Here is a 57,671-nt window from a genome sequence, read left to right as displayed (position 1 = left end):
ATGCAGGAAAAAGCAAAAGAAGGTTATTTTGTCAGAGATCCTGAGAGAAACCTGGTATACTGTCCGGCTGGGGAAATCCTGAGACAGAAGAGCATAAAGAAAAACGGGAATATCCGCTATGCCAATAAAAATGCGTGTAAACATTGCCCGAACCGCAATAAGTGTTACAAGGGAAAAGGCGAATGGAAAGAGATCGACTTTACCAAAGATCAGCTGGTAAAACCATGTAAGGGCTGGCTGGAAGCCGAAGGAAAGAAGCCGGAGGAAACGAAAACGGGTGAAAAATGGCATTATGAAAAAAGAAAGGTTGTGAAGTTTTTCCTGAAACCGGATAAAGAAAAGATGAGCCGGAGGATGTGCCTGTCGGAGCATCCGTTTGGAACAATAAAACGAGCAATGGGAGCCACTTATTTTCTTTTAAGGGGAATACGGAAAGTGGCTGGAGAGTTTGCGCTCTTTTGTCTGGGTTATAACCTGGAACGGGCGAAGAATCTCCTTGGATTTCAAAAAATGATGGAATTGATGGAACAGGCATAAGCCTCTTTCTTCATCCTGTGTATTTTATTCAGTTTTCAATGTCACAGATGAAGGAAAGGGGCTAAATTTATGCCTAAAAATAAGGTTTTCGGACAGGCTGGGGGGGAATACGAAAAATTATATTGAAAGTTCTTTTCCCAGGTATGGAAACATTGTATATTAATACTCCAGAAATTGGCCCACGATTATTTATCCAGCATGGATTTGCAACAAATATAAGTGCTCTTAAAATTGGATCAGATTGTTGGATTAATCAACAAGTTACTATAGGGTATACTTTTGATAAAAAACCTCCAACAATAGGAAATGGAGTACGGATTTCAGCTGGAACCAAAGTTATTGGGAATATAAAAATAGAAGATAATGTCATAATAGCTGCTAATGCAGCCGTTGTAAAAGATATTGAAGAGAATGATATTGTTGGCGGTGTACCAGCAAAGAAAATAGGTGTCAATATTGAACATAAATTATATGTAAATACAAAGAATAAAGAGGAAATATTATGAAAACAACACTAGTTATCATGGCTGCTGGTATCGGTTCACGATTTGGCGGCGGAATTAAACAACTTGCTCCAGTTGGTTTAAATGGAGAAATCATCATGGATTATTCTATCCATGATGCAATAGAAGCAGGGTTCAACAAAATAGTTTTTATTATCCGTAAAGATATTAAAGATGCCTTTAAAGAAGCAATCGGTGATCGTATTGAAAAGATTTGTAAAGACCTTGATGTAGAGATTGCCTACGCATATCAGGAATTGAATGAACTTCCAGAAGGTGTGGAGCTTCCCGCAGGACGTACCAAACCTTGGGGAACAGGACAAGCTGTTCTTGCTTGTAAAGAAGTCCTGCATGAGCCATTTGCAGTTATAAATGCAGATGACTACTATGGAAAAGAAGCATTTGTTAAGCTTCATGATTTCCTTGTAGGCTATGTACCAGAAAAAGCCAATCAGTTCTGTATGGCAGGTTTCATTTTGAAGAATACGTTAAGTGAGAATGGTGCCGTTACCAGAGGGATTTGCGAGACAAATGAGGAAGGTTATCTCACAGCAGTACATGAAACTTCCAATATTGTTAAGACTCCAGAGGGTGCAGCAGTAGACAACGATGGACAGCTCACTTCAATTAATGCTGAATCCTACGCATCCATGAATATGTGGGGACTTACACCGGAATTCATGCAGACTTTAGAAGAGGGATTTAAAGAGTTTTTTGCAAATATGGGAAACAAAGATATTCTGAAAGCAGAATATTTACTGCCAATCTACATAGACGAACTTCTTCAGGCTGGGAAAGTTTCTGTAAAGGTCTTAGATACAAATGATAAGTGGTTTGGAGTAACTTATAAAGAAGACAAAGATTATGTAGTGAAATCATTTGCCAGACTGATAGAAGATGGTGTATATCAAAAAAATTTATTTGAGGATTTAAAATAAATAGTGAAGGAGAACAATGGGAAGTAAGATAATCGAAATATTTAATAAAATAGCATATAATGTATTATCAGCACTTTATCAGCCCTTTTGGGCTGCCGTTCTCCTTGCCTTTTTAACAATGTTCTTATATTTATATGGTAAGGAGCATGGGTGGAAAAAGAATAATTTTATCCGAAATATGTTTGCAACATGGTGGAGAGCATTTAAAAGTTCTTCAAATTTTCGCCGGACATTCTTATTAGCTTTTTATACAGCAATGATATTACTCCGAACAGTTTTAAATCGTGAGATATGGTTTGATCCGCTTGGAAAGATTTTTGGAGGATGGGGATTATATGAAGATGGACAGTTTACAACAGAATCTATAGAGAATTTTATGTTATTTGTTCCATTTTCTATTTTACTATTGTGGGCATTTCAAAAAGAATTACTTGATGAATCTGAGAATATTAGATTTGGAAAGACCGTTTGGGAAGCCACAAAAGTTGTAGCAGTATTTTCTTTTATGATAGAATTTACTCAGTTATTATTCCATCTTGGAACATTTCAAATATCGGATCTGACATATAATACACTTGGTGGAGCAGTAGGTGGTGTCATCTATTATTTGGGATATTTCAGAAAGCGAAAGAAATAAAATAAGAAACAGAGGACAGTTATCGGAGCATTAGGGGATAGCAGGGAATCCTCTGTTTTAAGTGCAAGACGATTGGATTCACATGAAAATAGGAGTTATAAAATGGCAGGAAGACCAAGAAAGAAACCAGAATATAATCCAGAACTTCAATTTAACAATTTGCTTCAAGAGTTAAGAGATGCCCATGAAGAAGCAGATTCCTTAAGATCACTGGCAGATGAGTTAAATATTAGTCTGCTTAAACTCCGTAAGCTACTTATTACTGCAGATGTATTCACATCAGATATATGTACAGAAATCAATGATCTGCATCAGTCAGGAAAAAAGATTCCGGAGATTATGAAATTCACAGGTCTTTCCAGAGCTTCGGTTCATTCCTATTTGCCCTATACGAAGGGACTTTATAATGCAGCAGAGATAAGTCTAAATGCGGAGCGATGCCGGACATATAAGATTCGACAGGAACAGGTTCGGATTCTAAAGGAAATACCATCAGTGGAAAATCTGTGGCAGGCTGTTATTGCTTTTCAGGATTATCCATTTAAAACGGCAACTGGATTACCATTCCGATATAAATTGAAGGTCGGTAAAAACGGAGAGTATAACAGAGAGTTGCTGATAGACCGGAGAGAGAAAAGTAAGAGCCTTGCCTGGAGTAGTGTGGTGCTGGCATTTGAAAATAGTAAGAGGGTTTCAGAAGAAGTGAAGAAACCGAAAGCACTTGGAGATATTAGAGGAGTTTCATACATTTATCCGATACTATGGCGATTTGGCTTGATCAGAGTTCCGGAAGCAATAGAGAAGAAAATGGGAAAGCAGAGATAAATCTCTGCTTCATTGCTTGCAAGTGATTAGATTAACATGGATATATAAAAGAGTTTCTCGTAAAATAGAAAATGCATCAATGATTCCTTGTTTGTAGGCAATCCGTATATATTCTATAGATGAAATGTTTTCAGCAGTGATAGCGGCATCAACAGTGTCCCATTGTTGAGGAGTTAGATTAAGATTCCGTATTTTTTCATTGGCTTTATTACATTTTTTCTGAGCTTTTTGATATTTTAGATCTTGCTTTATTGCAATAGGTAAGCTATTTCAGAATATCTGCAGGAGAAAGGGATTTCTGTGGAAGAACTTATGCCGGAAATAGAGCCGGATGAACTTGCATATAAGATTGACGATAAGTATTTTGCAATCCAGAGAACAGAGGAAGGCTATGATTATACCTTTTATGCTTTGGATTATGATGAGATTGACGGTGGTGCTTATGACAATCCTGATATTTCTATGCGGCAGGCAATGGAAGATATTTTGGAAGATGAAGATATGTCCCTGGAAAATGCAGTTCCCGTTGATTATGAGGATTTGATGGCAGAAGTGGAAGAAGCAGGCGAACGGCAGATGCGGCTGGCACAGTTATTAAAGAATTGTCCTCCAAGTATTTTTGAGGACTATGACCGGGAAAGAGCAGTGGATACCTGTGAGGGAATTGCAATGCAGTTTACCAAGAGCAAAGGGTATCTGACCGTACAGGCAACGGAAGAAGGCTATTTTTATATTTTTTATGATTCTGACCTGCACGAAATCCATTCCAATGATTATGACGATCCCAAAGTATCTGTTCAGAAAGCTACTTATGAAATCCTGAAAAGTGAAAGAATGGATGATATGGAATGTATCAAAGTGGACTATAAAGAATTTGAGGCAATGACCATCCAACATTCCAAAGACTTACTGCAGGCAGGTGAACTTCGTGCGACTTCTGAGATTGGAAGAGATGAGGTTGCATTAAATGGTCTTAGCAGGGCAGAAGTGAAACGGGGTGTCTTGTATCACGCACAGGGTATTCTGGAAGAAATGGGACTGGAAAATGAAGTAGAGCTGCTTGCTGCAAGGGTGCATGGTTCCAGAAGCAGGGAGGAACTTTACAGAAATGATTCTGACCTTGATGTAGTGCTTTCTTATCGTGGCAATATCCGGGAGGACAGTTTCTTCAATGAATTAAATGCTCATGGTATAGCAATGGCAGGTATTAAGGTGGACATCAATCCTATCGCAGAAGAAAGAATCACTTTGGCAGAATATATGAAGGAATCAGATGCTTACCTTGATCAGCAGGAGATCAAAAAGCTGGCGGCTGATTTAGATAATTTCAGCTATGAATATGACACTTACGAATATAAAGATACCGTTGAGAACAGGGAAGAACAGGTGGAGAAAATCACAGAGGACATTTTGAATCAGAAAACAGGGTATTTAAAGGACTGGCTGGTTGAAGTATCGGAAGAATCTGATATAGACAGTGATGTGATAACTGCCCGGTCATTACTTTCCCGCCTGGAAAATGCAGAAACCCTTTCTATCTTTACCAGACAACCAGAACAGGAACAGCCAGAAGCTACGATTACTTTTTATGTAGCAGAGTGTATGGAGTTCCCAGTCATGGGGGAGTACCATAATAATCTTACTCTGGAAGAAGCGATTAAGATTTATGAAAGTATTCCGGCAGATCGACTACATGGAGGCAAAGGGATTGGTTTTGACCTGCAGGACGGGGATAAGGATTATTCTGGAGAGTACGAACTGATGTGTTGGGACAGAGTAGACAGAGAACTGATAGATATGATTCCTCATTATAAGGAAAGTCCATTGGTACAGAAAGCAATCAACGATATGGAAAAATATCTGAATGAGAAACATGGAAAAGTGCAGGAAGCAGAACAGACTGTGGAAGTGAAACAGGAAGTTTCAGAAGCACCAGTCAAGAAAGAATCCGTATCAGTAGAACCGAACCAGACGCAAAAGAAAGAGCCTGTAAAGGGCGAAAAAGGAGAACTGAAAAAATCTGTGCTGCAGTCGTTGAAAGAGTTTCAGGCAAGGGCAAAAGCACAGGAACAGAAAAATAAAGAAGCAGAAAAAACCAAAGCACATAAGAAGGGGGATGTAGAATTATGATAGATCTGGCAATGAACTTTGATACAGACGAATGTTTAGTGACCGCAATGTTTGATAAAGGAAACAGAAATGATACGATGGAAGCTATCGACCATATCATTCCATTTCTGAAAGGGGATGCGGATATGATCGGACTGGTCTGCAATACCATAAGAAAGCTGTTCTGCATGAGTGACGAAGGCTATGAGATTTTTCTTATGGATCTGGAAGATTATAAAGCGGAACTGGAAGAGGAGGACGAGGAATGAGTACAAGTCAGTGTGCAGTATATCAGGTAAAAGAAACACCAGAGTATCGTGATGTTCGTTTCCGTTCTTATGAAAAGCTGAGAAGCGAAGGAAAGAGCGTCAGCATTGAGAACTATCAGCAGGTGTACATTGGAAGAATCCAGCCGGGGGAAACTCCGGCGGATATAAAAATACGCCTGCAGAAACAGCGACCGAAGAACTTCAAAGGTCATTCCATCGGATGCAGCGATGTTCTGGTAATTACGGATGAGGGAAAAACCACAGCCTACTATATTAATAAAGACAGATTCATCATTGTTCCAGAATTTCTCACAATCAAAAGTTCCTCGGATACCAGACTTTCCATTGATACAACCGGATATGAAATCGAAGGAAAGAAAGGTACATGGCTTGCCCAGGATTATATTTTGATGAACGAGAAGAAATGGTTTCTGATGGAACATGAAGAGTATGGGACAAGAGCCGCCTATGTGATTCTCAGTGAAGATGGAGCAGTAGTTATGAATGACTGTTACAATGGCTTTGACGAAGAAGCAAGACGGAACATTCAGAACTTTATGCAGCAACAGGCAGCAAAAGAACAGGAACAACAAAGACAACAGCAGGTGCAATCACAAATGCAACCGAATCAAACACAACAGCCACCAGAACAGCAGAAAAAGAAACCAGAGCTGGCAAACTGGCAGAAGGTCATGGACAACGGAGAATATCTTCGCAGTGCAGAGATGGCAGAAGAAGCCAACTACAATATGATTGATGGACTGATGAACAATACTCCAAAGAAAAAAGATAAAAATGCTCCCCGGAGATCAGTGTTGAAACGACTTCGCAAGCATCAGCAGAAGATAGCCAGTCAGGGAAAAGGACAACCACAGCAACAAAGAGCAGTGGAAGAAGAGATGGAAAGGAAGAAAAAGTAATTTTCAACGGAAGTGGTCTTGCTATTTATGTGGCAGGGCCATTTTTGTTGAAAAAAAGAAATCAGTGCTTATAATATATGATAGAGGCGGCAATTAGTTTAATTTTACGGAGGAGAAAATATATTATGCTACGAAATCTATTCATATTATTGACGGCTATGTTTATGGGTCTTGTTTACTATAAATTTTCAATATCAAAGAGTAAAGATGCACAGAACATGGCTTTCTTTATGAAAATAACTTTTTTGGTGTTATCACTTATATTGGCGTTCACCAGGAAAGAGTTTATTCTTATAGGAGATTTAGCCTTTGGAGGGAGAACCCCAGTGATGGTGCTTGTACTTATTGAAATTGCAGATGCTTTTATTGATAGAAAAAATAATTCAATGCAAGTGGAGAGGAAAAAACGCTCTACTGCCAGTATGGAAATGCAAAGAAGAAAATAATTTTTTATAAATTTTATGACCTTTTATATGTTGCCATGCATGATTAGTAAAAAATGATTTTGGAGGGAAATTAAATGTACATTGATACACATTCAAGAGAAAGTATGGAAAAATCGGTATGTAATATTTTTCAAATGCATCAACTAGAATTACGAGAACAATTATTATTGATGGGCAGTATGTCTGGTGACAATGATTATATTAATAAGTTAGATGAGTTTATAGCAAATAATTGTACTAAATATCCGGAAGAAATACTGTTATTTCATCTTACAAGAAGATTACACGGTACGGAAGATGAGACGAAAGGATGTAATCTTGCAGATTTACTTTTATCTGTGAATCCGTTTAGTTCTTTTATGCATGAAAATGGAATCGACTTTTCAAGAGATAAACAACATATTAATGTTATTTATAAAGGAAAAACAGTTGATTGGGACAAGTGTTGGCATGGAAATCCAAGTTATATGAAAATAAGACTTGGGTATTTAAAGGGTAGAGAAGATTTTGGCTTTAATGGTTTTGCCCTAAAAGATTTATTATATAGAAATCACTATGCAAGAGATTTATCTATGCTCCCTGAGTTTTTAGGTCAGATGGTAGAGTGTTTAGATTGTGAATCTGTCGGTTGGAAGTACATAAAGAATAGCCAGTATTATTGTTATGAATATAAATTGCCAATAGAAGTAGTTATGTTTGATGATCACGATAATTATTCAGATACATTGAAACAGCGTTATTTATTACGATGTGTACTTCAGAGATTGTATCAATATCAAACTTCAAATATCAGTTATATGTATGATCATGACAATCCTGCTCTAAGACTTGCAGATGACTATACGGTTCCTTCTGAATACTATGTTGGAAAAGAAAAAATTACTTCTGAAATGTTAAGTTATTAAAAAAGCAAGAAATACCAACAGTACCAAAAGATTACCAACTTTATAGAACTTTTCGTGACAATGCAAAAACATAAAATATAACCCCTTCAAATAAAGAGGTTTATTTTATGTTTTCTGACAATGCACTATTTAAAGATTCCGCTCTTGGAAATATCTTTTAAGGAATTGATTACAATATCATAAGAGAGCTTTTCCTCTAAAAGCTGGGTAGTCAAATTATCATAATCGTTCTTGTAGGCTTTTTCTTCAATAATCTGTTCAAGTAGTTGCGGAACATTTACATCTGGAAGAGCAGATGGACAGATTGGAGATTGTGCCCTGATATTTCTTACTTCATGTACAAGATTTTTGAAAGTTTCATCTTGAGGAACAAGCGGAAGAAGTTTGTAAATATCATATATGTGTCTGGAATGTTTCTGAACTTTGCCTTGTAAATAATAATCGCAAATGGCAAAAACTTTATCAGCCAGTGTTCTGTCGATACCCTGTACTTTCATGGAGAATGGCAGCAACATAAATTCTTCGATAGAATCAGGAGCTTCTTTATCCATCATATCACCAATATAGCTGTGAACAGGTAATATTACTGTTGGAAAAGAAATCGCAGTATAGGATGTTTCTAATAATACAGCAGGACTTAAAGCATCACTGGCTAAAGGAAGTACGGAGTCATAACTGATAATGTAGCGGTTGTAATCCCGACGGCTTCTTGTTTCATCAAGATTTTCAATATTCATACCTAGTTCATCTGCGGAAGAAACGATTGCCTGTTTTATTTTTTTCTTCTTTCCCTGTGAAATCTGGGTATCTATTGTAATATCTATATCTTCCGAGAAACGCTTTATAACTTTATGGCATTTGCTTAAAGAGGTACCACCCTTGAAAACGATGTAAGGCATTTTTTCAGATAGAAGGCGAAGAAGCATGGTGACGTAATAATCCTTTTCTATCGCCTGTGCCATTATGCCGGTCTGTTCATAAGCCAGTTCGATTGCATCCTGGAACTGGTCTTTATTGTTATGCAAGTATGCCATTATAGATCACCCTCGTTTCTATTAGATTTTTGTAAAGTTTATCAGGATAATATGAAAAATAAGATTCCAGATCAGAAATTTCCAAACCAGCATCACGCATATACTGATAAAGACGTTTTTGCAAATCGGTTCCAGACATTTCTGAATAAACATCCACGTCTTTTAACATATCGAGAAACTGTAAAGCCATGTAATTTTTTTCTGTTACAGGGACTTTAGGTTTTCTGATAATGATACGGGACTTTGCCAGAGAAGTTTCCCGGTATTCATTGGTTGCCTTGTTTGATACGATTTCATATTGCATAGGAACCTGTGTAGTAAGTCCCATTTGGTTGAAAAATAATAATCCGCTGATGTAACCGCACCGTCTGTCGTTGTCACGCAGATATTTATATTCCAGAACTTTTTCCAATGTAGGTTTTGAACCAGATTTGAAAATACTTCTCTTGGGAAGATAATAGATACCTTTGTCAAAACGTTTTACCTTTTCAGCATCTGTCAATTTTTTTAGCTGCTGACGGATATTATTGCCCGTCATTCCTTCAATCTGTATATCAGAAAGAAAAAAAGGCTCATTTTCTTTATAGTTTTCTGTAAGGTACTGATATAAGTTAGCCATATTGCACCTCCATTAACAAAATAGTGTTTATATATTTCTTTTCTGTTATTATATCCGTTTTCAAAGGAAATATCAAGATTCTGGGCAGATGAAAAAATAATTTTTATAAAGGTATGATAAGCTGTTAGGTAGTGAGTAGCAGGCATCCCAAAGCATATATAGATGAAGAAGTGCAGCAATAATAGAAAAAATTTGCAAAAATTAAGTTGACATATTTACATTAGATATAGTAGTGTTGAGGTAACGACAGGCAACAAGAGTGTCTGTTAAGCGTTAAAGTAAGATGTTGTGCCAGAAAGCAGTATCTTAGTAGCTTAATAAGGGTTTTACATTTACCGCAAGCTGGCTAGAGAGAAAGCTCTTGAAAGAAAATGTCAAAAGGCTCTGTTTGAACACAGGGTCTTTTTAAATGAAAACCTCAGATAAAGAATAGTCACCCTTGCAGGTAAAGGGTAAGATATAATCAATGTATATTTAGATGAAGAAGGAGACTCAGTGAAAGTCAATTTTATAGAATTAACAAATTTCAGGGGGATTCAAAAACAAAGAATCACATTTGAAAATAAAAATTTTGTTGCGTTGATAGGAGACAATGGTAGCGGAAAAACCACTATACTAGAGGCAATCACAAAAGGATTTGTACCGGTATTAAGAACAGTTAATGCAGAAGCAATGAAAGAGTGTGATCTGGCAAATAAGGATATAAGGAATGGAGCTAATGGAGCAGCAGTTACTTTAGGGATAACATTGGATGGCGAAAAATATATCTGGACAAACAGACGCAGACTTTCGTCACAACAACCATTTGAAAATGCAGGGGACGTAAAGGCGGAAAAAGCAAAATCTTTAAAAGAATTGAAATCTAAGTATTCGCAATGTGTGGAAGAGAGAAAACTGCCATTGATTCTTTACTATGGAACAGACAGAATTATACGAGAAGTATCACAGAGGGGACATATAAAAAACTTTCAAGTAACAGATGCTTTAAGAAACTGTTTTGATAATGTCAATTATTTTAGAGATTTTTATGATTGGTTCAAGACAGAAGAGGATATTGAACTTCGAGGGATTCGTGAAAATTCAAATTATAAGAACCCCAAATTAAATTGTGTAAGAACTGCTTTGGAAGGAATGATAAAGGGATATTCCAATTTAAGGATTGAGTTAGCACCGTCAAGAATGGTGATGACAAATTCAGAAGGGGTAGATCTCCAGATTGATCAGTTAAGCGGAGGATATAAAGCAGTTTTATCGGTTATTGCAGATATTGCAAAGAGATTATCAATGGCAAATCCGGATTCGTTGAATCCATTGGAAGAGGAAGCTGTGATTTTGATTGATGAGCTAGATCTGCATCTGCATCCAAAGTGGCAGAAAGAAATCGTTGCAGATTTAAAAAGAACATTTCCTAATAGCCAGTTTATTGTTTCCACACATTCTCCATTTATCGTTCAGTCATTAGATGCCGACGAATTATTTGATATTAAAACAATGCAGTATGCAGAAGAAGGCAATTACAGAGGAAGGATTTTTGTTTAAAGGAATGCTTTCCATGGGATTTTTATGCGGTTTGTTGTGTGCCGCTTACTAAGAAACTCCCTACAACATATCCCCATATACCAAATAGGTCATGTGTTGTAGGGAGTCATTTTTTGTTATGCAGTTTTCTGTACAGCCAGAGCCTTGATTTCTTCTAAGGTCAGGTCTGTAAAAGCGGCAATATCTTCGTAAGTGAGTTTACCGGAAGCCAGCATACGCTTAGCAATTTCAATGCGTTCAGCTTTTCGCATATTTTCCATTTCTCTGCACATAGTCAAAACTCCTTCCTCATCTTCTTTAAAATAACGTACCCGGTCAGCAAGTATTTTATAATACATATCTTTTGGATCGGTACAGGAAAAATCGTACATTAGTTTTCCAAGTTCTGTTTCATCTTTGATTTGGGAATTTACATAAATAATATGAGCTTCATCGCCAAATGGTTCACCGGTTTCTTGGATGATGCGGTCAATATGATAAATTGGAAGCCCGGCTTTTAATACATCATTTTCAGTAATAAAAATTACATAGGTTTCAGTGAGGGCATCATATTTATCGCCAGCTTCAGTTATATTGGCATCTATAAGACTGCTATTATATCTTGCACGTTTTGCACCGGCACCACGATCACTTCTTTGAATTTCTATATTATAAGAGCGGTTATTGGTATCGACAGCTAATATATCCAAGCGAATAGAACGTCCTTGTAAATTTTTTATATCGTATTGTCCCTGTGCAGATTGTACTTTAAGGTCATGCCTTTGCAAAATAATTTGAAGCAGAAATTCCGCACATGCCTTATCTTCAAAAACTTTACTCATAAAATCATCATCTAAAAGACGGAACCCTCTAAGGCGTTGTAGATCTTCTTTATGCTTTTGTTCAAAATTCAGTGTTTCTTCTGTATTATTCATTGTAAAAACACCACCTGCTTTCCTTTAGAATGGAATATAGTAAACATGAATTTCTATATCATTATTTTAACATGGCAAATAGTAATCCTCAATACCCGAATTTTGAAACGACAAATGCCGATGAAAAATAACAGCCTATAAATCTTTTTCATTTTCAATCTGTTGTTCCTGCTCGTGATTCTTCCCAAGGATCATATTAATATTGGAAGACACGGTACGAAGCTCCCGTTCATAATCCCGGTGGTTAGAAAAATCTTCCCGTTGTGTATCTCGCAATTCAATAAGCCGGTCTTTTTCAGCATAGAGGGCTTTCATGGAAGGCAGCTTACTTCCGGCAGATTTTTCTTTCAGCGTTCGGAGAGCTGTATCATAAAGGGAAAGCTCTGCCCGGTGTTCTTCGTAGAATTTATCCTTATTGCGGCTCTTACGGTAGTCTGCATATATGTTTTTGTATGCAAGGTACTGTCCGGTAAAATGTATTTGTTCATTCACATCTTTAAGCTGTTGTTCTGTATACTTTAAAGATTTTCTGGCGGCACTGGTCTGATTGGATACCTGGTCAAGTGCCGTATGGAAATCTTCAAGAGAGTTATATCCATGTTCATGAATATAGGCAACCGTCTGAGCCATCTGTTTCAGATTGGAGAGTTTGACTTTTTGAGCATAAGCTTCACTCTGCTGTGCTTTGATACAGGTCTGTAAATCTATCACAAGTCGGAGATCTGATTTTATGAAAATGAACGGTACAGGAATATCGGAAGCATCAGGAGAAAGTGCTGTCTGTAAATCTTTTGTAGTAGCTGTAATTTGCGGTTCTTCAATTTTCATTTTCCTATCAGAGAGTGATTTTGCATTTTCCTTAAATGTCTGTAATAGAAAATCCTCTTCATATCGTGTTCCGAGATTTCGTCCAGTGATATATTTTTTTCTGCCTGGATGAAGATAGCTATACCGGTTTCTGCTGATCTTGAAGATGATATGATATTTTTTATCGAGGATTTGTGCAAACTCTTCTGGTGACTTGGCGGTGCTTGCAGCATCATCAATAGCATCCCGGAGAAACTGTTTCTCTGTTTGATAGCGAGTCTCTTTTGGTGTGATACCATCTTCAAGCATTTTCTGGTTGAGCTTATCAAGTTTTTCCTGTCCACGACGCTGTGCCCAGTATTCTTTTTCCGTGATTTTTCTTTCAGCAGGAGAGAGCAGATCAACTTGATGCAAAAGAATGATGATGTTATTGCTTTTGTAAAATCAAAAATTTGAGATGAATAAATGATAAAAAACGAAAGAGAACAAATAAAACAAGAAACAGATTCCTTAAGATCACTGGCCGTAGAATTAAATATCAGTTTACTTAAGCTCCGCAAGCTACTCATTACTGCAGATGTATTCACATCAGATACATGCACAGAAATCAATGCTCTGCATTAGTTAGGGAAAACGATTCCGGAGATTATGAAACACACAGGGCTTTCTAGAGCATCTATTCATTCCTATCTGCCCTACACGAAAGGAATTTATAATGCTGCGGAGTTAAGTCTAAATGCGGAACGATGCCGGACATATAAGATTAGACAAGTTCTGCCCTTCCATATAAAGAAATACCGCCATAGAAATATTGCTATACTGTAACGGTATTACATCTTTTTCATATTTGAAAGCGAACACATCATTGGGTATACAGTTAAGAATGCTTTATACAGAAGGTACAAAAGCGCCTATAGGAGCAAATGAAATTCATTGACTGGTATTAGATGAGTATGTATAATAAAAAACAAAAGATAGATGAAATGGATAAATATTGAAAAAGAAGGGGTTTCATGACATTTGGTGTCTGAAAGCAAAACAAGCAGATTATATATATGAAAATTATAAAATAATGTTCTACAATTATTTATTAAAGAGATTAAAAAATCTATTTCCGTGATAAAAATATTCTTATCTAATAGGAATGGAGATTACATGTGAGAATATCGCTGTGTTATGCATATCTATATTTGATTAAAGAAGGTTCAGGAAAAATCTAATTTTTCCATATAGGATATAAATTATTCATAAACATTTATGAATTCATTATACCGTATACTTTCAAATTAAAAGATGGTAGAATAAATTTTAAATAAAAATAAAATATATTTATAAAGGCTAGAGTAAAATAGATTATATATAGTATAGGGGGTAAAATTGTGGAACAAACTTTTTTTACAGATATTAAAATAGAAAAGGTTCGTCATTTAGAGAATATACGGATTCCTTTGGGGACCCAAAAAAGAAAACACCTAATATTAACGGGTAAGAATGGGAGCGGGAAAACAAGTGTATTAGAGGCTATGGTAAGGTATATCCAAAGTTTTTTGGGGGAAGATAGTATAGCATTAGAAAAAATAAGACGATTACAGAAATATTATTTCGCATTGAATCACTTGAAGGATTCAGAACAGAATAGGCAAGAATTTTATAAAAAAAGTTTAAATTCTGAAGGAGAAGAATTAAAAAACTTAACTTCAGAAATAGTTCTGAACAGTAATTCAAATATTCAATTAAAAGAAAAATATGAGCGAGGGAATTTTATTTTTGCATATTATAGAGCGCAAAGAGAGTTTCAAGTAGAAACGTATGAGAATATTGAAAAAGTAGAGTTACAGAACAAGTATAATATTGTAGAAAATCCGGGTGCCAAGCTCACAAAATATCTTGTAGATTTAAAAGCAACACAAGCTTTTACAAAAGATGTTAAAAAAGCAGAAAAAATCGATAGGTGGTTTAAGAGGTTTGAAAATATTTTAAAAACCATTTTTGAAGATGAGCATCTTGAATTGAAATTTAATGATGAAACATTTCAGTTTTCTATTCATGAGTCAGATAGGGAATCTTTTGATTTTAATACGATGTCAAGTGGTTATGCAGCAGTGCTTGATATTATTAATGATTTAATTATGAGAATGGAAGCACAATCGGGATTACGGGCAGAGTTTGATATGGAAGGTATTGTGTTAATAGATGAAATCGAGACACATTTGCATCTTGAATTGCAGAAAAAAATTCTTCCTGTTTTAACGGAACTTTTTCCAAATATACAGTTTATAATTACTACCCATTCGCCGTTTATTTTAAGTTCTTTAGATGACGCAGTGATTTATGATCTTGAGAATAGGACTCTTGTGAGAAATGGTTTGAAAAATTTACCGTATGAAGGTATTGTGGAAGGCTATTTTAGAGTGGATGTGTTATCAAAGGAATTGAGAGAAAAGTTTGAAAGATACAAGGCGTTAGTTTCAAAAGATGAGTTGTCGGATGAAGAATATGAAGAGATAGATCATTTGGAGTATTATTTAGATGAAATTCCAGATTATCTTGCACAAGAATTGACAGCAGAATATAGCAAGATGAAGTTAGAATTTGAAAACAGGGGGTAGGAATATGATAAAGATACACAGAAATCCGATTCCTCCGATATCATTAGCTATTGAAAAACAAAAAGCACATGGAAGTTATAATGAGCCAGATGTTATACAGCAATTAAAAGAAGATTCCAATGATAAATGCTACATTTGTGAGTTAGGCGGACTTTCTGATCCAGAAGTAGAACATTTAAGACCACATCATGGTAGAAAAATACGAGAAAGAGTTTTTGATTGGAATAATTTGTTTTATGCGTGCCCACATTGCAATAATTTGAAAAAAGAAGCAAGATATGATGATAAAATTATAGATTGCTGTGCTGAGGACCCAGAGAAAAAATTGGAACAAAGCTATGAAGAGGGGAAGGTAAGTGTACATAGTTTAGTTGACGAAGAATGTGCAGTCATGACAGCAGAACTTATACAGGCATCTTTTGAAAAACGGAATACAGGGATTCGGCAGGCTGCTTGTCAATATAGAGTAGACCGATTAGCAGAATCTATGAATGTTTTATATAAAACATTAGAAAACCATAGAAAAAATCCAGAATCACAACGATATATTAAAAGCTTAAGGAGTTCTTTAAGTAGGAGGAGTATTTTTGCAGCATTTAAGAGGAATTATGTAAGAAAACACATTACAGATTATCCAGATTTGGAAGATTTTTTATTATAACTTGAAAGTAGACTGTTCTCTTGTAGAATATAATTTCATTTATGTAGAAACTGCATCTTTTTATTCATATACGGGTAAGCAGGTAATCATCCGTACCTGTTACTGCAATTAATTTTCTGATACAATCTTCTCAAAATATGAGAGGAAGTATACCATTATGAAAAACGGAGGTGAGAGTTATGTTCGATACCATTCATCATATTGCAATCATTGGAAGCGATTATGAAAAATCAAAACATTTTTATGTGGATCTGCTTGGATTTAAGGTGATCAGAGAAAATTATCGAAAAGAACGCGATGATTACAAGATTGATCTGGCGTGTGGGTCGCAGGAAATAGAACTTTTTATCATAAAAAATGCTCCAGCTCGTGTAAATTATCCGGAAGCATTGGGATTACGCCATCTGGCATTTGAGGTAAAAAGTGTTGACGATACGGTTAAAGAGCTTAATGCAAAAGGAATAGCAACAGAACCGGTACGCTTAGATGATTACACTGGAAAGAAAATGACATTTTTCCATGATCCAGATAATCTTCCATTAGAAATCCATGAATAATCAACTGTTATGATTGCTGTTTGGGCTGCTAGATGGTAAAATCAAAGTATAATAGGCATGGTGTAACATGCTGTCCAAGAAAGGAGCGTGATACGCATGGGAATGTTTGTTAATCCGGACAATTCTGCGTTCCAAGTTGCTTTGAATTCTGAAATCTATGTAGATAAAACTGGAATCATTAAATATACAAATAGAGTGTTCTCTCGATTGCCTATTTGAGTGCAATGCAGTATTATTTTAAGCCAATTCGTGAAATGCCTGCTGGAAATGGTTTTGCAGATTTTGTTTTCATACCAAAACCCGAATATAGCTCGTTTTATCCTGTGTTGGTTGTCGAATTGAAATGGAACAAAGATGTAACAACAGCTTTGCAGCAGATAAAGGATAAGCGGTATCCGGAGTCGATACTGAACTACACTGGTGACATCTTGCTTGTGGGAATCAACTATGATAAAGGTACCAAAGAGCATCAGTGTTTAATTGAAAAATACGAGAAGGACTGATTATCAATGACTCCGACTCGCAGGTAAAAAGTGTTGACGATACGGTTAAAGAACTTATTTGCAGATTTAATTTCATAAATGTGATGAAATGCAGATGAATGCAGCGGCAAGTTTTGACGCTGCATATTTTTATATTTTTACTTCTGCGAATTCCCGTTCATTGCCTCATGCTCTTTAGCAAGTTCATCATGTAATGTGACAGAATCCCAATTCACATTGTGCTCTGTAAGCATTGCCTTTAGATTGACCCTTGGAATCTTCTGCTTATACATGGCATTTAAAAACTGATTAAGTTTTGTCCCAGTAAAACCGGCAAATACAAGCATTGGATCATCAAAAGAAGCATTGCTTTCGGATTCCTCTGAACGAAGAAAAGATGCCATCTCTTCCTTTTTTCCACAGGCAAGTATTCCAATCGGAACATCATACTGCTGCTTTTCCACAACGCGGATATGAATACCGGATTGAATACATAAAAACTTGATTTTATTGCGGATAGCAGCGGAATCAAAATTATAAAGTAAGATAGTCTCTTTCATAAAAAATCCTTTCATTTATTATGTGCTTTCATTCATCATGCATTTTCATTCAAGTCTAATCATTCTGTTCATCACGTTCAAATGCACAGAACATATCAACTGTTATTATATGCGATAATCTCCGAAAATCAAACAGATAATTTTTGTCTTAAATAGGAAACAACGTGATAAAGCAATATCTCTAATTTTATGTAAAAAAACTCTGGTATTTTTCCAGAAATGAGATACAATAATGTAGGGAAAACACCTAGCGTACCGACTTGCGGCACACTAGAACGATTGCATATATGCAAGGAGGATATTAAATTATGGAAGAAAAAAATTATAAGATTTATGACAGTTTATATAACGTAATTGGTGTAGCGCCATACGAAGAGGTACATACAAAAGGACTTTTACATCAGGTAGTACACTTCTGGTTAGCAGAAAAAAAGGAGGATCAGCTCTGGTTTTACTTACAAAAAAGAGCCGATAATGACATTGTATACAAAGGAGCATACGACATCCTTACATCCGGTCACATTGACCCAGAAGAAACACACGAAGAAGCAATGGTTCATCAGATCAAAGAACAGTTAGGAGTTTCTCTCCAGAAAGAACAGCTTACATATATCGGACATATCCATCAGCAGATTAAAAAAGGTACATACTTTGATAATGCATTTGTACAAAGTTATCTCTACGTAACAGACCATGCAGAAAAAGACTTTGCCGGAGCAGATAATGTTGTGAAAGTTAAATTCGAAGAACTTGTTGCATTTGTAGGTGATTTAGATAAAAAGGTAACGGTATACACAACCGAAGGAAAATTAATCGAAGAAACAACACATGATCAGTGGTGGTTAAGAGACGAAGAATTCGAAAAAGTAGTAGAACCTTATATCAAAGAACATTTAAACAACTACTAATTTACTGGACTAAAGAGACGAAAAGCAGAAATTTGATATAAAAGAAAATGTGAAGATAGTCGCTTCGTAGAAAATGCCTGACCGGCATTTTTACTAGCTCCGACATCACATTTTCTTTTATATCAAATTTTTGCTTTTCTGTTTTTTGGTTCCAGAAGGAAATTAGTATTTGGATTTGAGGAAGAGGGGATTGTTCAGAAGTCTATGGTTTTCACTAGAATAAAAATCTCCAGAGGAGAATATTTTCTTATGTCGGAACAGTTATTTGATTAAAAATCATAGCCTTCTGGGCAATCCCCTTATTCTCACCAATTATAGATTTAGATAGTCAGAAAAAAGAAATACTGCCCTATCCCAGATGCGGCTTCGGAGCGTGTTTAAGATGCGGACGAGCATCTTAAATACAGCGACTACAGAGCAGATGGGATAGGGCAGTATTTCTTTTTTCGTCTACACGAAATCTACAATCCAGAATTCACTTGTTGTATTCTTCGATTTGTACTATAATAAAAAAATGTAGTGTAAAATGTGCTCTCGGAGTTTTAATGAAAAAGATTTCGAGAGTACATTAAGATTATAGGAGGTTAATAATGAAGGCGAAGTTAACAAAGGTTCTTTCCCTTGTTCTTGTAGTGATCATGGCTATGGGTCTTATGACAGGCTGTTCTACATCAAGCAGCGGAAAGGGAACAAAAACACAGGATGGAAATAAAGTTTTATTCAGTTATGACGGTACAGATGTAACATTGAAGGAAGCGTGGCTGTATGCTAAGATGCTTGGAGCACAGTATGAGAAGACTTACAGCAGCTATTACGGAAGTGACTTCTGGAGTATGTCTATGGGTCAGGATGATGACGGGAAGGACCAGACATTTGAAGAGTATGTAAAGAAACAGGTTATTTCCCAGATGAAACAGAATATCATTCTTAATAAGAAAGCGGATAAATACGACTGCAAGTTAACACATGAGGAGAAGCAGCAGTGTAGTGATTCTGCTCTTTCCTATTATCAGGATAAGGCTGGTAAGAAGGCGATGAAGGAATGTGGAGCTACTCGTGAGGATGTTGAGAAGATTTACAGAGACAGTACATTAGCATCGAAAGTTCAGGAAAAGATTGAAAGTAAAGAAAAAGTTACTGTAACAGAAGATGAGGCGAGAAAGTCTACAATCTACAGAGTTGTATTTGCCACAACGAAGACAGATAAAGAGGGCAAGACAACACAGATGAGTGCGAAGGAAAAGAAAGCTGTAAAGGCTAAGGCAGAAGCAGCGCTTAAAGAGATTCAGAGTGGTAAGAAGACGATTAAAAAAGTTGCCAAAGAGCAGAATTATTCTAATACAGATGAGTCTTATGCAACAGGCGAATCTGAAGAAGGTGAAGCATTTGAAGGTGTCATGAAAGGCATGAAAGACGGCGACATCGCAGATAAAGTTTTAGAATGTAATAATGGTTATGTTATCGCTAAGCTTGTCGCTTATACAGATAAAGAAGAGACTGAAAGTAATAAAAAGTCTTTAAAAGAGCAGAAACAGTCTGAAGCTTTCCAGAAAAAGTATGACAACTGGACGAAGAAGCTTGAGAAGAAGTGGGATTACAACAAGGATGTAGACCAGAAACTTTGGGCACAGTTATCTTTAAAGAGTGCGGATTCCACATCTACAGAAAAGGCAGAAGAGACAACAGCTGCTAAGTAGTAATTGATGGGATAAATGGGATAAAAGAGAGAAAAACCAGAAATTTTATTATAAAGTTTCTGGTTTTTTTGTTTTTGATTTAATTTGGTTTAATATAAAAATTAAAGTTTTATCCTGAAGGAAAAGAGTGAGAATTTATTTTCTTGAGATTTTTTTAGCTTAAAATTATATACATCTTGATTTTTACTAAAAATTGCGGTAAACTTTTACTAGAAACCGTTTATTTACAAAGTTTTTAAGAGGAGTTTTTGGGATGAATATTTTATTAGCAGGGGGAGCTGGCTATATTGGTTCCCATACGGCAGTGGAATTATTGGCAGCAGGCCATGATGTAGTTATTGTAGATGATTATTGTAATAGCTGTGCGGAAGCAGTGAATCGTGTAGAGGAAGTTTCCGGCAAAAAGGTAGTTTCTTATGAGGCAGATGTTAAAGATAAAGCAGCTATGACTACGATTTTTAAAGAGAATAAGATTGATTGTGTCATTCATTTTGCAGGTCTTAAGGCAGTTGGTGAGTCTGTTCAGAAACCAATTGAATATTATAGAAATAATATCGATACCACTCTTACATTATTAGAGTGTATGAGAGAAGCTGGAGTGAAGAAGTTTGTATTCTCTTCTTCTGCTACAGTTTATGGTGAGGAGAATGATATTCCTTATATTGAGACGATGAAGAGAGGAAGCTGTTCTAATCCATATGGCTGGACAAAGGTTATGATGGAAGAGATTCTCGAAGATGCGGCAAAAGCAGATGAAGATCTGACAGTTGTTCTGCTTCGTTACTTTAATCCAATCGGAGCACATGAGTCTGGAAGAATGGGTGAAGATCCACAGGGTATTCCTAACAACCTGATGCCATATATCGCACAGGTAGCAGTAGGAAGAAGAGATCATCTTACTGTTTATGGAGGAGATTATCCTACAAAAGATGGAACATGCCGTCGTGATTATATTCATGTAATGGATTTGGCGAATGGTCATTTAAAGGCAGTAGAATATGCTGCAGATCATAAAGGTGTAGAAGTATTTAACTTAGGAACAGGTACACCTTATAGTGTATTGGAGATTATCCATGCGTTTGAATCTGCTAACGATATTAAGATTAAGTATGAAATCGGTGAGAGAAGAGCAGGTGACCTTCCGGAATTCTGGGCGAATTCAGAGAAGGCAGAGAAGGTTCTTGGATGGAAGACAAAGAGAACATTAGAGGATATGTGTCGTGATACATGGAACTGGCAGAAGAATAATCCTCAAGGCTATAAATAAATACGAATTTGTAGATTTCGTGTAGACGAAAAAAGAAATAATACCATATCCCATCTGCTCTGTAGTCGCTGTGTTTAAAATGCTCGTTCGCATCTTAAACACGCTCCGAAGCCGCATCTGGGATATGGTATTATTTCTTTTTTCTGACTATCTAAATCTATGGTTTAACAACATGGAATGTGCCCGAAGGCTATGGTCTTCCGGAAAATTAAATTCTAAAGGATTGACACTCAAATTGTTATATTTCCAACATAAATTACCAATTTGTTATTTGTTATCAAAACTAGACAGCCGCTAAAACAAAATTCTATGCTGAATTGTTAAGAAGATACCCCTCTTCTGGAGATTTTCATTCCAAATAAAAACCACAGACTTTTGGACAATCCCCTCTCTCCCATCCAAGATTTAAATACTAATTTCCTTCTGGATCCAAACAGCAGAAAAGCAGAAATTTCATATATAATACAATGTGATGTCGGAGCCAGTAAAAATGCCGAACAGGCATTTTCTACGCCGCGACTATCTTCACATTGTATTATATATGAAATTTCTGCTTTTCGTCTCTTTAGTCCATCAAATTAGTATTTAATTCAATATTTTTGATTTTAGAAAGTAGCGGTCTACGATGATCAGAATAGAGATGGCAATGATGGAGAGAAGGTTCTCGACTGCAGTAGTATGTTCGATGATCATATGTCGTGCGATTACGAACATGAGAACTTCTAACATTGTATCTTTTCGTGGTTTGCATAAGAGTTTGAAAAATTCGATGCCGATAACGATATCGAATACGCTTGCCATGTATTCAAGGAAGGAACCGGATTCCGTACGGGTATGTAGGAATTCTTTAAATGGTTCCCATAAGGAAGCAATAGCGATTACGATGGCGATGAGAACGATCGCGGCCATGATGTGTTCTAACCATTCGCTTAAGTTTGTGTAACCCTGCTTCAGTTTCTCTAGTTTTTCTGTCATAATGTTCCTCCAATGTACATTATCCAAAAAAATAACCTCCATTCGATGTAAACGTACTCTCGGAGTCTTTCTCACAAAATCAAGCACAAAAAGATTCCGAGAATACATGTAAAATAACTGAAAAATTTATAGTAATAATCCCAAAAACTATCATAACATAAGTTTGCTTGCAGGTCACTTAAAATGCAAGAAAAAATAAAAAAAATTCATTTTTTACTTGCATTTTGGAAGGAAAAGGAATAGAATAGATAATAAATTTAACACTTTTAATGTTAAAAGTGCAGAACTGTGAATGAGAAAGTGCCTTGTTATGTTAGGTCATGTGTTGTATGATGCGCATCTTGTAATAAGAATATTGAGGTATTTCTGGATGTGGTTTGTATAAGTAGTATAAGATACAGTATAAGACAGAAGATTTGGCAGATCGGGCTTGAATACACAGTTTTAATTTAAATTTTCGGGAGGAATGAAAGATGAGAAAACATATGAATAAGATACTTGCAGTTATGCTTGCAGGTGTTATGGCACTCGGATTATGTGGCTGCGGAAGCAGCAATAGTGGAAGTGAAGCGGGAAGTGAGGCACAGGCTACACAGTCTCAGGCTTCTGGAGATAAGGTATATAAGATTGGTATTTGCCAGTTAGTGCAGCATAAAGCGCTTGATGCTGCAACAAAGGGATTTAAGGAATCCTTGATTGATGAACTTGGTAAGGATAAAGTTAAATTTGATGAGCAGAATGCAGCGGGTGATTCTGCAATGTGTACAACTATTACGAATCAGTTTGTATCTGATGGAGATGATTTGATTCTTGCGAATGCGACAGCTTCTCTTCAGGCAGCGGCAGCAGCTACAGATACGATTCCGATTCTCGGAACTGCTGTAACAGATTATGCGACAGCGTTGGATCTTAGTGACTGGTCTGGAACAACAGGAAGAAATATTTCTGGTACTTCTGATCTTGCACCATTAGATCAGCAGGCGGATTTACTTCATGAGATGTTCCCGGATGCGAAGAATGTTGGTATTCTCTACTGTTCTGCGGAGCCTAACTCAGTATATCAGGCTAAAAAGATTGAAGAGTCCCTTAATAAATACGGATATAAATGTACAGAGTACAGTTTTGCAGATTCTAATGATGTTGCTTCTGTAACAACTTCTGCATGTTCTGGAAGTGATGTTCTTTATGTTCCTACAGATAATACAGCGGCATCTTGTACAGAGATTATTAAAAATATTGCGGTGCCAGCAAAGAAACCTATTATTGCAGGTGAAGAGGGAATTTGTTCTGGTTGTGGTGTAGCTACTTTATCTATCAGCTACTATGATCTTGGATATGAAACAGGTAAGATGGCTGCAGAGATTCTTACAAAGGGTACGGATGTTTCTACTATGGAAGTACAATCTGCACCAAAGGTAACAAAGGAATACAACAAAGACATCTGTAACGAGCTGGGAATCAAGGTTCCAGATGGATATACAGCAATTGCACAGTAGGGTCTAATGTATTTTACTTTATAAAGTATTTTAATCAATAGTAACAGAAGGGTGTCGTGATATTTTGCGACACCCTAAGTTGCTGTTAGAAGTTAGGAGGAATTAGGAATATGACAGCGTATTTTGCTTCTTTGAGTGTACCGACACTGATCGGTGCTTTGCCGGGAAATATCGCGCAGGGTGTTATTTGGGGAATTATGGCTTTAGGAGTGTATTTGACATTTCGTGTACTGAATTTTGCAGATCTGACAGTGGATGGCTCTTTTGCTACTGGTGGAGCGGTTACGGTTATGCTCGTCATTAACGGCTGGTCAGTGCCAACTGCACTTCTTATAGCTTTTGCAGCAGGGCTTGTGGCTGGTTTTGTAACAGGATTTTTACATACGGTACTTGGAATTCCAGATATTTTGGCAGGCATTTTAAGTCAGATTGCCCTGTATTCTATTAACTTAAATATTATGGGTATGGCAAATCAGGCATTGAGTGTAGATAAGTATAATCTTCTTGTTTCTTTACGGGAGGTACAGAAATCCATTCTTGTCAGCGTAATATTTGCATTTGTTATTATCTGTATTTTATATTGGTATTTTGGAACAGAGCAGGGTTGTGCACTTCGTGCGACAGGATGTAATCCGAATATGGCAAAGGCACAGGGAATTAATGTAGATTTTATGAAGATTCTTGCCCTTGCTCTTTCTAATGGACTGGTTGCTCTTGCAGGTGGGCTTATTGCACAATACCAGGGATTTGCGGATATCAACATGGGTCGTGGCGCCATCGTTATTGGTCTTGCGGCTGTAATAATCGGAGAAGTTCTTGGAGAAGCATTATTGGCTAAGCACCTGAACTTTATGGGAAGACTTATTTTTGTAGTAATCGGTGGAATCATCTATTACATTGTTGTTGGTATTGTACTTTGGCTTAAGATGCCGACAAATGATCTGAAGTTATTTACTGCGATTATCGTAGCTATTTTCCTTGCTGTGCCGTATCTTCGAGCAAAATCAAGGAATTCTTTTGCTAAAGCCGCAAAGAAAGGAGCCGAATAGTATGTTAGACCTTGTAAATATTAAAAAGACATTTAATCCGGGAACAATTCATGAAAAGAAGGCGTTAAATGGAGTTAATCTTCATCTTGATGATGGTGATTTTGTTACAATTATTGGTGGAAATGGTGCAGGAAAGTCCACAACATTGAATGCGATTGCCGGTGTGTGGCCAGTAGATAACGGAAGTATTACAATTGATGGGATTAACGTTACAGGTATTCCAGAATTTAAGAGAGCAAAGTATCTTGGGCGTGTCTTTCAGGATCCGATGACAGGTACAGCGGCAACAATGGAGATTCAGGAGAATCTTGCACTTGCGGCGCGTCGTGGAAAGGGTCGTGGACTTTGCTGGGGTATTACTAAGGCAGAAAAAGAGAAGTACAGAGAACTTTTAAAGATGCTTGATCTGGGATTAGAAGATCGTATGGAAGCAAAGGTAGGACTTCTCTCAGGCGGACAGAGACAGGCGTTAACACTGTTGATGGCGACATTACAAAAGCCGAAGCTATTACTTCTTGATGAGCATACAGCTGCCCTTGACCCCAAGACAGCGCAGAAGGTATTAGAGATTTCTGACCGTATTATTAAAGAAAATAATCTGACAGCGATGATGGTTACCCATAACATGAAGGATGCGATCGCACATGGTAACCGCCTGATTATGATGCATGAAGGAAAAATTGTTTTAAATATTGCTGGCGAGGAAAAGAAAAAACTTACCGTAGAAGATTTACTTCGTAAATTTGAAGTAGTTGCCGGAGAAGAATTTAGCAGTGATAAAGCGCTATTAGCGTAGAAAGTATTTTTTCTAAACAGAGAAACGGAGATACACAAGAGTGAAAGAATTAGTAAATTTACAGTTGATGATGTTTGCCCTGATTATTATTGGGTTGATTTTGAAAAAGGCCAAAGTGATTGGCAAGGAAGGACAGAAAAGCATGACGAATCTTGTTATTGACCTTATTTTGCCATGTAATATTATCTTTTCTTTTATGATAAAGTTTTCATCGAAAATTGCGCAGGACTTTATGGTAATTCTGATCATTTCTATATTAATTCAAGTGTTTTGTGTTATCTTAGGCAGTGTATTATATAATAAATGTTCTGTAAAAAGAAAGAAATGTCTGCGTTATGCAACCATTTGCTCGAATGCAGGTTTTCTTGGCAACCCAATCGCACAGGGTGTATATGGAATGATGGGTCTTACACTGGCTTCTATCTATCTGATTCCGCAAAGAATCATGATGTGGTCAGAAGGTGTTTCTGTATTTACGGAAGCACCGACGAAAAAGGAAATGTTAAAAAAGATATTTAGTCATCCATGTATCATTGCCTGCGAGATCGGAGTAGTTTTAATGTTGACCGGATGGCGGCCGCCACATTTCTTACAGGAAACGATTACTTCGATAAGTAACTGTAATACGGCAATGTCCATGCTTGTAATTGGAATGATACTTGCCGATGCGGATCCAAGAACTCTGGTGGATAAAGATGTGCTTTTTTATAGTGTGATTCGTTTAATCATTATTCCGTTCTGTGTATTTATTCCATGCTTGATGTTTCATATAGACAGTCTTGTTAAGGGTGTCAGTGTACTTCTTGCAGCAATGCCGGCTGGAGCGACTACAACGATCCTTGCTTCTAAATATGACTGTGAAGAAGAATTTTCCGTAAAACTCGTTGTATTTTCCACAGCAGCTTCATTGATCACAACTCCAATATGGAGCCTGATATTAATGAAAGTTTGATTGTAGATTTGGTGTAGACGAAAAAAGAATGGTTATAAGTTTGATTTTGTTCCGTTGTGCTAAGCATTCCATTCTGCTCAGAAAAACAGGAACTTGGAAAAAACGAGTCCCAAGTTCCTATGGTCAGAATTCCATAGCACAAAGTCACAAAATGCAATACTTATAACCATTCTTTTTTCTGACTATCTGAAACCTACAATTGATAAGAATGGGGATTGTCCAGAAGTGAGTATCTTTATGCTGAATTGTACTCAGTCTTCTTACAATTCAGCATAAAATTCTATTGTGCATCTCTGTAATCCTGCAATAAATCATTCCACATCTGGTGTATCTGATGTAACTAAATTTCAAGTATATATAGCAATTTGAATGTCAGTCACTTGAGATTTAATTTCTCGGATAGATTGCTTTCTTTTTTTCGTCTATATCAAATATGCAAATCAAAAATTGTATATTTTGTAAAGAAAATCTTATTTTTTTGAATATTATTGTGATATAATACATTGCAATTTTTTATATCTTTGGTCCTATGTCAAGATTTAGTACAAGTTAAAATGAGGTTTTCCTCATCTTAACTTGCCATCAGCAATTCGTCTTTCTGGATTCTACGATACAGTTCTTCATAATCATTTGGAGACATATAGTCACAATGGCTATGAATACGTTTTGTATTGTAAAATGCTTCCAGATATTCGAAGACCAATCGGTACGCATGATCATAATCGCGGATTTTGAAGCGGTTCAGCCATTCACGTTTGATCAATGAATGGAATGATTCAATACATGCGTTGTCCCAAGGATAAGCTTTTTTCGAATAGCTACACTGTATACCGGCAGTTATCCTCTTGTATTCTTTGGATACATACTGGCTGCCACGATCGGAATGCAGAATCAATGGTTCTTCGATTTTACGTCTTGCTTTAGCTTTATTTATTGTTTCAATCACGCAGGATACTTCCAGTGTTTTAGAAAGTGTCCAGGCAATGATTTTTCTGGAATATAAATCCATAATACTGGTTAGATAAACAAATCCGTCTATCGTCCAGATATATGTGATATCAGAACACCAGACAGCATTTGGGCGTTCCGGATTAAACTGTTCATCAAGGATATTTTGCAATTCGCTACTGAAGTCAGAATCTTTTGTGGTAATAGTCCATGGTTTTACCCATTGTGCTTTGATTCCCATTTGCCTCATGTATTTACCAACTGTACGTTCAGAGATTATTTCCCCTGATTTTCGCAGTTCTTTGGTAATCTTTGGGGCACCGTAATTCTGTTTTGATTCATCATAAATATCCTTGATTTTGGCTTTTACCGTTTCACGACGCTGTTCAGCGTTTGAAGGAACATGTTTTAGCCATGCACGGTAACCAGAACGGGAAACGCCGAGATATTTCAACATTCCGGAGACAGAAACCCGGCGTCCAGCCTTATGGGCAGTTTCTGCCTTCTCAGCAACTTCGAGATAAATGGCTTCCGTCATTTTCCCAGAATGTTGATTGCTTTTTTTAGTACATCAAGAGCGTCCTGTGCATCACGAAGTTCACGTTTTAATCGTGCGATTTCTTTTGCTTCATCAGAAGCATAATTACCGGAACCACGGCATTCGATATCACCTGTCTCACGTAGCTCCTTTTGCCAGCGTGATAATGTTTGTTGACTGATTCCTAAATTTGATGCACAGCCCTGCAGTCCTAAGTCTCTGTGATCATGATAATACTGGACTGCATCCAGTTTAAACTGTTTGTCATAGTGCTTTGCCATAATGAGATCCTCCTTCAGTGCGGTACCTACATTGTACCATGAAATATTAGATTAGGAATTCTCATTTTGACTTGTACTATTTATATTCTAGCACCGCTTAGTATAGAATAGTAAAAAGAAAGAGAGGGGTTATTTTCTTCTTGTAATTATATGGAGAGAATACCTCTTAGTTTTGTGATTAAGGATAAATTACAGATAGGTTACAGATAAATTACATAGAAGGGAAAAGAGAATGCTAGTAATAGATTTTCACTCTCATATTTTGCCGGGGATAGATGATGGGAGTCGTAATGTTGAAAAATCATTGGGGATGCTGCAAATCTCGGCTTCACAAGGTGTAGATATTATAGCGGCTACGTCTCATTTTTATGCCACAGAGGATAGAATTTCTTCATTTCTGGACAGAAGGCAGAATGCTTTTGAACAATTAAAGCAGTGTTTGACAGAAAAAGACGAATATCCTGAGATTGTGGTAGGGGCGGAAGTGGCTTTTTTTTCGGGCATAAGTCGAGCAGAGCGTCTAGAAGATTTAACATATCAGGGTACTGATTTGCTTCTTTTAGAGATGCCGTTTTCTCCATGGACGAAGGCGGATATAGATGAGATTAAATATATATTAGAACGACGCAGAATGAAAGTTTTGCTGGCTCATTTAGAGAGATTTTTAACAATCCCGGGGAATAAAAAGAAGATATATGAATTGTTGGAACTTCCTGTTTATGTTCAGATTAATGCAGAGAGTTTTGAACAGTGGGGGGAACGAAGACAGATTTTTAAAATGCTTAAGAAGAAGGGTATGATTTTTTTAGGAAGTGATTGTCACGGTGTTCATCATAGGGCACCGAATCTCATAAAAGGTCGTAATGCTTTGGAAAAGAAGATGGGAAAGGCTTTTATGGATGAGATGGATGCACAGGCCCTTTATTTACTAAATAGGGAGGAAAGGTAAATGTCAAAGAAGATTTCGATTGTTATAAGTGTTATTTTGTTTATAATACTCATGGTACTTATTGTGTGTGAGAAGATGAATCCGGAGGCTGGGACCGCATTAATTCATAGCATTTTTTAATGATAGGGGTGTTTTAAATGAAAAGAAAGCATTACGCAAAGGGAGAAAAAGTAAAGCTTTACAAAAAGTTTTCTTTAGTAGTGCTGGTATTTGCGGTAATCTGTATTGCGATAGTTGGTGTTGCAACGGTTTTGCCTGAACATAATAATAGTAAGAAAAAAGTGGATCAAGAACAGAGTACAGCAGAGTTGTGGTGTGCATCCCGTCAAGTAGACAATTAAAAAAATATAAAATTTTTGTGTTGCCCGGTTGGATATCGGGCAACATTTTTATGCCGCCAATCGTTGCTTTTCATGAAATTCCATTGGTGTTAATACTCCAAGTCCTCTCTGTGGTCGGTCGTTTGTATAGTAATCTATATATTCTGTGATTGCCTTCACTAATTCTTCTCTGCTCTCAAATTTCTTTCCATAATACATTTCCCGTTTCAAGATTCCCCAAAAGCCTTCCATTACTCCATTATCTGTACAGTGTGCTACCCTCGACATACTCTGTATCATTCCTGCTTCTTCCAATTTCTGATGGAATCTTCGGGAGGTATACTGATATCCTCTGTCACTGTGAAAAATAGGATGGGCTTCTGGATTTGCCTTTACTGCTTTATCAAAAGTTTCAAATACCAGCGCATTATTATTACTATCCCCAATAACATATGCAACGGGCCGTCTATCACATAAGTCTAATATAGCGCTTAAATATATTTTATGAACACTGTCTAAGGTGTTTCCATATTTGAATTCCGTTACATCAGTAACCCATTTCTCATTAAGGTGTTCTGCCTTAAATTCTCTATTAAGAATGTTTTCTGCAATAAATGCTGGGTTGTTTGATGCTCTGGTACAGCCATTATACCGGCTCTTTAAGTTGGACCGGATCTGTTTTTTTCTGCAAATACGGAGGATTCTCTTATCATTTACCCGAATGTCTTCATCGTGGCGCAGCTTGTCATTTAACCTTCTATATCCCATATCTGGATGTTTTTCATGTAATTGTTCCAGTTTCTCTGCCAATTCCTCGTTAAATCTCTCGTTCGGTGTCTCTACGTGATAGAGCCATTTGTAGTAGGATGATCTGGCGATTCCACCTATTTCACATAATAACAGGATTGGATAGTTATATTTTTCGTGTTCTTCCTTGATTGCCCGATAGATATGTTCCTGGCGTATCAGGCTCAGCCTCCCCTCCTCTCTATCTCTTCTAATTTTTTTAAGAAAGATATCTCTATTTCTGCCCGTCTTTTTTCCGCACGCAGAAGTCTTACTTCTGCACGCAGTTTTTCTACTTCCGTCATTTCCTCTGGGGATTTTCTCTTTCCCCGCTTATCTTGCAGCCCATCCACCCCGTTTTCTTCATATCTTATAGTATAACTTCTGGCCTGATGATAAGAAATGTGAAATTTTTTTGCTGTTTCCGAATAGTTATGAGAATGTTTTATGCAATATTGAACGATCTCGACACGTTCTTCAAATGTAGTTTTTCTGCCTTTAGTCATGATTGGTCTACCTCCTGTTTCCTTATCATGACTATTATACTTCATAATCCATCTTCTGAGTATCTGTGCATCTGAAATTTTGTGTTTGGCACAGATATCCCGGAGAGAACCTTTTCCAGAAAGATAATCGAAAACAGCTGCTTCTTTTTGAGCAGGAGTTCGATAGGTATGACCTTTTCGAAAAAAAGCTTCCGGTCCAATTGATTGATAATTTCTAAGCCATTTATCAACGGTCGTATAATAAACTCCTATTTTTGATGCAACAGAACTGATGGATTCTTTTTTCTGAAGAATTTTTTCCATCCATTGTATTTTTTCTTCTGGAGAAATCTTATCCATAAAAAATGCCCCCTTTCAGATAAACAGTTTTATTTTTTTCAACTGTCTACCTAAAAGGAAGCATACCATTGGATAAAGATATTGTGACAATTAACGGTGTGAAGTGTAAGCCGAATTGGGATGTAAAGACGTATCTTTATATTGGAGAAGACAGCAGAGGTATTAAGAAAAGGAATTCCGAGACAAACGGAACTGGACAGAGTGATGTTTTGGAGTTGATTGTTTTAAATACAAAGGAGAATACCTATTATAAGCTTCCGATTAATCGTGATTCGATAACCGATGTGAAGTCTCTTGATGAAGATGGCTCTTATTTGGCAACGACAAAGGTACAGATCGCTTTTGCTCATGCAAATGGGGATGGAATGGAATCTAGTTGTGAGAATACAGTTGATGCAGTATCTAATATGCTTTATGGAATTAAGATAGATGGATATATTGCGATGAATATTGATGCGATTAAGGTTATTAATCATCTTGCGGGCGGAGTGCCTGTTACAATAGAGGATGATTTTTCTCAATCTGATTCTTCACTGAAGATGGGAGAGACGGTTACTCTTACGGATGACCAGGCATTACATTATGTTCATGATCGTATGAATGTAGGTGATGGGACGAATGTTTGTCGTATGCGAAGACAGAAGGAATATATCGACGCACTTTATCCGATTTTTAAGAATAAGTTGAAAAGTGATAGTGGGTTTATCAATACTTTTTATAATGATCTAAGTGACTATATGGTAACAGATATGAGTGTTGGAGAGATGGGTAATCTTGCGAATACCATTATTATGAGTGAAGATAAAGGTGAGTTATCTATAGATGGAACCAATGCGCTAGACAGGCTTGGGTTTAATGCATTTACTGTGGATAAAACTAGTCTGGGTGATGTTGCAATGAAGTTATTTTTTAAAAAAGCAGAATAAATAAGAGGAACGAGGGGAAAAATGAGTCTGATTAATAAACAAGAAGAAAACAGTCCGGAATTTGAAGTGATTAAAGGCGGAAGAACTATTTCACCGATGAATTTTTCGGAAGGAATGGATGATGAAGCAGAAATTGATTTAGTAGAGATTGGCTGGACCTTATTAGATAAGTTACATTATATCGTATTGAGCTTTCTTATCGGGGCGGTATTGTTTAATGCGATTTCTTATTTTTGTATCGAGCCTACATATAAGTCTACAGCGAAGATGTATGTTGTATCTGCGTCTAAGAATTCAGTGGTAGATTTAGACGCTTTAAATATTGGTACATCTCTTACAGCGGATTATGAGCAGTTGATGTTAAGTTATCCGGTTCTTGAACAGGTAATTAATAAACTGAATTTAGATATGGATTCTGATGAGTTGGCTAAGATGATTACTCTGGATAATCCACAGGATACTCGAATTTTGAATATTGATGTCATAAGTACAGATCCGAAAGAGGCAAGAGATATTGCCAACACATTAATGGAAATATCGGTAGATTATTTGCCGAAGACAATGAGTACGAATGCACCGAATATGGCGCAGAAGGCAAAGCTTCCTGACACACAGGATGGTCCAAGTTATATGAAGTTTACTTTAATTGGAGCATTCCTTGGAGCATTCCTTTACTGTTTATATATCGTTATCAAATATTTGATGGATGATACGATTCACACAGCAGAAGATATGGAAAAATATTTTGATATCGTACCTTTAGCAGTTATTCCTGATATTGAAGCATTACAAGAATTAAAGGAATATAAAAAGGCAGCAGGAAAGGAAAAGTAAATAATGAAGAAGTTAAATTTAACAATAGAGGATATGCCGTATGCGGCAGAAGAAGCGTTAAATCGTTTAAGAGTAAATATAAAGTTTTGTGGAAAGAATACAAAAAAGATATTGATTACAAGTGGTGTTCCTAATGAAGGGAAAAGTACAGTGTCTGTTCATTTGTGGAAGCTTTTGGCAGAAGCTGGTTTTCCTACAGTATTGGTAGATGTAGATTTACGTAAGTCAGAGCATAATACCATTTTGAAGATGCAAGGTGTTGAAGAGGGAATTAATCATTATCTCTCCGGAATGGCGGAATATGAGGATGTTGTTTATGAAACAAATATTCCGAATGGACATTGGGTTCCGATTGCGGAACTGTTAGAGAATCCATCCGCTTTATTAGAAGATCCAAGGTTAGAAGAACTTTTGAATCGTTTATCAGAAGATTATAGATATGTGATTATTGATACACCACCGCTGGATAATATTTCAGATGGTGCGTTAATTGCAAGTATGAGTGATGGAGCGGTCTTGGTAGTGCGTTGCGCAGAGACTCCTAAAAATATTGTTAAACAGTCCCTGCAGCAGATAGACCGAGTAGGATGTCCTCTCCTTGGTGTGGTATTGAACCGTGCAGAGGTAAAAGGTGGAGCATTCCAGAAGTATTATGGTCGTTATGGTAAGTATACGAAGTATGGATCTTATTATGGACCAGATGAGAAAAAAATTAGATAAGCTAATAATACTTAATTAAATATATTGTATATTTAATAAGTATTTATTATAATTTAGGACATAAACCTGTCGTGGCAAAAAAAGGTTTTTGTCAAAAGGAGGCAAATAAATTATGAAAACTATGAAAAAAGTAGTAGCAGTTCTTCTTGCAGTTATGCTTATGGCACCTGCAGCAGTAAACGCTGCAGCACCATCAGCAACTAAGGCAACTATCGCAGGACAGAAAGCAGCTGTATCTACAGTATATACAGGAAAAGCTCAGTTACCAGCTACAGTTACAATTAATGGAAAGACATTAATCGCTGGTCAGGATTTCGTTTATGTAAACGCTGCAGCAAAGACTGATGCTGGAACATACACAGTATCAATCAAAGGTATTGGAGCTTTCGAAGGAACTGCTACAGTAACATACACAGTAAGCAAAGCTGTTGCTGCAACAAAGACAACTAAAGTTGCAGCTAAGAAAGCTTACAAAGCTTCTTCTTTAAAGAAAAAAGCTAAGAAATTCAGCGTAAAAGTTGCTGGTGCTACTTACACAGTAAAAGGTAAAAAAGCTAAAAAGTATATCAAAGTAAGCAAAAAAGGTAAAGTTACAGTTAAAAAAGGTATCAAGAAAGGTACTTACAAAATTGTAATCAAAGTTAAAGCTACTAAGAATACTGAAGCTGGTAAAAAAGTAGTTAAAATCGTTATCAAATAATTAAATTAAAATAGTTAGTTTTAAGGCATCCTGGCCACGAAGGATGTCTTTCTTTTTTATAGAACAAAGATTGACAAAATAATTTTTCTTATATACAATATTTAAGATATTTACAGGATTGTGAAGGCTTTTTTGATGGAGCTATGGAGCAATTCTTAAAGATAAAGTAGAGTTATGAAGGTAGCCTGTGAGAATTGGTATTGGTCAGGGGAAGCCGGAAAGGAAGAAGTTATGTTTGAAAAGTTAGAGAGAAAGCTGGTTAATGTGTTGCTTTTTTTTGATCTGTTTAAGATGAAGACAAAGATTCCAGAGGATTTTAACGGGGTTATGCGCACACAGGATAAGCGTGTAAGAAAGCTTGTAAAACGGGCATATGAGATTCCATTTTACAGGAAGAGATTTGATGAGGCTGGAGTGAAGCCGGAGGATATTCGTACAGGGGATGATCTGTCTAAGCTTCCGTTACTTACGAAGGATGAGCTTCGTGCATGGATGAATGAGGAGGCGAAGGATCCGAAGTATGATTGCTGGTTTCATGATACAACGAGTGGTTCTTCAGGAATTCCTCTGATGTTACTTGTTTCTCCGAAAGAGAAGGCATATAATATGGCGAACTGGTTCCGAGTTATGATGTGTGCCGGTTATAATCCATTTAAAGGCAAGACAATGAGTCGTAAGAGTGCCCATAGTATTTCCGGAGGCAGTGATACATTTTTACAGCATTTTGGGATTCTTCGTCGTGGCTTTGTCGATCAGTATGCGCCGGAGCCGGAGATTGTGAAGCAGATTAATGCTTATAAGCCAGACTTTTTATATATGAATAAGAGTGAATTTATGCGTATTTGTCTGTACTGTAAACAGAATCATGTGGAGCTTGAGAAGCCGAAGTTTTACTGTCCTACCGGAGAGAAGATAGACGATACAGCAAGAAAGCTCTTTGCGGAGATTCTTGGACCGGGAATTATTGATTCTTATGGAACTGCAGAGACTGGTGCGGCGATGGTACGGCTTTTTGATAATAAAGAATATACGGTCCATAATGATTCTTTTGTGGTAAATATTTACGATGAAAAGAATCGTCCGGCGAAAGAGGGTAATATTGTAGTTACACCACTTTATAAAACAGATTTACCACTTATTAATTATGCGATTGGAGACAGGGGAACTTGCGAGGTTCGGGATGGTGTCCGCTATATCACAAGTGTACAGGGAAGAATGAATGACTTTTTCCGTTATGAGACAGGAGAAGTGACTACTTTCTTTGAAATTGCCCCGATCATTGCCCACTGTGAAGATATACTTCAGATGCGTTTTATTCAGGAAACGTATCATAAGATTCATATTCAGTGTGTACATAATAAGGCGGAGTCTAAGCTGAGTAAGGAAGAAGTCGAGAAAGATATGACCGCAAAGTTAAATGCGAAGTTCAAGCATCCGTTTGAGATTGTGTATGATTGGATGGATTCTATTCCACCGGATAAGAATGGTAAGCTTCGTATGATCGTATGTAAGGTACAGGATTAATGGAAGTATTTAATAGCGATAATGGATTACAACAGGTATCTGACAGAGAAACTAACAGGATAATTATTAGATGGAGGACGGATTATGGCAGGAAAGAATAAAGATGCCTCTTTGAATAAAAGAGCCTTTACCTCAGGATTTTTCTTTATCCTGGCACAGCTTTTTGCAAGAGGACTGACCTTTGCTGTAACCCCGATCTATTCTAGGTTATTGACACAGGCGCAGTATGGTATAGTCCGTACGTACGAATCCTGGCTACTGATTGCATATACGGTCATGTCATTATGTCTTTGGAGAAGTGTGGATGTAGCAAAGAATGATTTTGAAGAGGATTATAATGGGTATGTATCAAGCGTACATACATTATCTTACATCGCGATCGCATTTTTCTTTGGAATCTGCATGATCTTTAAGACGCAGGTACAGGACTTCTGCCAGATGGATGATTTGATGTTTTATTCCTGTTTCCTCTATGTATTTACTTATACAAGTATGCTCTATGTACAGCGAAGAGATAAACAGGTTCTTAAATATAAGTTTAGTACGATGGCAACCTTGCTTACGATCGTGCCGGGAACCTTCCTTTCAATCTGGCTTATTTACCGAGGTCGGGTGCAGGGACTCGTTGATCAGCTTGTTGACCGTCGTGTGATCGGCTACTATGTTCCACAGATTATCGGAGGGGCGATCGTTGCTATTGTTATCTGGACACAGGGTAAGAAGTTTATTAATTTAAAATATTGGAAATACGGACTGGCATTCAGCCTTCCACTTATACCAGAAGCATTGTCGATTCAGATTATGAATCAGTCAGACAAGATTATGATTCAGAAAATGATCAGCAATGAAGCGGCAGGAATCTTTGCACTTGCGACAACGATTTCTTTTATCATATGGATTCTTGAGGATTCGGTATGGAATGCATGGATTCCATGGCTTTATGCCAAAATATCACAGGGGGAAGAAAAAGAAGTTGCGAAACCATGGACATCGGTTATGCATATGTTTGGAATTCTTTCCTGGGTGATTGTTATGCTCGCACCGGAAGCAATCGCTATTCTTGGCCCGGCAAAGTACAGGCCGGCAGTATGGCTCATTGCTCCAATGGTATCCGGAACCTTGTTCCGTTTCTATAGTTACAGCTATTCTGCTCTCCAGAATTATTACAAGAGAACCCAGTATGTAGCAGCCGGAACAATTGGAACGATGGTATTAAATGTTATTTTAAATTATGTATGTATCCTGAATTTTGGTTATATGGCGGCTGCCTATACGACAGCGTTCAGTTATATCATACTTCTGCTCGTGCAGGGAATTCTTGAGCATAAAATCACAGGAATGGTTATTGTTCCACTTCGTAAAACGCTTCTTATCGCAGTGGTATACGGTGCGATCAACCTGTTGTCCATGAATCTTTACAAAGTAGCATGGTATTTCCGATATGCTGTATTGATTCTTGTGGTAGCAGCAGCTGCAATCGCGTTAAGAAAACAGATGGCAGCAGTATTGAAAATGTTTAAAAAACGAAAGTAAAGACGAAAATAAATACGAAAGTAAAAAACAATGGCATAGATCTGTAAAGATAGTCGCTGCGAGCCAAATGCCTGTCTGGCATTTGCTCTTGCTCCGACATTACAGATCTATGCTATTGTTTTTTACTTTCGTATTTATTTTCTGACTTTGATAAATTGGAGGGATGATTTTTACCGGTATTTTTACCATGTACCTTTGATAAATCGAGGTAGGTATTACGGATAGAGCAAAAAAGAAGCGTTTAGCGCAACGGAACAAAATGAAAACACAAAATCATTCCTTCTTTTTTGCTTATCATCTTCTACTCTACTACGATCTCTACTTTATCCATAGCTTCGAAGAGCAGTTTCTGGGCATCTTCTAAGGTTTCTCCTTTGGTGATGATATGTCCGATACGATGTGGTCCTACGTGGAACTTATGTACTTCATCGCCCGGTTGATAATCGAATTCAACTTCATAAATATTATCATTTGGTTCATTGTGGTCTGTTTGGGACTTGATGATTCCGTCTTTATCACTCATGAGAAGATGGCTGGCATTTGGTACAAATGGTTTGTCAAATGTGAAGGCAGGATCTTCGCCAAGAGCAGTTTTTAAAATCTTTTCGTAGTAGTCAAATCCGTAGTAAATAGATGTTAGCTCAGCAAGGCAGGTAGCGCCGCAGCGTCCGCCGAGTTCTAGGACGTAAGTTTTGTTGTCTTTTAAGATGAAATCGGCATTGATAGCACAGTTGTCAAGCTGCATTGCTTTTACTGCGCCGCGAAGCTGTGCTTTGGCATCTTCGATGACATCTTCGCTTAAGTTATATGGTGCAAAGTGTCCGATTGGTACGCCGGTGTCTCCATGGAAAACATAATCTCCATGAGGAAGGATAAACTGTACTTCTCCGTTGTATACGAATGCTTGTGCTCCAAATTCTTCGCCTTCTACAAATTCTTCGATCAAGAAGTAATCTTTTCTTGTGTTTTCTTTTACATACTGCATAGCAGAGTCAAATTCTTCATAGGAATCTACACGAGTGATTCCGCGGCTGCCTGAGGAGTCTACAGACTTGAAGATCAGTGGGAATTCCAGTCCCTCGATTGTCTTTTTAATATCTGGATCTGTGAAGAGAACCTGGCGGAAGCGGGCAGTACGTACACCGTATTCTTCGTATTTGGTTTTCATAAGCATCTTATCTACTGCAATCTGTGCGGCTTCATAGGAAAGTCCGGCAAGTCCCATGGCATCGCATACTTTTCCGATAGTGATAACGCATACATCGGTACCGGTTGTAACGATTCCGTCAATCTGTTCTGCTCTTGCAATCTCAAGGATCTTTTCATCATCTACGGTATTTTCATAATATACTTTATCGGCTAAAGCAAATCCTGGATAGTTTCCAGGAATGCTGACAACAATCGTATATAATCCCATTCTTTTTGCTGTTTTAATTAAAGGAACCTGATAGATACCGGCTCCGAGAATCATAATTTTCTTCATGATGACCTCCTGATTGATTATGATGTACTCTCGGAGTCTTTCTCACAAAATCAAGCACAAAAAGATTCCGAGAGTACATTTATGATGATATAGTTTTCGTTATTTCTTCGTTATCTATTCATTATTTATTCATTATCTATTCGTTATCTGATGGTTCGCAGCTATTCTTTGCAGAAATAGTTTCTGTTGGAAGTACAGGTTCCACAGATGTTGCTGTATCCGGAGTATTCGCTGTGTCCTGGATTGCTGCAGCAGTGCTGTTTTGTGAAATTACTTCCCGTACAACGAACTGTGGCTGTTTGTTCATTCCAAGGAACATGCGTCCAAGGTATTCTCCGATTGTTCCCATGAATAACATGATAAGACCGGAGAAGAAGCAGATGGCACACATCATGGAAGGCCATCCAAGAGCCATCATAGGATTGACGAGTTTACGGATTACGATAATAAGTGCGCCAAGGATACTTAAAATAGAAAAGAAGTATCCGCAGTAGGTGGACAGTCGTAAAGGAACAACAGAGTAGCCCATAATGTTAGAATATAGCTGGATGAGCTTCTTTAATGTGTAACCGGACTGACCGACTTCACGCTCAAAATGTTTGATTGGAACGCAGCTTATGTTTCGGGTAGTACGTAAGAAGAGTCCCTGTAAATGTGTGTATGGACTCTGGTACTGGATAACGTAGTCTCTTACGAACTTACGGATAACCCAATAGCTGGATGTCTTCATGTCTTTGGGTTTTCCGATAAGGATTCGAACCGTGATGTAATTTAAAAAACTTCCAAAGTTGCGGAATGTGGAATGCTTTTTATCGGGATAGTAGCCATAAACAATATCGTAGCCTTTTTCAATCTCTTCCAGCAGAAAATGAAGCTGGGAAGGGTGCGTCTGCATATCATCATCCATCGCGATCAGCAGATCTCCCTGTGCATAGTTAAGCCCTGCCATAACGGCATTATGCTGTCCGGAATTCTTTGCTAAAGAAATTGCTTTTACAAAAGGATAGTCGGCAGCAAGAGAACGAAGTTCTTTCAGTGTTGCGCCATCGTCTGGAGAATAGTCGTCTACGAGAATAAATTCATAGTCCGGACGACCCAAACGATCTAGCTCCGCACTGGTCAGTTCGACTACTTCACGAATGGTTTGTGAAGATTTATAGCAGGGTATGATAATCGAGTGTAACACGAGTTTTGCCTCCTGGTAGTTTATTATGTACTCTCGGAGTCTTTCTTGCACTTGCTTTTGTGGCTGATTTTCCGCCAGCCGCACCCGAATTTCATCAACGTACGCACCGCGTACGCCTCAAAAATTTGGGCACAACTGACAAAAAATCTTCTCACAAAATCAAGCACAAAAAGATTGCCGGAGTACATTTATTATGTACTCAAAAGATTCCTGAAGTACATTTATTTTGAATAAAATTCTTTAATCTTTTCACATACAGTAAGAACTTTTTCTTCTTCTAATCCATAATAAAGAGGAAGACGAAGGAGACGTTCGCTTTCTTTTGTTGTGTACTTATCTTCTCCATGGAAACGACCGTATTTCTGTCCGGCAGGTGCTCCGTGAAGAGGAATGTAGTGGAATACGGAAGAGATGTCGTTCTCTTTTAAGTACTGGATCAAAGCGGTACGTTCTTCAAGAGTTTTCGCCTTGATGTAGAACATATGCGCATTGTGGACACAGCCTTCTGGAATAAATGGAAGTTCAATGTGTCCGGCTTCTTTTAAAGAAGTAAGGTTCTCATAGTAAGTATTCCATGTATGCATACGGTTATCGTAAATCTCATCGGCCATTTCTAACTGCGCGTAGAGATAAGCGGCATTCATATCACTTGGCAGGTAGGAGGAACCCGCTTCTACCCATGTATATTTATCAATCTGGCCGCGGAAGAACTTACTTCGGTTTGTACCCTTTTCACGAATGATTTCCGCATTGTCAATATTCTCTTTATCGCGGATTAAAAGGCAGCCACCCTCTCCCATGCTGTAGTTCTTTGTTTCGTGGAAACTGAAACAGCCGTAATCACCGATGGCGCCTAAAGCCTGTCCTTTATAGGAGGACATAACCCCCTGTGCAGCGTCTTCGATTACGAGAAGATTATGGCGTTTTGCGATATCCATGATTGTGTCCATCTCGCAGGCAACGCCGGCATAGTGAACAGGAACGATTGCTCTAGTCTTCTCTGTGATAGCATCCTCGATTAACTTCTCATCGATGTTCATTGTATCCGGACGGATATCTACAAAGACGGCAGTAGCACCACGAAGAACAAAAGCATCTGCGGTAGATACAAAGGTGTAGGATGGCATGATGACTTCATCCCCAGGTTTGATATCTGCAAGGAGAGCAGCCATCTCTGTAGCGTGTGTACAGGAAGTTGTCAGAAGAGCCTTTGCTGTTCCGGTATGGTCTTCGATCCACTTGTTACACTTCTTAGTGAATTCTCCATCTCCACTGATCTTGTGGTTCTGGATTGCTTTTGCCATGTATTCTGTTTCCTTTCCCGTAAATGGGGGAATATTAAAATTAATCATAAAAATTCCTTCTTTAAATTAAAATAAGTGGTTAGCAGTTACGGTATGAAGTAAAACGGCATACCTTCTCATCATTATAGCAAAAATAACAATAATTGTATAGAGAAGGAGTAATGAATTTCTGCCATTTCTTGACGGCAAATATATTTAATTATATAATAAAACAGTTGTATCTGTTCACAAAAAATAATTTTTTTGTTTTTTGATAGTTACAGGTAGCTTTTTTAAGAAAAAAGTGGAGAAATCTTTTTGTTATAAGAAAATAAAAATAACTTTGAGGGAGAAGAGAATGGTTAAGTTAGCAATGTACAGTTTACTAATTGTAATTACGTTTTTTGGTGTAGGTGCTTTTTCCGGTAAACTCTTTGTAAAGTTTCCAGACAGGGAACAGCGGGAAGAAAAGCTTATGTGGATTTTTCTTACATTTCTTATGATGTATTTCGCAAGTGGTTTTTGCATACAGATGATTACCGGTCATAAAGGGTTTTCGTTGTCGCTGGTAGAAACGATTACCATGCAGAAGATTGCGCCGATTGCAGGTCTGTTTTTATGTGCAGCCGTTATATTTGCACTGGAGATTCCAGCGGCGGGTCTTTTGAAAAAGGGTATGGAAAAGCAGAAGAGTATGCTGATTAGTGCCGGAGTATCTGTGGTCAGTGCAGTAATCTTATTTGTCTGGAAAAGAGCAGCACTTACAGAACTTGTTATAGGCGGAAAGAATTTTACGATTCTTGGTATTTTGGTGTTTGGCATTTTTTATTATGCCGGTTTTTATCTTGTGTATAAAAGAACACAGGAACGTGCAAAGGTTCAGCCGGTTTCCTTAAAGAAAGAGGAGTCTTTATGGAAACAGAAGGTGGGAGCATTTGCGAAAAAACACCCACTTCTTTGTTATATGATCTGTTACACCGGAGGTTTTCTTGTTTTAGTTGTCATCGTTTTTTCTACAATGATCTTATCGAATAAAGCATTGGTGTGGAAGATTGATGCGATGCCACAGTATTTTCCATATTTAAAATATATGGCAAAGTTCTTGAGAGAATCTGTAGTAAGTATGCTGCATGGTGACTTTAACTTGAAAATGTATGATTTTACGATAGGGATGGGAGAAGACCTTCGTTCTGTTGTAAGAACATATCCAACGAATTTCCTTGGGGTATTCGTACCAGACCGTTATATGGAAGTTTTTTATAATTTCCTTATGGTATTACGTTATTATCTGGCAGGACTTGCATTTACCGCATACTGCCGTTACAGAAAGAAACCATGGATTCCTACCTGTATTGTTTCTTATGTATACATATTTAGTGGATACATTATGTGTCTTGGAATCAGACATCCTATTTTTACAGCACCGCTGATTTATCTGCCAATGCTTTTGATCGCATTAGACCGTCTGATTACAGATAGAAAAGTATTGATGTACAGTTTGTTTGTAGGCATCTCCATGTTTACGAACTACTACTTTTTATATATCAATACCGTAGCAATGGGAGTATATGCGCTTATCCGTTTTGCACAGACTTATAAAAAAGACAAAGTTAAAGAATTCTTTGCCATGATGGTCCGAATTATTTTATCATATTTGCTGGGATGCTGTATGGGAGCAGTCTCTTTCCTGCCTACGATTGTAAGAACGTTAAATTCTGACAGAGTTGGTTTGAGCAATGCTAAAATTGCTACAGATAATCTGTTGTTTTATTATATCCAAAGACCGGGAAAGATATTGGCAGGATTGATATCGAATTCGTATGTGCCGGAGTATGACAGCTGCCTTGGTTTTGTGGCGCTTATGGTACCGGCGCTGGTTGTCTTTTTCCTTAATAAGAAGAAGGAAGAAAGAGGACTGAAGGGAATTATTATATTAGAATACATTGCATTACTAGTTCCATTTTGTGCATTTGCCATGTCTGGATTTAGTACGATCAGTAATCGCTGGGTTTATATTGTGACATTTACGTTATCTTATATGATGGTTCTTGTGTTTGATGATCTGCGAAGTCTTTCTAAAATACAGGTAATTATACTTTGTGTTGTAACAGTGGCATATTATCCAATCTGTAAATATATGATTGAGGATAATGTAATGGAATCAGAGACAACATTCCGAATGCTAGTTGGAGCAGTGCTGCTTATTTTACTTATCAACTGTATGAAGAAGATAACAAAGATGCAGTATTATACAGCGATGATGGTATTTATAGTAGTATCTTTAGCGGTACATGGAAGAATGCTATATGACATTGGTGGTGTAGTAGATACCTTTATGTATAATGGTTCTATTTCTGTGAAGTTTGAGCGCTCTCCGTATCTGTTCTTTACAGATATTTCAGATGATAATTTTTATCGTGTGGATACTTCTTCTACAGATGATGAATTTGAAAATACAGGTCTGGTACTGGATTATAACGGCGTATCCATGTATAATAGTGTTATCAATAAAGGAATGGTAAAGTATCATAAGGATTTGGACAGTATAGGAATCAGTGCGGTGCACCGTATTTATTCGTTTGATAATCGTACAGCGTTAGAAGCACTTGCTAATGTACGATATTATATGATCCGAAAGGAATTTACGCAGAATCTCCCATATGGATTTTCTAAGTATAAAGATTATAGTACAAAAGCTCATGAATATACAATTTACAAGAATGATTATCCGTTATCTATCGGATATACGTATGATAAATATATTGATAGTGAAGAGTATGAGAAGCTGTCTGCTATCGAAAAACAACAGGTGATGCTTGAGGCGGCAGTTCTTGATACAAAGAATGTAAAGAGTCTTGCGAAGGGGGATACCAGATCCGTTTCGGATAAGATTAAGTACGGAACGGTTACGGTAAAGGATACAGATGGTGTTATTGTGAAAGAAGACCGGATTCGCTCCAAAAAAGAAGAAAGTACACTGACTCTTTCTTATGAAAAGAAAAAGGGATATGAAGCTTATCTGATGATTGATGGAATGACAACGAAGAAAGCGCGTATTAAGGCGAAAATCAGCACAGATGATATGGAGAAAAATATTGTGATCCGTAATAATGACCTGACCTATGCGCTTGGAAGAGACAGCTATCTTATTAATCTGGGGTATAGCGATACTTCAGAATCAGAAGATGTGACATTTACGATTCCAATCAAGGCAAAGATTAACTATAGCGATGTAAAAGTATGCTATGTTCCAATGGATGATTATGTTTCACAGATTGAGGAGAGGAATGAAGAGTCGCTTCAGAATGTCTTGACAGATAAGAATAATGAGGTCAGTGGAAATGTAACCCTTTCTTCTGATAAGGTTATGGTATTTTCTATTCCGTATTCTTCTGGCTGGAAAGCATACGTGGATGGAAAAGAAACTTCTGTTTTCAGAGCGAATACGATGTATATGGGAATTAATTTAACGAAAGGTTCTCATAAAGTGGTACTTCGTTATAATTCACCGGGCTTACATCTTGGAATGATGGCATCTGCAGCAGGAATTATCATATGGATTCTATTAGCAGTCGCTTCAAAGAAAAAGAAGCAAAAAGGGAATCAATAAAATGGCAGATAGGAAAACTATATGAAACGTAATAACGTGCATATATAAAAATTTTAAGGAGAGATATTTATTATGGTAGAACATCTGACAAAAAGTGAATTAGCCATTATGGAAGTAATGTGGGATCAGGAGGACGCTCTTACCGCAACAGAAATTATTAAAGTATCCGGGGATAAGGAGTGGAAGAACAGTTCGGTTCATTTATTGGTAAATGCATTACTTGAAAAGAAGTTTATTGAAGTGGTAGGCTTTAAGAAAACAACTAAGAATTATGCCCGCACATTTAAACCGACAATGACAAGAGAACAGTATCTGACTCGTAAAGTTCTTGGACATATGAAACCGGAAGAGAAAATGAATATTTATAAAAAGTTATTAAAGGAAATTGACGATCCGGAATCTCTTAGAGATATTAAGAGAAACATTGATGCACGATTAAAAGTATTAGCAAATCAATAGTTGACTTTCCCTGGTATATGGGTATATAATCAACTCATCTTAAAAAACGAATACAGCGGACATTTAATTAAACCGATGATGTGGAAGTTAGGGCGATTGATGCACTTACAGAGAGACCGGGATGCTGAGAACCGGACAGAACGCAGATTGTCAAGTGGGCCATGGAGGGCAGTGTGAACGGCAGGATACCTGCTTATTAGCAGTGACGTGAAGACATACGTTAGTTGTCAGGGATATGATGCGTATCCTGTGAGTGCATGAAGAGTTTCATGAAGCAAGGTGGTACCGCGGGAGAAGTTTTAGAATTTTACCCGTCCTTGACAGATAGAGAATATTTGTCAGGGACGTTTTTTTATCTCAGTCGAGAAGAATCCCATCTCTTTCAGGAGATTACGTTTCTGTAAAAAGATTCCTATTTCTATAATGGTGAGGAATGAAAAGGCTGTATGAGTATGTTTTGATAATTGTGGATAAGGAGGATGAAAATGCGAAAGGTTGTGATTATCGGAGCTGGTCATGTCGGTTCCCACTGTGGATATACATTGGCACATTCGGGGATAACAGATGAGATTGTTCTTGTAGATGTGGATAAAGATAAGGCATATGCACAGGCACTTGATATTGCAGATAGTGTTAGTTTCTGTGAGAGGGAGACAGTGGTCAGAAGCGGAGATTATAAGGATTGTGAAGATGCAGCGATTGTTGTTATAGCAATCGGAGAGGCGAGAAAGCCGGGACAGACAAGACTTGATATGTTAGGTCGTTCGGTGGAAATGCTAAAAGAGCTGCTTGCACAGCTGAGTCCTTACAAGATTTCAGGAATTGTTGTGACGATTACAAATCCGGCGGATATTGTAGCGGATTTTGTAAGAAAGGGGCTTGGATTAAAGCGAAACAAAGTATTTGGTACAGGAACTTTGCTTGATACAGCAAGACTGATTCGGACACTCAGTGAAGAATCTGGTGTGTCAAGGCATTCCATCCAGGCTTTTTCACTTGGAGAGCATGGAGATTCTTCTATGATTCCATTTTCAACAGTAACAATCGGAGGAATTCCATTTGATGAGTATAACATTTCAAAGGAGAAAGTTTTAGAAGCAACAAGACAGATTGGAATGACGATCATCGAGGGCAAAAAGTCAACGGAATTCGGTATCGGCAGAGCTTTAACTGAAATGGCAGCCTGTATCCTACGCGATGAGAAAAAAATCATGCCTGCTTCCGTTCTTCTTCAGGGTGAATACGGACAATATGATGTACACTGCGGTGTTCCTTGCCTCATCGGAAAGAATGGAATTGAGAAGATTATAGAACTTCCACTGACAGAAGAAGAGCAGGAAATGCTTAATAGATCTTGCGAGATTATAAAGCAACATATTGAAACGGCAAGTCAAGATTAGAACTTCGGACAACAGATATAGAAAGGAAAAGAAAATGAGAAAGATGAAAAGATTTGTAAGTGCAGTGATTATGGCAGCAATGGTTGGTACGCTTTGTTTAACAGGATGTGGCTCTGATAAGAGTGCAGAAGGAAGTACAGGAAATAAGTCAGGAAAGCAGGTTACGGTGGCAGTTGTACAGCCGATGTCACACACTTCCCTTGATCAGATTCGTGATACGATTACTTCTGAACTTGGAAAAGATGAGAATATTAAAGTAGTAACGGATAATGCAAATGGGGATACTACTGCATTAAGCTCTATCATTGAAAACTATAAATCAGATGGCGTTGATATTGTTGTGCCTATCGCAACTTCTACCGCGCAGACAGCAAAGAGTGTTTATGATGGAGAAGATACCCCGATCGTATTTGCAGCAGTTTCTGATCCGGAAGCAGCAGGTCTTACAGGAGAAGATTGTGCGAACATCACAGGTGTTTCTAACAATATTCCAGCAGATGAAATCGTTAAGCTGATCGCGAACTTCCAGCCGGATTATAAGAAGATTGGCTTCCTGTATACATCCAGCGAAACAAACTCCGTATCAACGATTACAGCAGCAAAGAAATACTGTGATGATAACAAGATTGCTTATGAAGAGTCCTCTATTGCTAACGTTTCTGAACTTCAGACAGCTGTAGAATCTCTGATTTCCAAAGGAGTAGATGCTCTTTATACCGGTAATGATAATACAATCGCTTCCGCAATGGCAACATATACAGATGCTGCTTATGCAAAGAAGATTCCTATTTACTGTGGTGCAGATTCCATGGTTGCAGATGGTGGATTTGCAACAGTTGGTGTAAATTATGTACAGCTTGGAAAACAGGTTGCTGACATGGTAGAAAAAATTGCAAATGGGGAGAAGCCTTTCGATATTCCTTATGAGACAATTTCTGATTACGCCAAATACGTAAATATGCAGGCTGTAAAACAGTTTGGCGGAAACTTTGATAAAAAGGCATTTGAAGGATTTGATGTACTTGTAGAAGAGGACGGAACAAGTCATTTTAATAAATAATTAAATGCATATGATGATAAATTATGAAACATAATTAGAATTGAGGATAGAAACATGAGTGAAATAGCAGGTATGTTAGTTTCCGCTCTCGGCCAGGGGTTTATTTATGCCCCTATGGCCCTGGGCGTTTTTCTGACATTTAGTATTTTAAAAACTCCCGACCTTACTGTGGAAGGGAGTTTCGTATTTGGAATGACCTCTTGTGTTATCATTTCAATCGCAGGTCATCCGATTTTAGGACTTATTGCCGGTACACTTGCCGGTGCGGCGGCAGGGCTTTGCACAGGACTTTTACAGACAAAGTTAAAAATAGAACCGATCTTATCCGGTATCCTTACAATGACCGGCTTGTATACAGTAAATTATGCTATTTTAGGCGGACAGTCTAATCGTTATTTACAGTATGAGACAAAGAACAGCCTTGGGGTTACAGTAAATAAACCGGCAGATACTGTATACAAGATGTTTCAGAGAGCATTTGGGCAAAATATGTCTTCTAGTATGGTTGCATTTTTACTTACTATGATTATTGTGGTTATAACCTGTGCGGTACTTGTTACATTTTTTCGTACAAGAAATGGTATGGCGATTATTGCGACAGGAGATAATGAAGAGATGGTTCGTTCCTCCTCGATCAATGCAGACGTGTCAAGGATTGGCGGCGTAATGATATCCAATGCGTTAGTTGCATTTTCCGGAGCATTGCTTTGCCAGTATCAGAAATACGCAGACTTAAACTGTGGAAATGGTATGCTTGTTATGGGGCTTGCCTCAGTAATCATCGGTCTTACATTCTTTGGAACCCATTCAGTGACAGTGCAGGCAGTTGGTGTTGTTCTTGGATCATTGCTATACCGCATTATCATTCAGCTTGCTTACAAAGTTGATATGCCAAGCTATGCAGTCAAATTATTATCAGCAGTTATCGTTGTGATCGCATTAGTTATCCCATGGCTGCAGAAGAATTATAAAAAGAAAGGGGGCAGCCGCAAATGAGTAGTCAGTTAAAACTTGTGGATATTACAAAAAAGTTTGAGGCGAATACTGTCAATGAAAAGGTTGCCCTTGATCATTTGAATCTTACAGTAGAGCCGGGGCAGTTTGTCACAGTTTTAGGCTCAAACGGTTCCGGAAAATCAACGATGTTTAATGTTATTCTCGGAAGCCTTTTTCCAGACGAAGGAAAAGTATATTTAGGGGATAAAGACATTACGAAATTAAAAGACTACAAACGTGCCTTAAACATCGGATGCCTTTACCAGAATCCACTTCGTGGAACAGCTCCGAACCTCACCATTGAGGAAAACCTTGCCCTTGCTTACACAAGAAAGGCTTCCCCATCTTTCTTTGCCTTAAATAAAAAAGACAGCTCCTATTTCAGAGAAGTTCTTTCCACCCTTGGAATGGGGCTTGAAGACAGGATGAAAACGAAAATTGGACTTCTTTCCGGAGGACAGCGCCAGGCGGCCTCTCTTTTAATGGCAACGATTGCGGAGCCGGAACTTTTATTACTTGATGAACATACCGCTGCGCTTGACCCTGGTGCAGCCGAAAAAGTTATGGCATTAACGAAAAAAATCGTTGAGGAAAATAAAATTACTACGTTGATGATTACGCATGATATGGAATATGCTCTGGAATATGGCAGCAGGACGATCATGCTTGATTCCGGAAAAATAGTTATGGATTTGACCGGAAAAGAACGAGAAGAAATGACAACCGGGAAATTAGCCGAACTCTTTTATGGAAAAGCACATAAGAGAGGTTAATTTTGTAAGGTTGTAAAGTAGACGAACACCGGCAATGTAAATAGATATAAATTGTTCCGTATCACTGCACTCTTAATGCTCAACCGCATTAAGAGCTTGCTCCAAGTCACAATTTATATCTATTTACATTGCCGGTGTTCTGTTTATTCCAATCCGACAAAATTAATTCAAAGATTTGGGGATGGTGACAGGAAAAATTAGAACTCTGGAATATGTTATCTGCTCCATCTTCATAATCACTGATTTCGCCGTTTTCATAGACTTACAAATTAAACTTCCTCTTGCATAAAGCTGATACGTTTTGATATTATCTTTCATTGGAGAATGATATAAGAAAGGATGTGAAGGAAATGTGTAATTTAAGTCAGGGGATTAGGGAAGAAGCATTTGAAGAAGGACAGGAAAAAGGAGAAAAACAAAAATTAGTTAGAGTAGTTACTAAAATGCATGAGGCAGAGTTCCCTTTAGAGCAGATAGCAGCGATAGCAGAAATCAGTGTGGAGAGGGTGAAAGAGATTATAGATTAATTTTGTAAGGTCGTAAAATAGACGAACACCGGCAATGTAAATAGATATAAATTGTTCCGTATCACTGCACTCTTAATGCTCAACTGCATTAAGAGCTTGCTCCAAGTCACAATTTATATCTATTTACATTGCCGGTGTTCTGTTTATTCCAATCCGACAAAATTAATTCAAAGATTTGGGGAAGAATGCAACATTTTGTGTTAATATATATATCAGATGTGAGATGACTCCCACCTCTGTAGGTGGCGAGCAACAAATCAGTATCAGTGGGGGAGTCAATCTCCCATCTGATATAGCCTCCGGCAGGGCGCACATTGTCCGGTGGACAATGGTTTTGCGCCGACCGAAACGGAGTGTAGACTTGCAGAGATGCGCAGAAGAAGTATGTCATGCATTGCATGACGCGCATCTCGCAGCAAGAATGCCGGGGCATTCTTGAAAAAAACTGCGTGAAGAATATCATACAGACAGGAGTATAAGATAGAGATGAAAAGCAGGGTTCAGAAAAAAGAAATGCGTTGGGAGAAGCTTGATAATACGGCGAATCTTTTTCCGGTTATCGCGAATGAGACGATGACAAATGTATATCGAATTGCGGTGATTCTTTCTGAAGATATCCGTCCGGAGTGTTTGCAGGAAGCGTTAGAGCAGGTTTTGCCCTGGTTTAATACGATGAACGTCCGGATGCGAACAGGAATGTTCTGGTATTATTTTGAAACAAATACAAAAGGGAAGCCTGTTGTGCGGGAAGAACAGGATTTTCCTTGTCGTTATGTGGAACGTCATGAGAATAGAAATTATCTTTTTCGTGTTACTTATTATAAAAATAGAATTAATTTGGAAGTATTTCATGCGCTTGCAGATGGAATGGGTGCAGTGAATTTTTTAAGGGAGCTGACATATCAGTATTTGAGGATTTGTTATCCGCAGCTTTCGGGTGAGATGGGTGACCGGCTTTGTGATGATACATCGCTTGATACGGAGGACAGTTATTTAAAGAATTATAAAAAGGCAGGGAAGAAGACTTATAAGTCTGTTCCGGCAGTGCATATGAAGGGAGAACATCTTGTTCGAGGTGAACTAGGGACTATTCATGGGTATATGTCAGTGAAGCAGCTTAAAGAGAAGGCAAAAGAGCTTGGAATGAGTATTAATGAATATTTATCTGGCATTTTTGTATATAGTATTTATAAAGGATATTTGCATGAAAATACTTCGAAAAAGCCGATTGTACTTTGTGTTCCAGTGAATTTGCGGTCGTTTTTTGAATCAATGACAACAAGGAACTTTTTTGCGATGGCGAGTGCTGCCTTTTTACCGGAAAAGGAAAAATATGAGCGGCAGGAAGTTATGAAGCTTGTGCAGAAAGAGTTGAAGAAGCAGATAACGCAGGAAAATCTGGAAAGGATGATTGCCTATAATGTGTCGAATCAGAAGAATTATGCATTGCGGGTCGTCCCTCTTTTTTTGAAAAAACCGGCAATAAAGTTTGTATATTTAACGAGTGCAAAGGCAACAACAACAACGATTACAAATATGGGAAGAATGGTAGTAGATAAAGCATATGAACCATATATTAAGCGTTTTCAGATCATATTATCGCCTTCTGTCGGGCAGAATACAAAAGCAACGGTCTGTTCTTATGGAGATGAGCTGACATTTACATTTAGTTCTCTCTTAAAAGATACATCTGTACAGAAAGTATTTTTCCGTAGCCTTGTGGAGGATGGTATTGAAGTGGAGATTGAAACGAATGGGGTGTATTATGATTGATAAAAACTGTTTTTTGATGGGAGGTGCGTTTTCCCATGAATAAATGTAAAAGATGTAATGTATGGGTTGCAGATGATACGATGGTGTGCCCGCTCTGCCACACGATTCTGACAGAAAATAAATCGATGGAACAAAGTTTGGATCATAACGCAAATAAAATGCAGGGAGTGCAGAGACCGGGTTATCCGGATGTGAAGAAGAATACAAGACGCTTTCGAAAAGCAGGAAGAATTCTTTTATTTATTTCGCTGGCGGTGGAGATGCTTCTTGCATTTATCAATTATCTGACCTTCGATGCTGCCCCGAAGTACTGGTCGGTTGTAACAGGGGGAATCATTGCGTATCTGATCCTGACTCTTTGGGATATTTTCAGCAGAAGACAGGGGCATATTCGAAAGATTTATACACAGATTTTTGTTATACTGGGATTGCTGGTGCTGATTGACTATTCCCTTGACTGGAAAGGGTGGTCACTTGAATTTGGCTTACCATGTATTATTTACGGTCTGGTTCTTGCGATTATCATATGTATGAGTGTTAATTCCTCAAGTTGGCAGAATTATCTTTTGATGCAGCTGGCGGCAATTGCTTTAAGTATCGTGGATGTTGTATTACATTTTAAAGGGTATTTTCATCATATTGTACTTGCCTGGATCGCACTGGGGCTGTCTGTACTTTTATGGAGTGGAACGATGCTCATCGGAGACCGTAAGGCAAAGAATGAATTAAAAAGAAAGCTGCATATATAGCATGTTTGAAATTTGAATTTATAGTTTATTATAAAATAGTAAATGAACAGGAGATGTGAATGAGCAGAAGAGATTTGGGGACAAGTATCAGAAGAAGAGGAAAGACTGTGGACAAGTCGGCAATGGAACAGATGCTTCGGCGGGAACGGGCGATGCGTAAGAAACGCAGGAAGCAAAAGTCAATTAGTCTGGCGGCGGCAGTGTCAAAGAATGTAATCGCGCTTGCGACTTCTCTTCATGGAATCGGTCCGTTGATTCAGGACGGAACATTACGAAAGAGAGTGGCAGATATGGAACCGGCATGGCATCCGCCAAGAGGGTTTTCGCTGGTGCCGATTGAGATGTCGAATTTTTCAATGGAATTATTGTTGCATCAGATAGGAGACAATGCGGGGGATTCTGAACAGGTAGATACGGCCGAGAGATTATTGATGGAGAACCGAGAAGTTGTTTTACAGCTTCATGGTGGTGGATATATTGGAAAGATTCGAAATGCTTATCGGGACTTTGCAGTATTATATGCGAAAATGCCTGGAAAGAGGGCAGTTCTTTCTGTGGATTATCGTGTTGCACCGGAAAATCCGTATCCGGCCGCATTAGAAGATGCCTGTGCAGCATATGAATGGCTTCTTGAGATGGGATGTGCGAGTGACAAGATTGTTGTTGCCGGAGATTCTGCCGGAGGTGGACTTGCCTTAGCGCTTTGTCTTTATTTAAAAGATAAAAAGAAACCATTACCAAAGAAGTTGGTTTTAATGTCTCCATGGACAGATTTGGCAGCGACCGGAGATTCCTATGAAACAAACTTTGAAAAAGATCCACTGTTTGGCAACACGACGGACAGTATGATCTACAATAATGCATATTATGGGGATAACGATTCGAAATTGCCATACATTTCCCCGCTTTACGGTGATTATGAAGGGCTTCCTCCAATGCTTTTTCAGGTAGGAGGAGCGGAAATGCTTTTAAGCGATAGTGTAAGAGCAGCGAAAAAGGCAAAAGCTGCCGGATGTGAAGTTCACCTTACAGTTTACGATGAAATGTTCCATGTCTTTCAGCTTGGAATGAAAATGATGAAAGAATCCAGAAATGCATGGAAAGAAATCGAAGAATTTCTGAACTGCTAAGTGAAAGAAGAACCATCATACTAATGTATATTTTTATCCAATTTCTACATACTACCGATAAGACACTCGATATGAAAGTATAAAGTTGTGATTTATGCGATTTATTTGATGTACTCCCGGAGTCTTTCCTGTGCTTGATTTTGTGAGTACATAATAGTTATGAAGGAGTATGCAGGAGGAAATATATTATGAAGGCAACAGGAATTGTAAGAAGAATTGATGATCTTGGAAGAGTTGTTATCCCTAAAGAGATAAGAAAGACTCTTAAGGTAAAAGAAGGGATGCCGCTTGAAATTTATACGGATAAAGAGGGCGGAATCGTATTGCGAAAGTTTATGCCCTTTTCGGAGATGTCTGTTCTTTCAGAAGAATTTGCTCAATGTGTGGCACATCAGACAGATAAGATCGTGTTTATTACAGACAGGGAAAAGGTAATTGCTGCTGCCGGAGATGGCTTAAAAGGTATTGTTGGTAAGGAAATCAGCCATAGCTTAGAACGTATTTTAGATGACCGAGACGAATCGTTGCCATTAGCTGAACGAAGTCGCTTTATTCCAGTTGTAGAGGGCATGGATGGTGCAGATGAAGTGAAAAAAGTAGAACAGGTCCGTCAGATGATCCGCAGTAACGGACAGATTATCGGTTCTATTATTATACAGTCCAAAGACCCAAAGTATAAAGTTGGAGAGTTTGAGAAAAAGGTTGCGATGGTAGCTGCTGAGTTTTTGGGCAAACAAATTACGATTTAAATTATCTCAGTCAAGAAGACTCCCACCTCTTTTAGGTGGTGAGTGACTGCTCGACTTGAATGTCGATGAAAACAGTAAGTTAGTCATAGATAAAACTTAAAAAAGTCATTATGTAAAACTGCTTCGTATCACTGTTGGATGAATGCTTAGCCACATCCGTCATTGCTCTAAGGCGCAGTTATTACATAATGACTTTTTTATCTTTTTATAAATAACGGAAAAGTTCCTTTGCTTCGTCCTTCTTAGCGGTGTCTTTTACGTCAAGGATCTCGGCTTTTACGGTCTTGTTTCCAAATTGGATTTCAAGAATATCGCCATTCTTTACGTTAAGGCTTGCCTTGGCAGTCTTGCCATTCACAAGAACACGACCGGCATCGCAGGCTTCATTCGCTACGGTGCGGCGCTTGATCAAGCGTGAAACTTTTAAAAATTTATCCAGTCTCATAAATGTCCTCCCGGACGCTGACCTTTAATGCCTTCTATGAATGTGTCAGCAAACTAGAGATTAGTTGTTTACTTTCTCTTTTAAAGACTTCATAGCTTTGAACTTAGGAGCTTTGGAAGCTGGGATATGAATTGTCTCTTTTGTTCTAGGGTTGATTCCGTCACGAGCTGCTCTTTCAGTTACTTCGAAAGTACCGAATCCAGCTAACTGAATCTTCTCGCCTTTGCTGAGTTCATCACCAACAACATCAATGAATGCCTTTAAAGCCTGATCAGCATCTTTTTTTGTTAACTCTGTTCTCTCTGCAATTGCTGCTACTAATTCTGTTTTATTCATGATAAATTCCTCCTGATATTCTTACAATTGACTCGTTGAAATATCGCGCAAAAGCGCATGTACTTCCATAGTTATAACGGTTTTAGCGATGTTTGTCAAGGTGTTTCCTGTAATTTTTCCAGGGTTATATATTTTATTTGTAGTACATATAATAAAAGGAATAAAAACGAGGATAAAACTTATGGAAGAAAGAATTTTGAAGAGTCATAAGATTTCGATTTTTAACCGGAGCAGCGGAATTATAAGCGGAGTAAAAGAAGTGATTTCGTTTGATCCCAATGAAATTATTTTAGATACGGAACAGGGAATGCTTATGATTCAGGGAGAAGAACTGCATGTAACAAAACTGACGGTGGAAAAAGGAGAAGTGGAAATAGAGGGACTTGTATACAGCATGGTTTATTCGGATGAAGGAGGAATGACAGGGGAAAAAGGGGGCTTGCTAAGGAGGTTATTCCATTAGATGGAAAACAGGAAAATAGCAGAGGAAATCATAAGACAACTGCAGCTTTTTTCTCTTAGTGGGGTATATGGTGTTCTTCTTGGAATCTGGTATGAATTCTTCCGGATATTGCGAAAAACTTTTGTACATAAAAACAGAATTGTCCATTTGGAAGACATCATTTTCTGCCTTACGGCGGCAATCGGACTGTTTATTTTATTTCAGGTATATAACCAGGGAATGATACGTTTTTATTGCCTTTTTGGAGTAGAAGGTGGTGTGCTTCTTTATTTTTTTGTATTGAGCAGGTGGGTTGGAAAATTTCTTTCTTATCTTGTTGGATTTTTTTGCAGGATTATAAAAATTGCAAGAGGGATTTTTGGTTTTCCCGGAAAAGTAATTGTGAAAAATACGGGTAAAACATTGAAAAATATGCGTAAAACTATTAAAATAATAAGAAACCATAAATAATAATAAAGGAAAAGCAGAGAAAATGAAAAAAATAAAAAAACGCAAAAAACAAAAGAATAGTAAGCAGTTTAACAGACAATTTAAAAAGAAGTTTTTTACGAAGAAGTCAGCGATCATTATAATCTGCACAGTTGTTATTCTCGGAGCATTTGGCATAGGATATCAGAAAGTTGAGAAGAAAGCGGCCAAATATCAGAAAACGATAGATGAATTAAAAACGGATGTTAAGAATATAGAACAAACGAATAAAACACTTGAGAAGGAGAATAAGGGAATCAATACGGACGAGTTTAAAGAGCGGATTGCCAGAGAACGTCTTGGAATGATCAAAGAAGGTGAGATTTCTTTACAGGAAGCAAAAGAGGGAGAAGAAGCCAGTACAGGTATTTCATCAGAAGATACCAGTGAAGAGAGTAGTAAAGAAAGCAGTGAGGAGAGCAGTGAAGAGAGCAGCAAAGAAGAGACACAGACAACAGAATCTGCAGGTTCTGAAACGGATACTCCATAGAAAATATTTAAAATAATATTTAAAATAATTCATAAGAATTGCTTGACACATTTGAAGAAACATGGTATGATATTGCCTGTTGAGTGCGGCGGGATAGCTCAGTTGGCTAGAGCACGCGGTTCATACCCGCGGTGTCGCTGGTTCAAATCCAGTTCCCGCTACTACGATTAAGACCCGAATGGGTCTTTTTTTACTTTACAGGAAATTGCTTTCCTGTAAAGTAAAAAACGCTCCGCGAGGATGCGCACTGCGGCGGATAAGGTAGAGGTCGCAAGCGACCGCCGCAGGCGCGAGAATGTGCCAAGGAACATTCTTTGTTTTTTAATAAAGCAGAATGCTGTTTTCGACATTATTATCTGGCGAGATTTATTATAAT

Annotated in this window: 57 protein-coding genes, 1 tRNA gene and 2 pseudogenes (1 of these 60 running past the window's edge); 45 read left to right on the top strand and 15 right to left on the bottom strand. The window is 37.7% G+C overall.

The features are described 5' to 3' along the window. The 10 genes and pseudogenes from EHLA_RS14905 to EHLA_RS14860 all read left to right on the top strand — a co-directional run. Positions 1-537, top strand: partial view of a transposase gene (locus EHLA_RS14905; RefSeq protein ID WP_096239773.1) — the 3' end only. Its footprint begins 1,164 nt before the window's first position; 537 of the gene's 1,701 nt are visible here — the last part of the coding sequence; its start codon lies beyond the left edge, outside the window; its stop codon occupies positions 535-537. A gap of 143 nt (positions 538-680) precedes the next feature. Then, the gene (locus EHLA_RS14900) at positions 681-1,043 is read left to right on the top strand and encodes a serine O-acetyltransferase (RefSeq protein ID WP_096241713.1); all 363 of its coding nucleotides are present in this window, start codon (positions 681-683) and stop codon (positions 1,041-1,043) included. Continuing rightward, a complete protein-coding gene (locus tag EHLA_RS14895; RefSeq protein WP_096241357.1) occupies positions 1,040-1,978 on the top strand; it encodes a nucleotidyltransferase family protein in 939 nt (312 codons plus the stop codon). Before EHLA_RS14900 ends, EHLA_RS14895 begins: the two co-directional genes overlap by 4 nt. 16 nt (positions 1,979-1,994) lie before the next feature. Beyond that, a complete protein-coding gene (locus tag EHLA_RS14890) occupies positions 1,995-2,615 on the top strand; it encodes a VanZ family protein (protein ID WP_096241356.1) in 621 nt (206 codons plus the stop codon). 102 nt (positions 2,616-2,717) lie between these two features. Continuing rightward, a complete protein-coding gene (locus EHLA_RS14885) occupies positions 2,718-3,440 on the top strand; it encodes a hypothetical protein (RefSeq protein WP_096241355.1) in 723 nt (240 codons plus the stop codon). Between the two features lie 333 nt (positions 3,441-3,773). Then, positions 3,774-5,570 (top strand): annotated as a pseudogene (locus tag EHLA_RS14880) (LPD16 domain-containing protein); the annotation flags it as partial. After that, positions 5,567-5,818: a transposon-transfer assisting family protein gene (locus EHLA_RS14875; RefSeq protein ID WP_096241354.1), complete on the top strand. Its 252-nt coding sequence runs from the start codon at positions 5,567-5,569 to the stop codon at positions 5,816-5,818. The pseudogene EHLA_RS14880 and the gene EHLA_RS14875, both read left to right, overlap by 4 nt. Then, positions 5,815-6,738 (top strand): YodL domain-containing protein, encoded by a 924-nt coding sequence (locus EHLA_RS14870; protein ID WP_096241353.1) that lies wholly within the window; start codon positions 5,815-5,817, stop codon positions 6,736-6,738. The genes EHLA_RS14875 and EHLA_RS14870 overlap by 4 nt, the downstream gene beginning before the upstream one ends. A 125-nt stretch (positions 6,739-6,863) precedes the next feature. Beyond that, on the top strand, positions 6,864-7,184 hold the full coding sequence (locus EHLA_RS14865; protein WP_096241352.1) for a hypothetical protein: 321 nt from the start codon (positions 6,864-6,866) through the stop codon (positions 7,182-7,184). Between the two features lie 74 nt (positions 7,185-7,258). Then, on the top strand, positions 7,259-8,089 hold the full coding sequence (locus EHLA_RS14860; protein ID WP_096241351.1) for a hypothetical protein: 831 nt from the start codon (positions 7,259-7,261) through the stop codon (positions 8,087-8,089). Between the two features lie 125 nt (positions 8,090-8,214). On the opposite strand, the gene EHLA_RS14855 is transcribed toward EHLA_RS14860, so the two are convergent. Together EHLA_RS14855 and EHLA_RS14850 are read right to left on the bottom strand one after the other, a co-directional pair. Beyond that, positions 8,215-9,123, bottom strand: a complete 909-nt coding sequence (locus tag EHLA_RS14855) for a nucleotidyl transferase AbiEii/AbiGii toxin family protein (RefSeq protein ID WP_096241350.1) — start codon at positions 9,121-9,123, stop codon at positions 8,215-8,217. Continuing rightward, entirely contained in the window at positions 9,107-9,742 is a 636-nt protein-coding gene (locus tag EHLA_RS14850) for a DUF6088 family protein (protein ID WP_096241349.1), read from the bottom strand. Before EHLA_RS14850 ends, EHLA_RS14855 begins: the two co-directional genes overlap by 17 nt. A 495-nt stretch (positions 9,743-10,237) precedes the next feature. On the opposite strand from EHLA_RS14850, the gene EHLA_RS14845 reads away from it, so the two are divergent. Continuing rightward, a complete protein-coding gene (locus EHLA_RS14845; RefSeq protein WP_154581167.1) occupies positions 10,238-11,281 on the top strand; it encodes an AAA family ATPase in 1,044 nt (347 codons plus the stop codon). A 116-nt stretch (positions 11,282-11,397) separates the two neighbouring features. Here the strand turns inward: EHLA_RS14845 and EHLA_RS14840 are convergent, their stop codons facing one another. Next, positions 11,398-12,195: a PD-(D/E)XK nuclease family transposase gene (locus tag EHLA_RS14840; protein WP_096241347.1), complete on the bottom strand. Its 798-nt coding sequence runs from the start codon at positions 12,193-12,195 to the stop codon at positions 11,398-11,400. 135 nt (positions 12,196-12,330) lie between these two features. After that, complete coding sequence (locus tag EHLA_RS14835; RefSeq protein ID WP_242970741.1) at positions 12,331-13,416, bottom strand: hypothetical protein; 1,086 nt, start codon at positions 13,414-13,416, stop codon at positions 12,331-12,333. Between the two features lie 965 nt (positions 13,417-14,381). Between EHLA_RS14835 and EHLA_RS14825 the strand changes: the two genes are divergently transcribed. The 4 genes and pseudogenes from EHLA_RS14825 to EHLA_RS14810 form a co-directional block, all read left to right on the top strand. After that, positions 14,382-15,611 carry an AAA family ATPase gene (locus EHLA_RS14825; protein WP_096241346.1) on the top strand — a complete coding sequence of 410 codons (1,230 nt, stop codon included), beginning with the start codon at positions 14,382-14,384 and terminating at the stop codon, positions 15,609-15,611. Between the two features lie 4 nt (positions 15,612-15,615). Next, a complete protein-coding gene (locus tag EHLA_RS16515) occupies positions 15,616-16,272 on the top strand; it encodes a hypothetical protein (RefSeq protein WP_197702354.1) in 657 nt (218 codons plus the stop codon). A 179-nt stretch (positions 16,273-16,451) separates the two neighbouring features. Beyond that, positions 16,452-16,829 carry a VOC family protein gene (locus EHLA_RS14815; protein ID WP_096241345.1) on the top strand — a complete coding sequence of 126 codons (378 nt, stop codon included), beginning with the start codon at positions 16,452-16,454 and terminating at the stop codon, positions 16,827-16,829. A gap of 194 nt (positions 16,830-17,023) precedes the next feature. Further along, positions 17,024-17,332 (top strand): annotated as a pseudogene (locus EHLA_RS14810) (PD-(D/E)XK nuclease domain-containing protein); the annotation flags it as partial. 137 nt (positions 17,333-17,469) lie between these two features. On the opposite strand, the gene EHLA_RS14805 reads toward EHLA_RS14810, so the two are convergent. After that, positions 17,470-17,871 (bottom strand): DUF3783 domain-containing protein, encoded by a 402-nt coding sequence (locus tag EHLA_RS14805; protein WP_157908611.1) that lies wholly within the window; start codon positions 17,869-17,871, stop codon positions 17,470-17,472. 308 nt (positions 17,872-18,179) lie between these two features. Here EHLA_RS14805 and EHLA_RS14800 point away from each other — a divergent pair, with 308 nt between their 5' ends. The 3 genes from EHLA_RS14800 to galE all read left to right on the top strand — a co-directional run bounded on the left by EHLA_RS14800 (position 18,180) and on the right by galE (position 21,743). Next, a complete protein-coding gene (locus tag EHLA_RS14800) occupies positions 18,180-18,779 on the top strand; it encodes an NUDIX hydrolase (RefSeq protein WP_096241343.1) in 600 nt (199 codons plus the stop codon). Between the two features lie 590 nt (positions 18,780-19,369). After that, positions 19,370-20,476 (top strand): peptidylprolyl isomerase, encoded by a 1,107-nt coding sequence (locus EHLA_RS14795; RefSeq protein ID WP_096241342.1) that lies wholly within the window; start codon positions 19,370-19,372, stop codon positions 20,474-20,476. A 253-nt stretch (positions 20,477-20,729) separates the two neighbouring features. Continuing rightward, positions 20,730-21,743 carry a UDP-glucose 4-epimerase GalE gene (gene galE / locus EHLA_RS14790; RefSeq protein ID WP_096241341.1) on the top strand — a complete coding sequence of 338 codons (1,014 nt, stop codon included), beginning with the start codon at positions 20,730-20,732 and terminating at the stop codon, positions 21,741-21,743. Positions 21,744-22,328: 585 nt separating this feature from the next. Here the strand turns inward: galE and EHLA_RS14785 are convergent. After that, the gene (locus EHLA_RS14785; RefSeq protein ID WP_096241340.1) at positions 22,329-22,718 is read right to left on the bottom strand and encodes a hypothetical protein; all 390 of its coding nucleotides are present in this window, start codon (positions 22,716-22,718) and stop codon (positions 22,329-22,331) included. 473 nt (positions 22,719-23,191) lie between these two features. Here EHLA_RS14785 and EHLA_RS14780 point away from each other — a divergent pair, with 473 nt between their 5' ends. The 4 genes from EHLA_RS14780 to EHLA_RS14765 all read left to right on the top strand — a co-directional run bounded on the left by EHLA_RS14780 (position 23,192) and on the right by EHLA_RS14765 (position 27,011). After that, entirely contained in the window at positions 23,192-24,214 is a 1,023-nt protein-coding gene (locus tag EHLA_RS14780) for an ABC transporter substrate-binding protein (RefSeq protein ID WP_096241339.1), read from the top strand. A 110-nt stretch (positions 24,215-24,324) separates the two neighbouring features. After that, on the top strand, positions 24,325-25,263 hold the full coding sequence (locus EHLA_RS14775; protein WP_096241338.1) for an ABC transporter permease: 939 nt from the start codon (positions 24,325-24,327) through the stop codon (positions 25,261-25,263). Position 25,264: 1 nt separating this feature from the next. After that, the gene (locus EHLA_RS14770; RefSeq protein ID WP_096241337.1) at positions 25,265-26,059 is read left to right on the top strand and encodes an ABC transporter ATP-binding protein; all 795 of its coding nucleotides are present in this window, start codon (positions 25,265-25,267) and stop codon (positions 26,057-26,059) included. A 40-nt stretch (positions 26,060-26,099) separates the two neighbouring features. Further along, positions 26,100-27,011, top strand: a complete 912-nt coding sequence (locus EHLA_RS14765) for an AEC family transporter (protein WP_242970740.1) — start codon at positions 26,100-26,102, stop codon at positions 27,009-27,011. 571 nt (positions 27,012-27,582) lie between these two features. Here EHLA_RS14765 and EHLA_RS14760 read toward each other — a convergent pair. Both EHLA_RS14760 and EHLA_RS14755 read right to left on the bottom strand, forming a co-directional pair. Beyond that, positions 27,583-28,497, bottom strand: a complete 915-nt coding sequence (locus tag EHLA_RS14760; protein ID WP_055151734.1) for an IS3 family transposase — start codon at positions 28,495-28,497, stop codon at positions 27,583-27,585. Further along, on the bottom strand, positions 28,494-28,778 hold the full coding sequence (locus tag EHLA_RS14755; RefSeq protein ID WP_009245215.1) for a transposase: 285 nt from the start codon (positions 28,776-28,778) through the stop codon (positions 28,494-28,496). Before EHLA_RS14755 ends, EHLA_RS14760 begins: the two co-directional genes overlap by 4 nt. A gap of 232 nt (positions 28,779-29,010) precedes the next feature. Here EHLA_RS14755 and EHLA_RS14750 point away from each other — a divergent pair, with 232 nt between their 5' ends. Then, positions 29,011-29,727 carry a CpsB/CapC family capsule biosynthesis tyrosine phosphatase gene (locus EHLA_RS14750; protein WP_096241336.1) on the top strand — a complete coding sequence of 239 codons (717 nt, stop codon included), beginning with the start codon at positions 29,011-29,013 and terminating at the stop codon, positions 29,725-29,727. 137 nt (positions 29,728-29,864) lie between these two features. Further along, complete coding sequence (locus EHLA_RS14745; protein ID WP_096241335.1) at positions 29,865-30,068, top strand: hypothetical protein; 204 nt, start codon at positions 29,865-29,867, stop codon at positions 30,066-30,068. Positions 30,069-30,116: 48 nt separating this feature from the next. Here the strand turns inward: EHLA_RS14745 and EHLA_RS14740 are convergent, their stop codons facing one another. Further along, complete coding sequence (locus EHLA_RS14740) at positions 30,117-30,998, bottom strand: IS3 family transposase (protein WP_242970781.1); 882 nt, start codon at positions 30,996-30,998, stop codon at positions 30,117-30,119. Positions 30,999-31,018: 20 nt separating this feature from the next. Then, on the bottom strand, positions 31,019-31,678 hold the full coding sequence (locus tag EHLA_RS14735; RefSeq protein ID WP_096238895.1) for a helix-turn-helix domain-containing protein: 660 nt from the start codon (positions 31,676-31,678) through the stop codon (positions 31,019-31,021). A gap of 68 nt (positions 31,679-31,746) precedes the next feature. Between EHLA_RS14735 and EHLA_RS14730 the strand changes: the two genes are divergently transcribed. The 6 genes from EHLA_RS14730 to EHLA_RS14705 all read left to right on the top strand — a co-directional run bounded on the left by EHLA_RS14730 (position 31,747) and on the right by EHLA_RS14705 (position 37,915). After that, a complete protein-coding gene (locus EHLA_RS14730; RefSeq protein ID WP_157908610.1) occupies positions 31,747-32,604 on the top strand; it encodes an LCP family protein in 858 nt (285 codons plus the stop codon). Positions 32,605-32,625: 21 nt separating this feature from the next. Further along, positions 32,626-33,438, top strand: coding sequence for a YveK family protein (locus tag EHLA_RS14725; protein ID WP_096241333.1), 813 nt, complete (start codon positions 32,626-32,628; stop codon positions 33,436-33,438). A 3-nt stretch (positions 33,439-33,441) separates the two neighbouring features. Beyond that, positions 33,442-34,158 (top strand): CpsD/CapB family tyrosine-protein kinase, encoded by a 717-nt coding sequence (locus EHLA_RS14720; RefSeq protein ID WP_096241332.1) that lies wholly within the window; start codon positions 33,442-33,444, stop codon positions 34,156-34,158. Positions 34,159-34,270: 112 nt separating this feature from the next. Further along, entirely contained in the window at positions 34,271-34,858 is a 588-nt protein-coding gene (locus EHLA_RS14715; RefSeq protein WP_096241331.1) for a hypothetical protein, read from the top strand. A gap of 174 nt (positions 34,859-35,032) precedes the next feature. Then, positions 35,033-36,382, top strand: coding sequence for a phenylacetate--CoA ligase family protein (locus EHLA_RS14710; RefSeq protein WP_096241330.1), 1,350 nt, complete (start codon positions 35,033-35,035; stop codon positions 36,380-36,382). Positions 36,383-36,466: 84 nt separating this feature from the next. After that, entirely contained in the window at positions 36,467-37,915 is a 1,449-nt protein-coding gene (locus EHLA_RS14705; protein WP_096241329.1) for a lipopolysaccharide biosynthesis protein, read from the top strand. A 301-nt stretch (positions 37,916-38,216) separates the two neighbouring features. Here the strand turns inward: EHLA_RS14705 and EHLA_RS14700 are convergent, their stop codons facing one another. From EHLA_RS14700 to rffA, 3 genes are all read right to left on the bottom strand, one after another. Further along, positions 38,217-39,398, bottom strand: a complete 1,182-nt coding sequence (locus EHLA_RS14700) for an ATP-grasp domain-containing protein (protein ID WP_096241328.1) — start codon at positions 39,396-39,398, stop codon at positions 38,217-38,219. A 136-nt stretch (positions 39,399-39,534) separates the two neighbouring features. Further along, positions 39,535-40,584 carry a glycosyltransferase family 2 protein gene (locus tag EHLA_RS14695; protein ID WP_242970739.1) on the bottom strand — a complete coding sequence of 350 codons (1,050 nt, stop codon included), beginning with the start codon at positions 40,582-40,584 and terminating at the stop codon, positions 39,535-39,537. 221 nt (positions 40,585-40,805) lie between these two features. Beyond that, positions 40,806-41,936: a dTDP-4-amino-4,6-dideoxygalactose transaminase gene (rffA, locus tag EHLA_RS14685; RefSeq protein WP_021907658.1), complete on the bottom strand. Its 1,131-nt coding sequence runs from the start codon at positions 41,934-41,936 to the stop codon at positions 40,806-40,808. 289 nt (positions 41,937-42,225) lie between these two features. On the opposite strand from rffA, the gene EHLA_RS14680 reads away from it, so the two are divergent. The 11 genes from EHLA_RS14680 to EHLA_RS14630 all read left to right on the top strand — a co-directional run bounded on the left by EHLA_RS14680 (position 42,226) and on the right by EHLA_RS14630 (position 55,093). After that, positions 42,226-45,477 (top strand): YfhO family protein, encoded by a 3,252-nt coding sequence (locus tag EHLA_RS14680; protein ID WP_096241327.1) that lies wholly within the window; start codon positions 42,226-42,228, stop codon positions 45,475-45,477. Positions 45,478-45,549: 72 nt separating this feature from the next. Continuing rightward, positions 45,550-45,936, top strand: a complete 387-nt coding sequence (locus EHLA_RS14675; protein ID WP_096241326.1) for a BlaI/MecI/CopY family transcriptional regulator — start codon at positions 45,550-45,552, stop codon at positions 45,934-45,936. 485 nt (positions 45,937-46,421) lie between these two features. Next, complete coding sequence (locus EHLA_RS14670) at positions 46,422-47,336, top strand: L-lactate dehydrogenase (protein WP_242970738.1); 915 nt, start codon at positions 46,422-46,424, stop codon at positions 47,334-47,336. 34 nt (positions 47,337-47,370) lie between these two features. Next, positions 47,371-48,396 carry an ABC transporter substrate-binding protein gene (locus EHLA_RS14665; RefSeq protein ID WP_096241324.1) on the top strand — a complete coding sequence of 342 codons (1,026 nt, stop codon included), beginning with the start codon at positions 47,371-47,373 and terminating at the stop codon, positions 48,394-48,396. 54 nt (positions 48,397-48,450) lie between these two features. After that, entirely contained in the window at positions 48,451-49,392 is a 942-nt protein-coding gene (locus tag EHLA_RS14660) for an ABC transporter permease (RefSeq protein ID WP_021907663.1), read from the top strand. Further along, positions 49,389-50,165, top strand: coding sequence for an ABC transporter ATP-binding protein (locus tag EHLA_RS14655; protein WP_096241323.1), 777 nt, complete (start codon positions 49,389-49,391; stop codon positions 50,163-50,165). Before EHLA_RS14660 ends, EHLA_RS14655 begins: the two co-directional genes overlap by 4 nt. Positions 50,166-50,515: 350 nt before the next feature. Further along, positions 50,516-50,692 carry a hypothetical protein gene (locus EHLA_RS16320; protein WP_154581296.1) on the top strand — a complete coding sequence of 59 codons (177 nt, stop codon included), beginning with the start codon at positions 50,516-50,518 and terminating at the stop codon, positions 50,690-50,692. Positions 50,693-51,178: 486 nt separating this feature from the next. After that, positions 51,179-52,465, top strand: coding sequence for a hypothetical protein (locus tag EHLA_RS14645; protein ID WP_096241321.1), 1,287 nt, complete (start codon positions 51,179-51,181; stop codon positions 52,463-52,465). Positions 52,466-52,500: 35 nt separating this feature from the next. Next, positions 52,501-53,214: a DUF6320 domain-containing protein gene (locus EHLA_RS14640; RefSeq protein WP_021906372.1), complete on the top strand. Its 714-nt coding sequence runs from the start codon at positions 52,501-52,503 to the stop codon at positions 53,212-53,214. Positions 53,215-53,273: 59 nt separating this feature from the next. Then, positions 53,274-54,344 carry an alpha/beta hydrolase gene (locus tag EHLA_RS14635; RefSeq protein ID WP_242970737.1) on the top strand — a complete coding sequence of 357 codons (1,071 nt, stop codon included), beginning with the start codon at positions 53,274-53,276 and terminating at the stop codon, positions 54,342-54,344. A gap of 188 nt (positions 54,345-54,532) precedes the next feature. Then, positions 54,533-55,093 (top strand): stage V sporulation T C-terminal domain-containing protein, encoded by a 561-nt coding sequence (locus EHLA_RS14630; protein WP_021906370.1) that lies wholly within the window; start codon positions 54,533-54,535, stop codon positions 55,091-55,093. Positions 55,094-55,298: 205 nt separating this feature from the next. Here EHLA_RS14630 and EHLA_RS14625 read toward each other — a convergent pair whose 3' ends face one another. Together EHLA_RS14625 and EHLA_RS14620 are read right to left on the bottom strand one after the other, a co-directional pair. Beyond that, a complete protein-coding gene (locus tag EHLA_RS14625; protein WP_096241320.1) occupies positions 55,299-55,538 on the bottom strand; it encodes an RNA-binding S4 domain-containing protein in 240 nt (79 codons plus the stop codon). Positions 55,539-55,598: 60 nt separating this feature from the next. Then, a complete protein-coding gene (locus EHLA_RS14620; protein WP_005348434.1) occupies positions 55,599-55,874 on the bottom strand; it encodes an HU family DNA-binding protein in 276 nt (91 codons plus the stop codon). Between the two features lie 181 nt (positions 55,875-56,055). Here EHLA_RS14620 and yabP point away from each other — a divergent pair, with 181 nt between their 5' ends. From yabP to EHLA_RS14600, 4 genes are all read left to right on the top strand, one after another. Beyond that, on the top strand, positions 56,056-56,337 hold the full coding sequence (yabP, locus tag EHLA_RS14615) for a sporulation protein YabP (protein ID WP_021906369.1): 282 nt from the start codon (positions 56,056-56,058) through the stop codon (positions 56,335-56,337). Then, positions 56,338-56,787 (top strand): spore cortex biosynthesis protein YabQ, encoded by a 450-nt coding sequence (gene yabQ, locus EHLA_RS14610; protein WP_096241319.1) that lies wholly within the window; start codon positions 56,338-56,340, stop codon positions 56,785-56,787. Positions 56,788-56,809: 22 nt separating this feature from the next. Then, positions 56,810-57,295: an FtsB family cell division protein gene (locus EHLA_RS14605; protein ID WP_096241318.1), complete on the top strand. Its 486-nt coding sequence runs from the start codon at positions 56,810-56,812 to the stop codon at positions 57,293-57,295. Between the two features lie 87 nt (positions 57,296-57,382). Further along, a tRNA-Met gene (locus EHLA_RS14600) sits at positions 57,383-57,456 on the top strand. The last annotated feature ends 215 nt before the right edge of the window (positions 57,457-57,671 follow it).

This window comes from Anaerobutyricum hallii (genome assembly GCF_900209925.1).
Lineage (GTDB): Bacteria > Bacillota > Clostridia > Lachnospirales > Lachnospiraceae > Anaerobutyricum > Anaerobutyricum soehngenii.
The sequence above is the reverse complement of the archived record's forward strand: the minus strand, read 5'-3'. Positions and strand labels throughout refer to the sequence as shown.

What these genes read in the sequence shown, in the direction of transcription:
- EHLA_RS14735 (WP_096238895.1), bottom strand. Translation starts at nt 31,678, where the DNA reads ATGGATAAGATTTCTCCAGAAGAAAAAATACAATGGATGGAAAAAATT.
- EHLA_RS14640 (WP_021906372.1), top strand. Translation starts at nt 52,501, where the DNA reads ATGAATAAATGTAAAAGATGTAATGTATGGGTTGCAGATGATACGATG.
- EHLA_RS14885 (WP_096241355.1), top strand. Translation starts at nt 2,718, where the DNA reads ATGGCAGGAAGACCAAGAAAGAAACCAGAATATAATCCAGAACTTCAA.
- EHLA_RS14715 (WP_096241331.1), top strand. Translation starts at nt 34,271, where the DNA reads ATGAAAACTATGAAAAAAGTAGTAGCAGTTCTTCTTGCAGTTATGCTT.
- EHLA_RS16320 (WP_154581296.1), top strand. Translation starts at nt 50,516, where the DNA reads ATGTGTAATTTAAGTCAGGGGATTAGGGAAGAAGCATTTGAAGAAGGA.
- EHLA_RS14725 (WP_096241333.1), top strand. Translation starts at nt 32,626, where the DNA reads ATGAGTCTGATTAATAAACAAGAAGAAAACAGTCCGGAATTTGAAGTG.
- EHLA_RS14875 (WP_096241354.1), top strand. Translation starts at nt 5,567, where the DNA reads ATGATAGATCTGGCAATGAACTTTGATACAGACGAATGTTTAGTGACC.
- EHLA_RS14840 (WP_096241347.1), bottom strand. Translation starts at nt 12,195, where the DNA reads ATGAATAATACAGAAGAAACACTGAATTTTGAACAAAAGCATAAAGAA.
- EHLA_RS14795 (WP_096241342.1), top strand. Translation starts at nt 19,370, where the DNA reads ATGAAGGCGAAGTTAACAAAGGTTCTTTCCCTTGTTCTTGTAGTGATC.
- EHLA_RS14620 (WP_005348434.1), bottom strand. Translation starts at nt 55,874, where the DNA reads ATGAATAAAACAGAATTAGTAGCAGCAATTGCAGAGAGAACAGAGTTA.
- EHLA_RS14700 (WP_096241328.1), bottom strand. Translation starts at nt 39,398, where the DNA reads ATGAAGAAAATTATGATTCTCGGAGCCGGTATCTATCAGGTTCCTTTA.
- EHLA_RS14890 (WP_096241356.1), top strand. Translation starts at nt 1,995, where the DNA reads ATGGGAAGTAAGATAATCGAAATATTTAATAAAATAGCATATAATGTA.
- EHLA_RS14630 (WP_021906370.1), top strand. Translation starts at nt 54,533, where the DNA reads ATGAAGGCAACAGGAATTGTAAGAAGAATTGATGATCTTGGAAGAGTT.
- EHLA_RS14775 (WP_096241338.1), top strand. Translation starts at nt 24,325, where the DNA reads ATGACAGCGTATTTTGCTTCTTTGAGTGTACCGACACTGATCGGTGCT.
- EHLA_RS14895 (WP_096241357.1), top strand. Translation starts at nt 1,040, where the DNA reads ATGAAAACAACACTAGTTATCATGGCTGCTGGTATCGGTTCACGATTT.
- EHLA_RS14760 (WP_055151734.1), bottom strand. Translation starts at nt 28,497, where the DNA reads ATGACGGAAGCCATTTATCTCGAAGTTGCTGAGAAGGCAGAAACTGCC.
- EHLA_RS14665 (WP_096241324.1), top strand. Translation starts at nt 47,371, where the DNA reads ATGAGAAAGATGAAAAGATTTGTAAGTGCAGTGATTATGGCAGCAATG.
- EHLA_RS16515 (WP_197702354.1), top strand. Translation starts at nt 15,616, where the DNA reads ATGATAAAGATACACAGAAATCCGATTCCTCCGATATCATTAGCTATT.
- yabQ (WP_096241319.1), top strand. Translation starts at nt 56,338, where the DNA reads ATGGAAAACAGGAAAATAGCAGAGGAAATCATAAGACAACTGCAGCTT.
- EHLA_RS14865 (WP_096241352.1), top strand. Translation starts at nt 6,864, where the DNA reads ATGCTACGAAATCTATTCATATTATTGACGGCTATGTTTATGGGTCTT.
- EHLA_RS14900 (WP_096241713.1), top strand. Translation starts at nt 681, where the DNA reads ATGGAAACATTGTATATTAATACTCCAGAAATTGGCCCACGATTATTT.
- EHLA_RS14850 (WP_096241349.1), bottom strand. Translation starts at nt 9,742, where the DNA reads ATGGCTAACTTATATCAGTACCTTACAGAAAACTATAAAGAAAATGAG.
- EHLA_RS14675 (WP_096241326.1), top strand. Translation starts at nt 45,550, where the DNA reads ATGGTAGAACATCTGACAAAAAGTGAATTAGCCATTATGGAAGTAATG.
- galE (WP_096241341.1), top strand. Translation starts at nt 20,730, where the DNA reads ATGAATATTTTATTAGCAGGGGGAGCTGGCTATATTGGTTCCCATACG.
- EHLA_RS14785 (WP_096241340.1), bottom strand. Translation starts at nt 22,718, where the DNA reads ATGACAGAAAAACTAGAGAAACTGAAGCAGGGTTACACAAACTTAAGC.
- EHLA_RS14815 (WP_096241345.1), top strand. Translation starts at nt 16,452, where the DNA reads ATGTTCGATACCATTCATCATATTGCAATCATTGGAAGCGATTATGAA.
- yabP (WP_021906369.1), top strand. Translation starts at nt 56,056, where the DNA reads ATGGAAGAAAGAATTTTGAAGAGTCATAAGATTTCGATTTTTAACCGG.
- EHLA_RS14660 (WP_021907663.1), top strand. Translation starts at nt 48,451, where the DNA reads ATGAGTGAAATAGCAGGTATGTTAGTTTCCGCTCTCGGCCAGGGGTTT.
- EHLA_RS14805 (WP_157908611.1), bottom strand. Translation starts at nt 17,871, where the DNA reads ATGAAAGAGACTATCTTACTTTATAATTTTGATTCCGCTGCTATCCGC.
- EHLA_RS14855 (WP_096241350.1), bottom strand. Translation starts at nt 9,123, where the DNA reads ATGGCATACTTGCATAACAATAAAGACCAGTTCCAGGATGCAATCGAA.
- rffA (WP_021907658.1), bottom strand. Translation starts at nt 41,936, where the DNA reads ATGATTAATTTTAATATTCCCCCATTTACGGGAAAGGAAACAGAATAC.
- EHLA_RS14870 (WP_096241353.1), top strand. Translation starts at nt 5,815, where the DNA reads ATGAGTACAAGTCAGTGTGCAGTATATCAGGTAAAAGAAACACCAGAG.
- EHLA_RS14645 (WP_096241321.1), top strand. Translation starts at nt 51,179, where the DNA reads ATGAAAAGCAGGGTTCAGAAAAAAGAAATGCGTTGGGAGAAGCTTGAT.
- EHLA_RS14780 (WP_096241339.1), top strand. Translation starts at nt 23,192, where the DNA reads ATGAGAAAACATATGAATAAGATACTTGCAGTTATGCTTGCAGGTGTT.
- EHLA_RS14710 (WP_096241330.1), top strand. Translation starts at nt 35,033, where the DNA reads ATGAAGGTAGCCTGTGAGAATTGGTATTGGTCAGGGGAAGCCGGAAAG.
- EHLA_RS14860 (WP_096241351.1), top strand. Translation starts at nt 7,259, where the DNA reads ATGTACATTGATACACATTCAAGAGAAAGTATGGAAAAATCGGTATGT.
- EHLA_RS14705 (WP_096241329.1), top strand. Translation starts at nt 36,467, where the DNA reads ATGGCAGGAAAGAATAAAGATGCCTCTTTGAATAAAAGAGCCTTTACC.
- EHLA_RS14655 (WP_096241323.1), top strand. Translation starts at nt 49,389, where the DNA reads ATGAGTAGTCAGTTAAAACTTGTGGATATTACAAAAAAGTTTGAGGCG.
- EHLA_RS14750 (WP_096241336.1), top strand. Translation starts at nt 29,011, where the DNA reads ATGCTAGTAATAGATTTTCACTCTCATATTTTGCCGGGGATAGATGAT.
- EHLA_RS14745 (WP_096241335.1), top strand. Translation starts at nt 29,865, where the DNA reads ATGAAAAGAAAGCATTACGCAAAGGGAGAAAAAGTAAAGCTTTACAAA.
- EHLA_RS14670 (WP_242970738.1), top strand. Translation starts at nt 46,422, where the DNA reads ATGCGAAAGGTTGTGATTATCGGAGCTGGTCATGTCGGTTCCCACTGT.
- EHLA_RS14625 (WP_096241320.1), bottom strand. Translation starts at nt 55,538, where the DNA reads ATGAGACTGGATAAATTTTTAAAAGTTTCACGCTTGATCAAGCGCCGC.
- EHLA_RS14720 (WP_096241332.1), top strand. Translation starts at nt 33,442, where the DNA reads ATGAAGAAGTTAAATTTAACAATAGAGGATATGCCGTATGCGGCAGAA.
- EHLA_RS14770 (WP_096241337.1), top strand. Translation starts at nt 25,265, where the DNA reads ATGTTAGACCTTGTAAATATTAAAAAGACATTTAATCCGGGAACAATT.
- EHLA_RS14635 (WP_242970737.1), top strand. Translation starts at nt 53,274, where the DNA reads ATGAGCAGAAGAGATTTGGGGACAAGTATCAGAAGAAGAGGAAAGACT.
- EHLA_RS14680 (WP_096241327.1), top strand. Translation starts at nt 42,226, where the DNA reads ATGGTTAAGTTAGCAATGTACAGTTTACTAATTGTAATTACGTTTTTT.
- EHLA_RS14800 (WP_096241343.1), top strand. Translation starts at nt 18,180, where the DNA reads ATGGAAGAAAAAAATTATAAGATTTATGACAGTTTATATAACGTAATT.
- EHLA_RS14605 (WP_096241318.1), top strand. Translation starts at nt 56,810, where the DNA reads ATGAAAAAAATAAAAAAACGCAAAAAACAAAAGAATAGTAAGCAGTTT.
- EHLA_RS14755 (WP_009245215.1), bottom strand. Translation starts at nt 28,778, where the DNA reads ATGGCAAAGCACTATGACAAACAGTTTAAACTGGATGCAGTCCAGTAT.